Source organism: Rathayibacter sp. AC182 (genome assembly GCF_979253875.1).
In genome coordinates, this window is record NZ_CEEDEK010000003.1 from 514,135 (window position 1) to 569,787 (window position 55,653).

Here is a 55,653-nt window from a genome sequence, read left to right on the forward strand (position 1 = left end):
CGTCTCGAACCAGCCGACGCCCGAGCCGGTCCCGGCCGGCGAGGGAACCGCGACCTGGAGCTTCGAGCCCACCCCGCGCATCTCGTCCTACATCACCGCCCTCATCGCGGGCCCGTACGTCGTGGAGCGCGACTCGCTCGTCTCCTCCGACGGCCGCACGGTGCCGCTGGGCGTCTTCGCCCGCGCCTCGCTCGCGCCGCACCTCGACGCCGACTACGTCTTCGAGAAGACCAAGCAGGGCTTCGCCTTCTACGAGGAGAAGTTCGGGGTCCCGTACCCGTTCGACAAGTACGACCAGCTCTTCGTCCCCGAGTTCAACGCCGGAGCGATGGAGAACGCCGGAGCCGTCACGTTCACCGAGACGTACGTGTTCCGCTCGAAGGTCACCGACGCGATCAAGGAGCGCCGGGTCGTCACGATCCTGCACGAGCTCGCGCACATGTGGTTCGGCGACCTCGTCACGATGAAGTGGTGGAACGACCTCTGGCTGAACGAGTCGTTCGCCGAGTACGCCTCCACTCTCGCGACCGCCGAGGGCGACGGGAGTGGACCGAGGCGTGGACGACCTTCGCCGCCATGGAGAAGAGCTGGGCCTACCGGCAGGACCAGCTCCCCTCCACCCACCCGATCGTCGCGACCATCAACGACCTCGAGGACGTGCAGGTCAACTTCGACGGCATCACCTACGCCAAGGGCGCCTCGGTGCTGAAGCAGCTGGTGGCCTGGGTCGGCGAGGAGGAGTTCCTCGCCGGAGTGCACGAGTACTTCGTCAAGCACGCCTTCTCGAACACCGAGCTGAACGACCTGCTGGTCGAGCTGGAGGCCACGAGCGGCCGCGACCTGTCGGAGTGGTCGGCGCAGTGGCTCGAGACGGCCGGCGTCAACACGCTCCGCCCCGAGATCGTCGTCGACGAGTCCGGCTCCATCGCCTCCTTCGCGATCCTGCAGAGCGCCGTCGAGGAGTACCCGACGATCCGCCCGCACCGCCTCGCGATCGGCCTCTACGACTTCGAGGGCGACCGTCTCGTGCGTGTCGACCGCCTCGAGCTCGACGTCGACGGCGAGCGGACCGAGGTTCCGGAGCTCATCGGACGCACGCGTCCCGCTCTCGTGCTTCTGAACGACGACGACCTGGCGTACGCGAAGATCCGTCTCGACGACGCCTCGCTCGCCGTCGCGATCGAGCACCTCGCGAGCATCGAGAGCCCGCTCGCGCGCTCGCTGGTCTGGGGGTCCGCCTGGGACGCGACGCGCGACGCCGAGTCCGCTCCGCGCGACTTCGTCCGCCTGGTGCTGGGCAACATCGCCACCGAGACGGAGTCGACCACGCTGCGCACCGTGCTCGGCCAGCTGGTCACGACCGCCACGCAGTACGTGGCCCCCGAGCACCGCGAGACGACCGTCGCGGAGGTCGGCGACCGGCTCTGGAGCCTGGCGCAGAGCGCCGCGGCCGGGAGCGACGCCCAGTTCCAGTTCGTCAAGTTCTTCGCGGCCGTGGCCTCGACGCCGACTCACCTCGACGCTGTCGATTCTCTCCGCAGCGGAGCCGCCGCGCTCGAGGGCCTCGAGATCGACACGGACCTCTCGTGGGAGCTCCTGATCGCGCTCGTCGCCGGCGGTCGCGCGGGCACCGACGAGATCGACTCCGCGCTGGCTGCCGACAACACGGCGACCGGACAGCAGTCGGCCGCGCACGCCCGCGCCGCCCTGCCCACGGCCGAGGCCAAGCGCGCGGCCTGGGAGTCGGTCACGACCGACGACTCCGCACCGAACACGATCGTCCGGTCGACCGGCCTGGGCTTCCAGCGCACGGCCGACCCGCGTCTGCTCGACCCGATGGTGCCGGTCTACTTCCGGAGCCCTCCGGTCGCTGTGGGAGGCGAAGAGCTACAAGATCGCCGAGTACCTCGTCGTCGGCTTCTACCCGGCCGCTGAGCCCTCTCAGGCGATCGTCGACGCCACTCGGGAGTGGCTCGACGCGAACCCCGAGGTCCCGGCGCTGCGCCGTCTGGTGATCGAGAACCTGGCGGGCGTCGAGCGGGCGCTCCGGGCCCAGGAGCGCGACGCGCGCTGATCCCGGCAGGAGCTGATCGGCCCCGGAGGGGGCGTCGGAGCGATCCGGCGCCCCCTCCGTCGTGCCTACTGCTCCGGCACCGCTCGGCGGGGCTCGCCGTCGTACTGCGAGAGCGGCCGGATCAGCGCGTTGGCACCGCGCTGCTCGATGACGTGCGCGGTCCAGCCCACGACCCGGGCGGCGACGAACAGCGGAGTGAAGACCGCGGTGTCGAAGCCCATCAGCCGGTACGCCGGGCCGGAGGGGTAGTCGAGGTTCGGCAGGATCCCGGTCCGCTCCGCCATCGCCTCGGCGAGGGCGTCGTACAGCTCGACCAGGTCGGTCCGGCCCTCGTGCTCGGCGAGTCGGCGCATCGCGGCGTCCATCGTCGGCACGCGGGAGTCCCCCGACTTGTAGACCCGGTGCCCGAAGCCCATCACCTTGCCCCTGGCGGCGAGCACCGTCGAGAGCCACTCCTCGGACCGGGCGCGGAGTCCGGTCCGACTCCGATCTCGTCGAGGACGTGCAGCACCGCCTCGTTCGCGCCGCCGTGCAGCGGGCCCTTCAGCGCCCCGATCGCGGCCGTCACGGCGGAGTGCAGATCGGACAGCGTCGAGGTCACGACCCGGGCGGTGAAGGTCGAGGCGTTGAACGAGTGCTCGGCGTAGAGGATCAGCGAGACGCGGAACGCGTCGACCACCACGTCGTCCGGGATCTCGCCGAAGGTCGTCCAGAGGAAGTTCCGGCAGTAGTCGAGGTCGTCGCGCGGAGGGACGGGCCTCCTGTCCGCGCCGCCGCCGCTGGGCGTACGCGACGATCCCGGGCAGAGCGGCCCAGAGCCGCACCGAGCGCTCCAGGATCTCCTCCGGGCCGGAGGCGTCCGGCTCCGGATCGAGCGTGCCGAGGACGCTCACCGCGGTGCGCACGACGTCCATCGGATGGGCGCCGAGCGGCAGCAGGTCGACGACCGACCGGACGGCCGGATCCAGGGCGCGGTGCGAGCGCTCGAGCGCCGAGAGCGCTGCCGACTCGTCCGGGGCGGGCAGCTCGCCGTGCCAGAGGAGCCAGGCGACGTCCTCGAACGATCGCGAGGCGGCGAGCTCCTGCACGGGGTACCCGCGGTAGAGCAGGGAGTTCGACTCCGGGTCCACCTTCGAGATCGCCGTGGTGTCGACCACGACCCCGCGAGCCCTTCCTGATGTCCTGACTCGTCGTGCTCATGCGTCGCTCCTTCGCGAGACGGACCCGGCGCGGCGCTGCGCCGGGGAGTGCGGGCGCTCAGCGCGCCGTAGTGGTCGGCCAGGCTGAAGTCGAAGACGCCGTCGTCGAACCGCCCGTAGGCCTCGTAGTCGAGCAGCTCGTAGAGCTCGGCCCGGGTCTGCATCCGCGGCACCTCCGAGCGGAGCGATCCCTCGGCCTTCAGCGCGTCGAGCGCTCATCGCCGCGCCCATCGCGATGCGCAGGAGCGACCACGGGGTAGATCACGATGCTGACCCCCACGTCGGCGAGCTGCTGCGTGGTGAAGAGCTCGCCCTCGCCGAACTCGGTCATGTTCGCGAGCACGGGCACGTCCACGGCGGCGCGCACGGCCTCGAACTCGCTGAGATCGCGCATGGCCTCGGGGAAGATCGCGTCCGCTCCCGCGTCGACCAGGCGCTTCGCCCGGTCGATCGCCGACTGCAGGCCCTCGAGCGCCCGGATGTCCGTGCGCGCCATGATGACCGAGGTCCGGATCGCGACGCGCGTCGACCGCGGCCGCGATGCGGCGGACGAGGTGCTCTCGTCGACGACCGCCTTGCCGTCGAGGTGCCCGCACCGCTTCGGGATTGACCTGGTCCTCGATGTGCAGACCGGCGACTCCAGCGTCCTCGAGCATCTGCACGGTGCGGGCGACGTTCAGCGGCTCGCCGAAGCCCGTGTCGGCGTCGACCAGGACGGGCAGGTCGGTCATCCGGGCGATCTGCTGCCCGCGATCTGCCACCTCCGACAGTGTCGTGAGACCGATGTCCGGCAGTCCGAGCTCGGCCGACAGCACCGCCCCCGACACGTAGACGCCGTCGAAGCCCTTCTCCTGGATCAGGCGGGCCGACAGCGGGGTGAACGCGCCGGGCAGCTGGAGCAGCTCGCCCGTGGCCAGACGCTCGCGGAAGAGCCGGCGCTTGTCGGCGGGGGTCCGGGTCGAGTGCAGCAACGGAGGTCCTTCCTCAGCGGGCCGTGCTCCGGCCCTGTCCTCGAATCTATACACCTCCCGCGATCCGGGGGCCGGGACCACGGGACCGGTCGGGAGGCGTCGCGTAGCCTGGACGGGTCATGCTGCTCTTCGAGGACCTCCACCCCGAATCCCGTCTCCGCCACCATCTCGTTCTTCGACACCCCCGTCTTCTGGAAGAGCGTCGCGGTCCTCGCGATCGTGCTCGGGGCCCTGATCGCCAGGGTCATCGCGCACTTCCTCGTCGGCCGCGTCGTCGACCAGATCGTCTCGGGCGTGAAGAGGCGCCAGCGCGTCGAGGACACCCAGTCGATCGCGGCCTCGCCGCTCGCCGCCGTCCGCGTCGTGCAGCGCACCCGCACCCTCGGCTCGATCCTGAACAACATCAGCTCGATCCTGATCGTCGTCATCGCGCTTGTGATGATCGTCAACACGATCGACCAATCGCTGATCGGCTCGTTCGCCCTGCTGACCGCGGCGCTCGGCGCCGGCCTGGGCTTCGGCGCCCAGAACATCGTCAAGGACGTGCTCAACGGCCTGTTCATGGTCGCGGAGGATCAGCTCGGCGTGGGAGACGTCGGACACGGGGCGAGGCGACCGGAGTCGTCGAGGCCGTGGGCGTCCGCATCACGCAGATCCGCGACGTCAACGGCAGCACTGTGGTTCGTCCGCAACGGCGAGATCACGGGTCGGCAACATGTCGCAGGGCTGGTCGCGCGTCATCATCGATCTCGCCGTGCCGTACGAGACGGATCTGGAGCAGGTGCAGAGCACCGTCCTGGCCACAGCGAACGAACTCGCGGCCAGCAGCCGCTGGCGCGCGCATCATCGACAAGCCCGAGCTCTGGGGCCTGGAGTCGATCGCCGACGACGCCCTCGTGGTGCGCCTCGGTGATCAAGACGCGCACGACCGCCAAGGACGACGTCGCGCGCGAGCTGCGACTGCGGCTGAAGCGGGCGCTCGACGCCCTCGACGTGAAGCTGCCGTCGCTGAACGCTGTCGTGCTGAGCGGCTTCGAGGCGACCAGCGTCGGCGGTGCGAAGCCGCCGCGGACCACCCCGTCGCCCACCGTCACCACGAGCACGGCAAGCCCGTCCGGCTCCCCGCGCTTCGCGCCCGCGTCCCCCCGCGACGGCGACGCCACCCCGACGGAAGGACCCCGCTCGTGAGCGGACTGCAGATCGGCGGCACACCACCGCTCCGGAGCTTCTGGGAGCACGTGGGCGGCCGTCCGACCTTCGAGCGCCTGGTGCGCCGGTTCTACGAGGGCGTGCGCGAGGACGACGTGCTCTGGCCGATGTACCCCGAGCACGACCTCGAGGGGGCGATCCAGCGCCTGACCGGCTTCCTCGAGCAGTACTGGGGCGGGCCGACGGCCTACAGCCAGGAGCGCGGGCACCCGCGGCTGAGGATGCGCCATCAGCCGTTCCGCGTGAATCCGGAGGCCCGCGATCGGTGGCTCCTGCACATGCGCGTCGCGGTCGACGAGCTCGAGCTGGCACCGGCGGACGACGCTCTGCTGTGGGACTACCTGGAGCGCGCCGCCGCACGCCATGGTCAACACCTTCGAGGAGTAGGCCGGACTACGCGGGGGTGCGGACCAGCACCATGCCCCCGACGCGAGGCGAGGCGCCGCCACGGACCGCTCTCGAGAAGGGCGACCGGGTCGTCGGCACCGAGGAAGCCCAGCGCGAAGAGCGCGAAGGCAGCGCCGGCCGGCACGTCCTCCAGCCCGTCGAGCGGTCGTCCCCAGACCGAGGAGCGCACGCGGCCGACGATCTGCTCACCGGTCGCCGAGCCCACGGCCGCCGCGATCTCGTCGATGCCGTCGCGCGCCACCTTCGAGGAACACCGGATCGACCGGCTCCCGTCGCAGCCAGCCGCCGCGGGGCGGCGCGATGCCGGCCCAGGCGCCCGCGGTCGCGTCGTCGCCGTCGGGCAGCGTCACCGGCTTGCCGTCGGCTCCGCCCGGCTCCCACTGCAGGCGCGCGAGGCGGTCCGAGAGGGCGCGGATCGGGATCACCCGGTCGAAGCCGGCGGGCTGCTCGAGCGCGAACACGCGGAGCCCGAGGACCGTCGAGGAGCGGTCGAGGATCCCGCGGGGCTGCAGGATCGCGGTGTAGGCGGCCAGGACGTGATCGTCGGCGACGAGCCGCACCGCGCCGTCGTCGACGCGGGCGGATCGGCCGAGGAAGACCCGCAGATCCGAGAGGCTGGGCGGATCGGCGAGGGAGAAGGACGCAGTCATCGCATCGATAAACTCTACCTCGCCGCTCGACCCACCCGCCGACATCCGGAGGCACCGTGCCCGATCCCCCGTCCTCGTTCCTCACCGCGCTCGATCTGACGGACACGGGGGCGCGGACCAGCGAGGACATCTTCACGGGTCCGTCGCAGTGGATGCCCGAGGGGCGCGTCTTCGGGGGCCAGGTCCTCGCGCAGTCGCTGATCGCGGCCGGTCGGACCGTCCAGGAGCGCAGCGTGCACTCGATGCACGGCTACTTCCTCCGTCCCGGCGATGTGAACCTCCCCCATCACCTTCTCGGTCGACCGGATCCACGACGGACGCTCGTTCTGCACCCGGCGCACGCAGGCCTACCAGAACGGTGCGCCGATCCTCTCGATGATCGCGTCCTTCCAGACGGAGGACGAAGGGCTGGACCACCAGGCCCTCGATGCCCGAGGGCGTGCCCGATCTCGAGTCGCTCCCGAGCACGGCCGACGTCCTGGCGGGCGTCGACCACCCGGTCGGCAGCTTCTGGGCGACCCAGCGGCCGTTCGACGTGCGTCACGTCGAGCAGCCCGTCTACCTGCGCGCCGACCTGGATCGCGTCGCGCACCCAGAGCGTCTGGATGCGCTCCTCGGCGCGCTGCCGGACGACCCGATGCTGCACCGCGCGGCTCTCGCGTACGCGAGCGACTACACGATCCTGGAGTCGACCCTCCGTCGGCACGGCGCGGCGTGGGTCACCCCGGGGTTGCGGATCGCCAGCCTGGACCACGCGATGTGGTGGCACCGTCCGGCCCGGGTCGACGAGTGGCTGCTCTACGTCCAGGAGGCGCCCAGCGCATCGGGCGGCCGAGGGCTCTCGCTCGGCCGCATCTACTCCCGCAACGGCCTGCTTGTCGCGAGCGTCGCCCAGGAGGGCATGGTGCGCGTCCCGCTGCACTGAGCGGGACGCGCGCGCTCAGCCGCGCTTCGAGAACTGCGCGGGCTCGTCGACGTACGGCGCCCAGACCTCGCGCAGCTCGTCGGGGATGCGCTCCGGCCGTCCGGTCGCCGCGGTCACCATGACGAGCGTGGTCGCGGCCTTGGTGTAGAGCACCCGGGGCTCGACGCCGGCGGGCGAGTACAGCTCGTAGCAGATCTCGAGGCTGGCGCCTCCCATCCGCCCGATCCACATCTCGATGTCGAGCGGGGCACGCATGTACCGGGATCGGAGCGAGGTACTCGATCTCCTGACGGGCGATCAGGCTGATCGTGTGCGCGCCGGGTCGCGCATCGAGCACCGCCGTCGCCATCCCCGCCGTGCCCGGGGAGTCCGGCCGCCAGAAGGCCTGGATGCGCGCCTCCTCGAGCAGGCGCAGCATCTCGGCGTTGTTGACGTGCGCGTAGGCGTCGAAGTCCGACCAGCGCAGGGGGATGGCGACGTGCAGGCGCATCAGTCGCGCGTGAGCTTGCGGTAGGCGGAGCGGTGCGGCTTCGGCGGGCGTCGGGGCCGAGGCGCTCGATCTTGTTCTCCTCGTACGCCTCGAAGTTGCCCTCGAACCAGTACCAGTTCGCCGGGTCCTCCTCCGTGCCCTCGTAGGACAGGATGTGGGTCGCGATCCGGTCCAGGAACCACCGGTCGTGGGTGATGACCACGGCGCAGCCCGGGAACTCCAGCAGAGCGTTCTCGAGGCTGCCCAGGGTCTCGACGTCGAGGTCGTTGGTGGGCTCGTCGAGCAGGAGCAGGTTGCCTCCCTGCTTGAGGGTCAGCGCGAGATTGAGGCGGTTGCGCTCTCCACCGGAGAGGACGCCCGCCTTCTTCTGCTGGTCCGGGCCCTTGAAGCCGAACTGCGAGACGTAGGCGCGCGAGGGGATCTCGGTCTTCCCGACCGTGATGTAGTCGTGCCCGTCCGAGACGACCTCCCACAGGTTCTTGTTGGGGTCGATGCCGCCGCGGCTCTGGTCGACGTACGAGATGTCGACCGTCTCGCCGATCTTCAGGTCGCCGCCGTCGAGGGGCTCGAAGCCGACGATCGTCTTGAAGAGCGTCGTCTTGCCCACGCCGTTCGGGCCGATGACGCGCGACGATGCCGTTGCGCGGGAGGGTGAAGCTGAGGTCTGTCGATGAGCACGCGCTCGCCGAACGACTTGTGCAGCTTCTTCGCGTCGATGACCTGCGCGCCGAGGCGGGGCCCGACGGGGATCACGATCTCCTCGAAGTCGAGCACGCGCACGTCTTCTCGGCCTCCGACGCCATCTCCTCGTAGCGGGCGAGGCGCGCCTTGGACTTGGCCTGACGGCCCTTCGCGTTGCTGCGGACCCACTCGAGTTCGGTGGTGAGGCGCTTGGCGAGCTTGGCGTCCTTCTTGCCCTGGACCTCCAGGCGAGCGCGCTTCTTCTCGAGCGTAGGTCGAGTAGTTGCCCTCGTAGGGGTAGAGGTGGCCGCGGTCGACCTCGGCGATCCACTCCGCGACGTTGTCGAGGAAGTACCGGTCGTGGGTCACGGCCAGGACGGCGCCGGGGTACTCGACAGGAACTGCTCGAGCCAGAGCACGCTCTCGGCGTCGAGGTGGTTGGTGGGCTCGTCGAGCAGCAGCAGGTCGGGCTTCTGCAGGAGGAGCTTGGTCAGCGCCACTCGGCGCTTCTCGCCTCCGGAGAGGTTCGTGACGACCGAGTCGCCCGGGGGCGTGCGCAGTGCGTCCATCGCCCGCTCGAGCTGGGAGTCGAGGTCCCACGCGTCGGCGGCGTCGATGGCCTCCTCGGAGGGTCCCCATCTCGGCCAGCAGAGTGTCGAAGTCGGCGTCCGGATCGGCCATGGCCAGCGAGATCTCGTTGAACCGGTCGATCTTGCCCTTGATCTCGCCCACGCCCTCCTGGACGTTCTCGAGCACGGTCTTCGTCTCGTCGAGCTCGGGCTCCTGCACGAGGATGCCGACGGAGTAGCCCGGGCTCAGCCGCGCTCGCCGTTGCTCGGGGTGTCGAGCCCGGCCATGATCTTGAGGATCGTCGACTTGCCGGCGCCGTTCGGGCCGACCACGCCGATCTTCGCGCCCGGCAGGAACGACATCGTGACGTCGTCCAGGATCAGCTTGTCGCCGACCGCCTTGCGGGCGCGCACCATCGAGTGAAATGTATTCGGCCACTTCTGTCCCTCAACCGCTCGTACGTTCTCGGAGCCCCGCGTTCCGCCGGACCCACCCCGTGACCGGGAGATCCTCGGCCGGACGTCGGCCTCCGTTCGTCAGCGCGCGCAGGCGTGACCGAGGCCCGGGCCGACTCCAGGTACCGGCTGGGAGCGCGCGGATCAGCCCTGGAGCGGACCGTCCGACCGACCCGGAGCAGGCGCCCGTGGCGATGGTGCCGCGACGACGGCGTGGACCCCCGTCGCTCTTGGGCCCGTACCGCCCGAGGAGGCACGACTCGCCCAGCCTCACCGAGACGACGACGGTGTCCGCATCCAGGCCGATCGACGTCTCGTCGGCGGTGAGCTGCATCGATCTTCGCGAAGCCGCCGGCGACGAGAGCATCCACGACACTCGTGCCGGGCGCCTCGGCGTCCGCCGCGACGACCGCGTCGATGACCTGCTCGGAGTGGAGGTTCTCCTCGGCGGTGCCGCCGGGGACGAGCGCCGCGGCCGCGGGCGCCTGCGGGGCCTCGCTCGTCGACTGCGGCGAGGACGACCCCGAGGGCCGCTCGGGGCGGCCGGTGCGGTAGGCCCGCCAGGAGCAGACCGGCCGCGACGACGCGCGAAACGGCCCGATCGGCGACCGCGATCCGTGCGCTCACTCGGCTCCCTCCGACGGCTGCGCATCTCGCGCCGGACGCACCGCTCAGAACGGGGCGTCCGACCGATTCTACCGAGGGCTCGGTCGGGAGAGGTCGCCGCTCCCCAGTCCCCGCCCGCCGGCTCCTCCGGCCGCCTTCGGCGCCTCCTCGCTCCACGCTTCGGGAGCCGTGGAGCGGCCACCGGAGCCGAGCGCCCGACCGTCTTGGTGTACCGCGTCGTCCCCCAGGCGAGGTCGTGGCCGATGCCCTCGGCCGTCAGCGCGACGTCGGTCCCCGACCTGCCCCCGCTCTCCCAGGAGCGCACGGTGAGCCGGCCGGTGACGACCACGCGGTCGCCGCGGGCGAGTGAGGCGAGCGCGTTGCCCGCCAGCCCGTTGAAGGCGTTGACCGTGTACCAGTTCGTCGCGCCGTCGACCCAGCGCTGCTCGGCGCGGTCGTAGCGGCGCTGCGCCGAGGCGAGGCGGAAGCTCGCCATCGTCGTGCCGTTCGCGGTGTCGATGCTGCGCGGATCGGTGCCGATGACTCCGGATGAGCGTGAGGGTGTCGGTCATGGTGTCCTCGTCGGTGGTCGCGGTCGCGACCGGAGCGGCACCCGGGCGGAGGGCTGGTACCGCCCGGATGCCGTGAGGACAGTGTCGTGACGACGGGCCCGCCTCCGAGGAACGGGCCCGTTCTGAGTAAGCGGCGGGATCAGCGCCTGGGGAGGACCGCTAGGAGGCGGTGATGTACTTCGAGTACGACTTGCGGATCTTGTTCACCTTGGGGAGGGCGACGGCGAGGCAGTAGCCCTGGCCCGGGTTCTTGGCAAGAAGTCCTGGTGGTAGTCCTCGGCCGGGTAGTAGACGGAGCGGCGAGATCTCGGTGACGATCGAGCCGTCCCACCACTCCGACGCGCGGTCGCGGGCGGCCTCGAACAGTTCTCTCCTCGTCGGTGGAGTAGTACATGGCCGACCGGTACTGGGTTCCGACGTCGTTGCCCTGGCGGTTGAGCTGACGCGGGTCGTGGAGGGTGAAGAAGACGTCCAGGATCACCTGCTCCGGGATGACGTCCGGGTCGAACGTGACGGCGACGGCCTCGGCGTGGCCGGTGCGGCCCGTGCAGACGTCCTCGTAGTCGGGATCGACGGTGGATCCGCCGGTGTAGCCGGAGACGACGTCGCTCACCCCGTCGAGGACGCGGTAGACGGCGTCGAGGCACCAGAAGCATCCTCCGGCGAGTACGAATGTGCGCATGTGCGTGTGACTCACTTCGTCGCGGCGACGCGTCCGGGGCGCCGGGCGCGTCACCTGAGTAAACACCCTGCGCGTCGAGGCATTCCGCGGCCGCGGGCGGCTGGCATAGAGTCCGAGTGAGCTACGACGCCGCCCCCGACCGCTACGACGCCATGGACTACCGACGCGTGGGACGGAGCGGGCTCAAGCTGCCCGCTCTCTCGGCCTCTGGCACAACTTCGGATCCGACCGCCCCCTCGACACCCAGCGCGCGATCCTGCGCCGCGCCTTCGATCTGGGCATCACCCACTTCGATCTGGCCAACAACTACGGCCCGCCCTACGGCGCCGCCGAGACCGCCTTCGGCCGGATCTTCGCCGAGGACCTGCGCCCCTACCGCGACGAGATCGTCCTCTCGTCCAAGGCCGGCTACGACATGCGGCCCGGCCCGTACGGCGACGGGGGCTCGCGCAGTACCTGCCTCTCCTCGATCAGAGCCTCGAGCGCCTCGGCGTGGACTACGTCGACGTCTTCTACTCGCACCGCCCGGATCCCGAGACGCCGATCGAGGAGACCATGGGGGCGCTCGCCTCCGCCGTCCAGCAGGGCAAGGCCCTGTACGTCGGCATCTCGAACTACGACCCGGAGCAGACCCGTGCCGCCGAGGCCGCTCTCGCAGCCAGCGGGGTGCCCCTCCTGATCCACCAGCCCCGCTACTCCATGTTCGACCGGCACATCGAGGACGGCCTCTTCCCCGTCCTCGACGAGCTCGGCACCGGGTGCATCGTGTTCTCCCCGCTGGCGCAGGGTCTCCTGACGGACCGCTCACCTCGACGGGACCGTTCCGGACGGATCGCGCGCCGCGACCTCGCGCTTCCTCTCCTCGGACCGGATCGACGAGGACTACCTCGCCCGTGCGCGCGGGCTGAACGCGATCGCGGAGGGTCGCGGCCAGACGCTCGCGCAGCTCGCGCTGAGCTGGGTCCTCCGGGTGCCGACGGTGACGAGCGCGGTGATCGGCGCCTCGAGCGTCGCGCAACTCGAGCAGAACGTCGCCGCCCTGGCAGCCGGGCCGCTGACCGACTCCGAGACCGCCGCGATCGAGGAGTTCGCCGTGCACGGGACCGCTCTGCGCTGATCCCCGGGGACCGGCGGGGATGTCGGTGGTCGCTCGTAGTCTGCGAGAGCACCTCGGCCGGTGGGTGCTCCCCGATCCGAGCAGGAGGAACCGATGTCCCTGTCCGCTCTGCACGCGACCCGCACTCCCCTCGAGGCTGACCAGGGTGAACCGGGCGCCTCTGGCGGGTGAGCACCGCCTCCGGCGCGATCGTCGGCCACATCGAGCTGGTCGACGATCCGCAGGGCGAGAAGTACCGCGCGCGACTGCTGCGAGCGGGGATGCCCGCCGGCGCCCAGCTGGGCGAGTTCTGGAGCGTCGATGACGCGATCGAGGTCTTCCGGGTCGCATGATCCGGCCGATCGGCGGGCGGTCGGCGGCGATGGCCCGCCGTTGCAGGGTCGGGCTAACGTTCGGCATGCAGTGGTGGAACGAATTCGTGAACTGGATCCAGACGACGGACGGGCACCGGTCGGGTTCCTCGCCGCGATCATCCTGCTCGCGGTGGTGATCGGAGTGGTCATCACGGCGGCCGTCTTCCGGGCGTCCATCGCCAGGTTGATCCGGCAGCAGGAGCACGAGCGCAAGAACGCGGTCATCGCGACTCTCATCGATGCCGCCGTGGATGCCTCCGCCTGGAACGTGCTCAGCCAGTCGGAGCGCATCCTGAGTGACCGCGCGTCGGCCCAGGCCGAGACGCATCTGCGCCTGCTCCCCATCAAGGGCTCCGGAGTCGCGGCCAACTGGGCCGCCCACGAACTCGCCGATCTCAAGCACTCCTCCGCGACGGGCGGCTACCAGACCCAGGCGAGCGTGGGCGAGTTCCGCGATCGTCTCGTCCTGTGGCGCGACAAGCCCGGGCGGGCGCAGGCGTTCCTCGCGGACCTCGAGCGCTGCTGCCGGAGACCTCGAAGGGCGAGACGTCGAAGGGCGAGGCTCCGAAGGCCGCGAGCGCGCCCTCGTCGAACCGTACGGCGGCGCCGGAGCCCGAGAGGACCACTCCGGCCGGTCCCGTGGTCGTCGGATCGACGGAGGGTGCCACCGACTACCAGCGTCCGGTCACGCCGCCCACGATCGTCCTGCCGCCCGCGTCCGAGAACGCCGCGAACGACGAAACGCGCCGACTTCGGCCGATGTCGACCGGCTCGACGTCCCCTCCCGCGAGCGCCCGGTCGGGAGCTCCCGCCGGTCGAGCGCGAGCAGGAGTCCGCTGCACCGACCGCCGCGGTGCCCGCAGACGACGACCGTCCGGACGAGGCCCGCAACACCGCCACCGCGCGTCCGGCGGACTGACCGCCTGCCCCAGAGACGCGGCCCGACCGGAGCGGTCGGGGCCCTTCTTGGTGCGGGTCATACGTCTTCAGCGTGCGCGTCACGTGCACGCGCAACCCGGCCGACCAGTACGGCGAGGGGCGCCGCGATGATCGTCCACGCAACCGCGATTCCAGCGAGAATGGCGAGGAGCAGCATGGTCGTACCTCCGTTCGTTACGTCGTTGTAATTCCGGACACCCCAGACTAGGTGTCCCCAGACAAGCAGAACGGTCAAACCCTCGAAAACACGCCGACGCTGCCCCGGAAATCGCAGTGTGTTAGAGCGCGAAGTGGACTTCACGCCACCCTTCAGGGGGCAGAGCGGCCGCACCCGGCAGCACGGGACGCGGGCGGCCGTCAGACCGGGGTCGGGGCCGCGGCCGAGACGACACGGCGACGCGGACCCTTCGAGCGGTCGCCGCTCGGGGATCCTCGGACCCGGATGATGTGCCCCGGCAGAATCGAACCTGCGGCCAAGAGATTAGAAGGCTCCTGCTCTATCCGCTGAGCTACGGGGGCGTCCGTCCTCCAGAGTACCCGGGGTCGCCCACGAGGACCGCGAGCGACGCGGAGCGGGTCAGCCCTGGACGAGTCCGATGACGCCGACCACGAGAGAGATCGCAGCCAGGCAGCAGCGAGACGCCGATGAGGACCGTGTGGACGCGGAGGAAGCGTCGTCGCGCGCCCCGAGCGTCGCGCGCACGCGGATCCTTGCGGACCCGACGGAGGAACGGCGGCCAGACCACCGCGTTCCACACGGCGTTGGCGATCAGGATCCAGCAGACGAGCGTCATCACGGGAGTCGATCCTACGAGGCGCTCGGAGGCCGCCGTGTCGGCGCCCGCGGATAGACTTCCCGGCATGAGTAGCGCCCCCGACCGTCTTGTGTGGATCGACTGCGAGATGACGGGACTCGACCTCTCGGTCGACGAGCTCGTCGAGATCGCCGTCGTCGTCACCGACTTCGACCTCGAGCCCCTCGACGAGGGCCTCTCGATCGTCATCAAGCCCGACGCGTCCGCGCTGGAGAGCATGGGCGACTTCGTCCGCACCATGCACCGGACCTCGGGCCTGCTCGAGGAGATCCCTCCGGGATGAGCGTGGCCGAGGCCGAGTACCAGGTGCTCGAGTACGTCCTCAAGCACGTGCCGAGCGAGCAGCACGCCCCGCTCGCCGGCAACACCATCGGCACCGACCGCGCGTTCCTCGCCAAGTTCATGCCGCGGCTCGACGGGCACCTGCACTACCGCAATGTCGACGTGTCGACGATCAAGGAGCTCGCCCGCCGCTGGTACCCGCGGATCTACTTCAACGCGCCGAAGAAGCACGGCGGTCACCGCGCCCTCGCCGACATCCTCCGAGAGCACCGGGAGCTCCGCTACTACCGCAAGGCGGCCTTCGTGGCCGAGCCCGGCCGACCACCGCCGACGTGCAGGCCGTCTCGGCCGCCGTCGTGGACGAGTTCGCCTCTCGGATGTAGTAGTCTCGTACAGTTGCTTCGAGAGGGACACCCTCTCGGAACACCGTCCTGGTGGGTATAGCTCAGTTGGCAGAGCGCCTGGTTGTGGTCTAGGAGGTCGCGGGTTCGAGCCCCGTTGCTCACCCCAGGAGGGCCCGGAGTCATCGACTCCGGGCCCTTCTTCTTCAGCAGGAGGCGCCGATGCTCGATCTGGACGAGGACGCGTTCGAGAGCCTCGTGGTCGCCGAGCTCGACGCCCTGCCGGACGACATGGTCGACGGACTCGAGAACGTGGTGCTCGTGGAGGACCGCCCCGAGGACGGGTCCCTCGATCTCCCTCGGCGTCTACGACGGAGTCGCCCTCACCGAGCGCGAGCGCTACGGCTTCGGCGAGATGCCGGACCGCATCGTGCTGTTCCGCGAGCCGCACCTCGCCGCGTGCGCGACCCTGGACGAGTTGCGCGACGAGATCCACGTGACGCTCGTCCACGAGATCGCGCACTTCTACGGCATCGACGACGACCGGCTGCACAAGCTCGGCTGGGCCTGACCGAGCGGGATCAGCCGCTGCTGTCCAGGATCAGGTCGGCACCCTCGTGCGGCCGCTCGCGCTCGCGGTAGCGCCGGAACTGCTCGTCCCACTCGTCCCAGTGCGCCTCGAAGAGCGCACCGTCGCGGCGGAGCGCACGGCGTCGCCGCTCGACGTCGTCCGTCCCGATCCAGAGGGTCAGGTCGGCGACGGCCCTGCTCGCCGTGGACGCGGTACCGCAGCCCTCCACGAGGAGGAGCCGCTCGCGCACCTGCACCGGCCCGCCGGACGTCCCGCTCGCCCAGTTCCAGGGCCGCCACCGCCCTCCTCCGTGGAGCGGTGGGGCGGACGAGCCGACGGGCGACGTCGTCGACGGCTCGCTCCAACCCGGACCATCCCGGGTAGAGGTCGTCCATCCGCACCAGCACCGCGTCGGGCGCTCGCGCACCGCTCGCAGCTGCCCGAGCAGGTCCTGGGCGAAGGTCGACTTGCCCGAGCCGCTCGGGCCGTCGACGAGACGGTCCTCGCGCCGGTCCACGAGACGCCGCGCGAGCGCCGCGCGCGGTCCTCGTCGTCAGGCGCTCAGCCACGGAGCACGAAGCTCCAGGTGCCGGCGACCAGCGCCGCGGTCACGGCGAGGCCGGCGATCGCCACTCCGCCCAGGACCAGCAGCACGTCTCCGCCGCCGAAGCTGGACACCCGGGCCCAGGTCCTGGGCGTCTGCGCTCCGAAGCCCTTCGCCTCCATCGCCGTCGCGAGGCCTGCTCCCCCGCCGGATGGCGAGGACGAGCAGCGAGAACGTGCGACCGGCGAGACTGCGCAAGGCGTGGATCGGACCACGCCCGTCGGCCACTCCGCGCGCGCGACGCGCCATCGACGCGTCCTCCAGTCCTCGACGAGGAGGCCGAGGAGGCCGCATGCCCGCCAGGCCCCCGAGCACAAAACGCGACGGGAGGCGGAGGATCTGCGGCGAGACCGTCCGCGAGGTCGGTCGGGTCGGTGGTCGCGATGAGCAACGACGCTGGGCAGACCGATCGCGAGCACGCGCAGGGTGATGGCCCCTCCGAGCGCCAGCGACCCCTCGGTGACGCTCACGAACAGGAACTCCGCCAGGGACGGCTCCGCTGTCGCGACCGTAGAGGACGGTGGTCATGCCCGCGAGGGCGCGGCGATCAGCACCGGCGCGGTGCGGCGGAGGAGATCGCCGAGGCGCAGCCCCGCGAAGGGCAGGACCAGCAGCTCGAGCGCCAGAGCGGTCGCGGCCGACACCGAGTCGAGGGTGAGGACGAGGACGACCGCGATCACGAGGCTCGCGAGCAGCTTCGCGACGGATTCGCTCGAGCGATCTCGCCCCCGGCGGGGAGCGCCGTGAGGAGCGTCATCGCGGACTCCTTCCTGAGCACCGAGCGGCACGACGGCGTCGGCCAGGGCGCTCACGAGGTGCTCGTCGTGGGTGACGGCGAGGATCGCGCGGCCCTCGGTGCGGAGCTCACAGCAGGTCGATCACCACGTCCCAGGTGCGGCGGTCCTGGCCGAAGGTCGGCTCGTCGAGGACGACGACCGCGGGGCGGCGCACCAGGGCGGAGGCGACGGCGAGCCGGCGCTTCTCGCCCCCGGAGAGGGTGAAGGGGTTGGCATCGGCCAGGGTCGACAGCCCGAGCCGGTCGAGCATCGCGGCCCGGGCGGCGCTCTGACGCGTTCCGCGTGCCCAGGTGGCCCTGCCGCACCCGCGCCGTCAGGAACTGGTGCTCGGGCTCCTGGAAGACCATCGCGACGCGGTCGGCGAGCTCGGCGGAGCGCCAGCGGTGCGGGTAGCCGATGACGCTCCGGCACGCACCGCGTCCGAGGCGACGACCTCCCCGTCGGCGGGCGGCGGGAGCCCGGCGAGCGTGAGTGCGAGCGTCGACTTCCCCTGCTCCGTTGGGGCCCAGCACGGCGGTGACCCGCCCCTCGGCGATCTCGGGATCGAGTCCGGAGGCGATCAGGGGCGGACGGCGCACGCCGGGCGACCGGACGCGCCAGCGCGAGGGCGGAGGTGCGCAACGCGGCCGCGGTGGATCCCACCGGGCCGTCGCGGCGCGCCGGGACCTCCCCCGGCAGCCAGACCGCCGCGAGCGAGCTCGCGCGCGTCGACGAGCACGGTCGCGGGGGCGCCGTCGGCGATCCCGGTTCCGTCCGCACCCAGCACCACGACCTCGGCCGACGAGGTCGATCCAGACGTCCACGCGGTGCTCGACGACGACGAGGGTCGCTCCCGAGCGCTCCGTGTCAAGCCGACGGCGTCGCGCACCTCGCGGACGCCGACCGGATCGAGGTTGGCCGTCGGCTCGTCCAGCAGGAGGCAGCCTCGGTCGCATGGCCAGCACGCTCGGCGAGGGCGAGCCGCTGCTTCTGCCCGCCCGACAGAGCCGGTGTCGAGCGGTCGAGCGGCGTCGAGCCCGACGTCCTCGAGGAGCCTGCCGGACGCGCTCCAGGATCTCGGCCGCGGGGACGCCGAGGTTCTCGCACGCGAAGCCGACGTCGTCGCCCACCCGCGCCAGCACGGCCTGGGTGTCCGGATCCTGCAGCACCAGACTCCGCCATCCCGCGGCGCCGGAGGGGGACTCGCCGTCGAGGGTCAGCTCACCCCGGCGGGCGGCGCCGTCCTCCTCGCCGCCGAGGACTCCGGCGAGAGCGTGCAGGCAGAGTGCTCTTGCCCGCACCGGAGGGGCCGAGGAGCGGCGCGCGCCCCCGGCCCGATCTCGAGGTCGAGCCCGGACACGGCCGGCCGCGAGCGCGCCGGCGATGCCGCCAGCTCCAGCCGCGGGCCGAGACGGCGGCACCGCTCATCGAGCGCCCGCGCCGGCTGCGTCGATCACCACCGCCGCTCGCGCCCCGAGTGCGAAGCGGTCGAGGGCGCCGGAGGCGGCCAGTCCACGGACGGCAGCAGCCAGGGCAGGAGTCCCGCGAGGACGATGCCGGACACGATCGAGGAGACGATGTAGACGGTGTGCGAAGAGGTTCGGCCACACCAAGGCGTACCAGAACCTTGATCAGGTCGCTGATCGCGAGGGCGAGACCCGCACCGGCGCCGGCGAGCAGCGCCACGATCGGCCGACCGCGGTACAGGAAGAGCGCGAAGATGAGCTCGGCGCCCAGTCCCTGGACCAGTCCGGACAGCAGGACCAGGTAGCCCCACTGGGTGCCGATCAGCGCGAGAGACGACCGCGGCGACGAGCTCGGTGTAGAGCGCGGCACCGGGCTTGCGGATGATGAGGCCGCCCAGGACGCCGGCGAAGAGCCAGCCGCCGCCGAGGATCCCGCCGAGTCCGGGGAGGAACTCGAAGGCGAGGCCGAGGACGTTGGTCGCGAGGCCCCAGGCCCAGAGGACGATGCCGCTCGCGACGGCGACGACGCTCGCCACGACGATGTCGACGACGCGCGCCAGCGGAGATCGCGGCGCCGGGTGGTGGGAAGGGTGGAGTTCTGCACTGACGTGCCCTTTTCGTGGAAGCGAATGGAGGGCACCGAGGCGGGAAGGAGGAGATCGAACTGCGCGTTCCTTCCTGCCGGCTGGCATGACCCAGATCGAGAGCAGGTTCCGACGGCTCCGAAGGCTGCGTGCCTTCCAAAAAAAAAAAAAAAAAAAAAAAAAAAAAAAAAAAAAAAAAAAAATACCACAGTCCGGTGCCGCCGGACTCCCGTGTTCCAAGACGTCGGCAATCATGAGCACAGCATGCTGGCTGGAAGGAGAGAGGCGGTGGCGGCGTGGTCGTCAGAAAGGATTCCCACCACACACCTGCTTCCCGTCGTGCTGCTGGTCACCCGCCCCGCGCGCGCTCCCCCGCCGCGCCCGGGGGGGGGGGGGGGGGGGGGGGGGGGGGGGGGGGGGGGGGGGGGGGGGGGGGGGGGGGGGAGTCTGCTTTTTTTTTTTTTTTTTTTTAAAAAAAAAAAAAAAAAAAAAAAAAAAAAAAAAAAAAAAAAAAAAAGGGCTTAACGAACCGGGACGCGCGACACCGGGGTCGGCGTCCCGCTGGCGCTTTCCGAACGACGCTGTCGATGCTGGGCGCACGCGGCGGCCATGCTGCCGCTCGTCTCGTACCACCTCCGTGAGCGGCGAGGAGCGGCGCGCCCTGAAGATCCCCCAGCGTCGGGGAGACGCCTGGATGGCCGGTGAGCCGGTCGCCGTCGTCTACGATCCGCGACGCCGGGCGACGCCGAGCGACTGATCGTCCGGATTCGGCCCGGTACCACCGCGGAAGAAGTGGTTCACCGTGCTCGCCCCTCAGCCCCGCCTGCGCTGAGGACCCGCGACGCCGCTCAGCGCCTGCGCTGAGGACGGCGCGGCCGCCTACTTCTTGAGGGCGCGGACGGGGCGGGCGAGAGCCTTGCCGGTGACCCAGACGAAGGGGATGCCCACGGCCAGGACCGACACGACGTTGGGCTGAAGCGGCGTCCGAGGTCGTCCTTGATGTAGGCCCCGATCGGGACGACGGCACCGCCGCCACCGCCGCCGCCGCCCTCCTGGCCCTCCTCGGAGCCGCTGCCGCCGCCGAATCCGAACCAGCGGAGTGCGACGGGCACCACCGTGGCGCCGTCGACGTCCACGGGCTCCCCGTAGATCGTCGCGGCTCCCGCGGAGGTGACTTTGTCGGCCAGGGACACGGCGATGTTGGGCATGCCCGAACGCTACTCCCGGGCTCGACGGGGGGACAGCACGCCGCGCGGGCCTCGCTCAGGACTCCCCCACCCCGGTCACCGGGGCAGCGGTCCTACTCGACCGGATGCCGCAGCGCCCCCGCCGACGTCACACCCTCTCCGGGCGGCCGTCGTCGTGGGTAAGAGCGCCGTGCTCGCGGCGTTCCTCGCCGTCCATCGGCTGCTGCCGGAGTCGGCGGGCTGGCTCTCCGTGCTCGAGACCGCGATCCCGTGGACCGGCCTCGTCGTCCTCCTGCTGATCACCGCGGCCGTCGGCCTGCGCTCGCGCGCCGCGGGGGCGGCGCTGCCACTGTGCTCGCGACCGTCTACGGCGTGCTCGTGCTGCCGGTGGCCGTGCCCGGCCCCCTCGTGCGCTCGGAGGTTCCTTCACCGTCGTCCAGCCAGAACATCGCCGCGAGCGCGGACGCGGGTGCCCTGAGCCTCGAGCTCGCCTCGCGGGAGCCCGGACGTGATCGCTCTCCAGGAGCTCGACGGCGACGCGCGCGACGCGGTGGACGCGGAGCTGTCCGGGACCTACCCGCACTCCTTCGTCGTCGGCACCGTCGGCGTGTGGAGCCGGGAGGAGCTGTCGAACGCGGAGCCGCTCGACCTCGGGTTGGCGACTGGGACCGCGCCCTCGCCGGTCGGCAAGACGACGGTCGGCTTCGACCCGGCTCTTCGTCGTCCACCTGGCCTCGTTCCGCCTCGGCGACCACGAGGAGCGGGACGTGATGCTCGGCGGACTGGCGGACGTCCTCGCTCAAGGACGAGTCGGAGCGCACCCTGGTGATCGGCGACTTCAACACGGCTCCCGACGACCACCTCCGCCGCGCCGGTCCTCGAGCGGGCGGCACTCGTGCGGATCCTCGGGGATCGGCTTCCCCGCCACGTGGCCCGCGCTGCTCCCGCTCGTGAGCCTCGATCACGCCTCTCGCTCGACGGCGTCGCCGCCTCGACCGTGGAGGTGCTGCCGCCGAGCGGGTCGGACCTGCCGGCCCGTCAGTTCGACGATCGGCTCCGCGTGGCGAGGGTGTCGCTGAGGTCGATCCCCTTCGCCGACTCCGGTGCCGAGCGGGACAGCTGCGATGCAGGACGCACGGCGCCCGGACCTCGAACCGCGCCGCGACTCCGTCGACCGCGAGCTCGGCGGCGCGCCAGTCGTCGAGTCGAGCCCAGGGCGAGGAGAGGCGATCCAGCGTCGCCGCCGACGAGCTGCTCGCCGCGCGCACGCCGATCAGGCGGACCGAAGTCGGCGCAGGGGGTTCGCCGCCTCGAGCAGTGCGCGGACGAGGCCTCGTAGAGCACCCGCGCCACGTCGGTGGCCTCGGGCAGCGTGCGGGACGCCGGGTGAGCGTGCTGAAGTCGCCGAAGCGGACCTTGACGGCGACCGTGCGGCACTGCACGCGCCGGGCGGCGCCAGGCGCACCGCCACCTTGTCGCGCAGTCCGCGGCGGCTGCCGACGCACCAGTTCGGGATCGGCGACGTCGTCGGCGAAGGTGATCTCGTGACCCGCGCTCTTCTCGACCTGGCGGGTGTCGACCGGCCGCGGGTCGACTCCGTTCGAGCAGGACGTGCAGGCCGACGCGCCGGTCGCGTCGCCGAGCGACGCCGGGATCGGCACGGGCGAAGCGGGTCGAGGCGACGTCGGCATCGTCCGCAGTCCGCGCAGGCTTGAGGCGCCTCCGGCGGCGCCCGCTCCGACGCGCCCAGAGCAGCGCTTCACGTGGGAGCGGGTCGAGGAAACTCGCGTGCACGCCGGGTCGGAGGGACGGTCCAGGAGGCCGGTCGGCTTGGAGCGGCCGGAGGCGTAGCTTCGGCGACGAACTTGGTGCCCGCGATGCCGGCGAACGGGTCAGCCCGGAAGCTCGGAGTGCACCCGCTCGCGGATCGCGGTGCCGATCGCGAAGGGCGAGCCGGAGATCCGGCGGGCACCGGCCGCGTCCGAGGGAGGCCTCGTCGATGCTCAGGCGCTCGACCAGCGGGGTGAAGGAGTCGAAGATCGCCATCACGCGACGCGACGCCTCGCGGTAGCGGTCCATGTGCGGTTCGAGGACCACCGCGTGCGGGCACTTGCGGAGGGCGACGGCCATCGGCATCGCGGAGTTCACCCCGAACCGACGCGCGCTCGTAGGTCGCCGCCGTCACGACGGACCGCGAGCCGATGTGCCCGACGATCACCGGGCGGCCGCGGTGATCGGGACGCTCGAGGAGCTCGACCGACGCGAAGAACGCATCCATGTCGATGTGCCATGAGTGCTGGCGCCCGGAGTCGTCGACGGGCTCGATCGTGACCTGCCGCCCGCTGCCGTCCTGTTTGCTCACGTACCGTCCTGCCCCGCTGCGCCGTTCCCTCCTGCCATGCTCGCACGCACCCCCGACATCGTGGACCCGAGCGGTCGGCGACCGCTCCGAGGGAACGAAGCGGGGCCGCCGCCGGTTGTCCCGAGCACCGACGACGACCAGCTCCGGAGAAGACGCGGACGCACGAGCCCGCCTCCCCCACCGCCACCGAGATGAGCCGCTGGCTCGACTCCTCCAGCCTCGCGCCCACGCCGCCTTCGAGAGCCGCCTGGCCGCCGCGTCGAGGACTGGTCCGGCCCGGACTCCCGACACCGAGCGGGACACCCGCGCGCTGGTGCTGCACGTGGTCCGCGAGCAGGCAGCGGGCGCACACGCTCTCTGTCCGGCGGGGACGAGTCCTCCCGATCCGCCTGGAACCCGTCGCCAGCGATCTCCGCAGCGAGTGGACCCGCGTCACCGCCGACGCGCGCGCTCTCCGCCGCGTCCGCCCACCCCGACGCGGTCCTGCGCCTCGGACGCGACTCCGTCACGGCGCCCGAGCTGGTCCGGGAGCAGGTCTCGGACGTCACGATCCACACGTGGGACCTGGCGCGCGCGACCGGGGCGGGGCGAGACCCTCGACGAGGAGCTCGTCGCGGCCGTCTGGGAGCTCTTCGCCCCGCAGGAGGACACCCTGCGGGCCAGTGGAGCTGTTCGCCGCGCCGGTTGCCCGTCGGCGAGGACGCGCTGCCGCAGCGCCGCCCGCTCGCGATCACCGGGCGCGACGACCGCCTCGCAGCCTGAACGCCGCTCCCATCCGCCGCGGGCAGGATGAGGGGGACCACCGCTCGCGCGGACGAGGAGAGGGGCCCAGCGCCCCGACGAGGAGAGGAACGACCATGACACGCGTCGCCGTCATCGGAGCCCACGGCAAGGTCGGGCAGCAGATCCTGCACCTGCTGTACGACGCCGGGCACGAGTCCGTCGGGTGATCCGCAATCCCGAGCACGCCGAGGACATCGTGCGCCTGGGCGGCGAGCCGCTCGTGCACGACCTCGGGCCTCGACGCCGGAGGAGTTCGCCGCACTGCTCGAGGGCGTCGACACCCTCGTCTTCTCGGCCGGCGCCGGCCCGGACTCGGGCATCGAGCGCAAGCGCCGTCGACTTCGGCGCCTCGGTCCTCAGCCAGGAGGCCGCCGCCGCCGCCGGGATCCGCCGCTTCGTGCAGATCAGCGCGATCGGGTGGACGAGCCGCTCGCGGACGACACCGAGGAGGTCTGGCGCGCCTACGTCGAGGCCAAGCGCGACGCCGACACCGCGCTGAAGGCCACCGACCTCGACTGGACGATCCTCCGGCCCGGCGGACTCACGACCGACGAGGGCACCGGCCGCATCGCGCTGGGCGAGGAGGTCGAGCGCGGCAGCATCCCCCGCGAGGACGTCGCCGCCGTCGTGGTCGCCGTCCTCGAGCAGCCGTCCTCGATCGGGCGGACCTGGGAGCTGGTCTCGGGCGACGTGCCCATCGAGGACGCCGTCGCGCAGACCGCCTGACCACTCCGGGCCGGCGTCCGCCCTCGGGGCGGCGCCGGCCCGTGCCTAGAGTGGTGCGGGTGAGCAGCCACGCGCCCGTCCCTGGATCCGGAGCTACGCACCCGGCGTGCCGACCGAGCTGGAGCCTCCCGAGGGCTCGCTCCTCGACATCGTCACGGAGTCAGCCGAGCGCTATCCCGAAGGTGGCCCTCGAGTTCTTCGGCCGGTCCACCAGCTACGCGCAGCTGGCCGACGACGTGGAGCGCGTCGCGGAGGGTCTGCGCCGGCTCGGCGTCCGCGAGCGCATCCGGTCGCGCTCATCCTGCCCAACTGCCCTCAGCACGTGATCGCCTTCTACGCGGTCCTCCGGCTGGGGGCTGTCGTCGTGGAGCACAACCCGCTCTACACGCCGCGGGAGCTGCGCCACCAGTTCGAGGACCACGAGGCCCGCGTCGCCATCGCGTGGGACCGCGTGGCGCCCCTGGTGCAGGAGCTGCCCGCCGACCTCGGGGTCGAGACCGTGGTCGCGGTCGACCTCACGCGCGCCATGCCCGCTCCGATGCGCGCGGCTCTCCGCCTGCCGATCCGCAAGGCGCGGAAGTCGCGGGCCGCGCTGACCGGACGCGTGCGCGGCGCCGTGGAGCGGGACTCCCTGCTCCGCCGCAGGATCGATCCCGCCCATCCCCGGCCCGCTGCCGACGACCTCGCGGTGATCCAGTACACGAGCGGCACCACCGGAACGCCCAAGGGTGCCGAGCTCACCCACCGCAACCTCACCGCCAACGCGGCGCAGTCGCGCGCATGGGTGCCGCAGGTGCGTCGGGGCGACTGCGTCGTCTACGCGGTCCTGCCCATGTTCCACGCCTACGAGGCTCACCCTCTGCCTCACGTTCGCGATGAGCATGGGGGCGCGCCTCGTGCTGTTCCCCAAGTTCGACCCGGACCTCGTGCTGAAGGTCGTGCGGAAGCACCTGGCGACGTTCCTCCCCGCCGTTCCCGATCGCCGAGCGCCTGGCCGCCCGCGCCCGGGAGAAGGGCGTCTCGCTGCAGGGCATCGAGATCGCGATCTCGGGCGCGATGCCGCTCGACCCGTCGCTGGTCGCCCGCTTCGAGGAGCAGACCGGCGGCACGCTCGTCGAGGGGTACGGACTGTCTGAGACCTCTCCGGTGCTCATGGCCAATCCCGTCAGCACCTCGCGCCGTGCAGGCACCGTGGGTCTGCCGTTGCCCGGGACGGACGTCCGCATCGTCGATCCCGAGGATCCGACCGTCGACGTCGCCCCCGGGGAGCAGGGCGAGCTGATCGTGCGCGGACCGCAGGTGTTCCGCGGCTACCACCGCAAGCCCGAGGAGACCGCCGACGCGTTCACGAGCGAGGGCTGGTTCCGCACGGGCGACATCGCCACGATCGACGAGGACGGCTTCGTCAGCCTCGTCGACCGCATCAAGGAGCTGATCATCACCGGCGGCTTCAACGTCTCGCCGTCCGAGGTGGAGGAGGTGCTGCGCCGGCTCCCGTCCGTGCGCGACGCGGCCGTCGTGGGACTGCCCGACGCGCGCAGCGGCGAGATCGTCGCCGCGGCCGTCGTCCTCGAGCCCGGCGCGGACTTCGACGAGGACCACGCCCAGGCCGTGGTCCGGGAGGCGCTGACTCCGTACAAGGTGCCGAAGCGGATCGTCGTCATCGACGAGCTGCCGACGAACATGATCGGCAAGGTGCTGCGCCGCGAGGTGAAGGCCCGCCTCGTCGACGAGAGCTGAACCTCCCGGCGGGACGGCGCAGGGCCCCGGTCCGCTCGCGCGGGCCGGGGGCCGTCGTTCGCCCTGGGGCGCGGCCGGGTCAGATGTCGAATCCGCCGAAGTCGCCGCCGCCGAAGTCGCCACCGCCCCCGAAATCGCCGCCGCCGCCGAAGTCCGCGCCGCCGAAGTCGCCACCGCCCCGAAGTCCCCGCCGTAGTCGCCACCGCCGTCGGCTCCGGCTCCGGCGTCGCCGCCCTCGGCTCCAGCGTCGCCGCCCTCACCGCCGTCGCCGCCCTCACCACCCGCGTACTCGCCGCCGGCGTCCGGGAGGAACGCACCGGCGATCGCGGATCCGATCGCGAAGCCCGCGATGGTGCCGAGCATCGACGAGGCGAGGACCCCGCCGAAGCCCATGCCTCCGGCGCCCATCGCGCCGCCCTGACCGCCGGCGAAGCGGCGCTCCATGAAGCCGGGCTGGCGCAGCTCGCTCCCGCGTGGCCGACTGTGCGAGGGCCTGGGGGTCGTCGCTGCGCGGCGCGTCGCCCACGGGAGCGCCCTCGCTGAGCTCGCGGAAGACCTGCTTGCGCTGCTCGGGGGTCAGCTGCTCGAAGGCCTCGCGGTGCACCTGTTCGAGCGCTTCGGGCGGGGCTGTGCGGAGCAGATAGCGGTAGCGCTCGATCGCGATGTCGTCCTCGCTGCGGGCAGGACGGCCGGGCGGAGGTGCCGTACGCAGGCTGCCGCCCGTTGGCCGCGGCGCCGTAGCCGGAGTCGCGTCGCGCGTCCTCGGGGCGCCTCGCGCCCCAGCAGTCGGTCCAGGAATCCCATGATCTCCTCCTCGGCGCCGCCGGGAGGCGGTCGCACACCGCCACGGTAGGCCCCGCGCACCCGCATCCTGAGCATCCGCTCAGCACGCTCCACGCGGGGCCGCCGTCGGTCACTTCTTGGGGATGACGATCCACATGATGAGGTAAGCGATGATCTGCGGGCCGGGGAGCAGGCAGGAGAGCACGAGAGGAGTCGGACGAGGAACGGGCTCCAGCCGAAGCGGTTCGCGAGTCCGACGCAGACGCCGGCGATGATCTTGCCCTGACGAGGGCGAACGAGAGTGGACATGACTCCACTCTGGCGCAGGCCGCTGGGAGCGGCATCCGGGGAACCCCCGAGAGACGGGTGCGCCACCCCGAGATCAGCGGGGCGGGCGTCGATCCGGGGAGGTCGCCGCCGGGCTTCGGAGGAAGGCCGCCGCTCGGTCGGCATCGCCCTGGGGCCAGACCACGCGGAAGCGCTCGAAGACGACCCGGTCGAGGGGCGACTCCGGGTCCTCGCGGGCGAGTACCGGCGGTGCCCCTGCAGCCACGACTCCCGGGAGCGGTCGCCCTCCCCCTCGGCCCAGGCGAACGCGTCGTCGACCGAGTCGAGCGGAGCGACCCGCACCTCGTCGCTGCGCAGCACGAGGCGGACGCCCGCGCCGTCGCGACGATCCAGTGGTCCCCGCCGCGGGAACGGGCTCCTGGCCGACGAGCGACGCGGTGGCCGTCTTGACCCCGCGCCCGGACCAGCTCGAGTTCGTCCGCGAGCTGGACGGAGTCGCCGAACGACTCGACGGGAGGCAGGGGCGAGGTCCGAGCCGGGGTACTCGGACCACAGTCGCCGGGCCGCCGTCGGGTCGGGCTCGGGCGGCGGGGTCCGCTCGGGCTCGTCCGGCAGGACGGCGAGGAGGTTCGCACCGGCCAGGGCGGCCGGATCCTCAGGGTGGTTGTCGGGTGTCTCGACCTCGTCGAACGGCCAGCGGGTGGAGCCAGCGCCGCGTGAACGCGTCGAGCTCCTCCTCCACCCGGGAGCCGCGCAGCTCGGGCACGACCCACCAGGAGGCCGAGGCGGTCCGCCCCTGCCCGGGCACGATGCTCAGAGCGCCGATCGCGGTGCTCCAGGTCTCGTCGACCAGGAGGAAGGCGTGCACGCGCGTCCGTCCCGGGCAGCGGACTCGGAGAGCGGAGCGCACGCACGTCGTCCTCGGGCTCGGCGGCCTCGGAGCCCCTCGGGGAGGAGCGCCGCGAGCCACGCCCGCCGCTCCCCGATCACGCCGCGCAGCAGCTCGGCATCGCTGGACACCAGCGGGCGCAGGAAGCCTCCGCTCGGCAGATCGAGCCGCGCGGGAACGGAGGAGACCTCGGGCTCGTCGCTCATCGTCTCCTCCGCTCCCCGCGCGCCGGCTCAGCCGGCGGCGCGCTCCAGCACCAGCTCGCGCACGCGAGCGGCGTCGGCCTGGCCCTTCATGGCCTTCATCACGGCGCCGATCACGGCACCGGCAGCCTGCACCTTGCCGTCGCGGATCTTGGCGAGCACGTCGGGCTGCGAGGCCAGGGCCGTGTCGATCGCCGCGATGAGCGCTCCGTCGTCCGAGACGACGGCGTGCCCGCGGGCGTCGACGACCTCCTGGGGCGTGCCCTCGCCGGCGACGACGCCCTGCAGCACCTCGCGGGCGAGGCGATCGGTGAGCGTGCCGCTCTCGACGAGCCCGGCCAGCTCGGCCACCTGCGTCCGGAGTGACGAGCGCGGACGGATCCTGGCCCGCCGCGTTGGCGAGCCGGGCGACCTCGCCGGTCCACCACTTGCGGGCGGCCTGCGGGGTCGCCCCGGCGGCGACCGTCTCGGTGATCTCGACGAGCAGACCGCTGTTCGCGACGTCCTGGAACTCGAGGTCGGTGAATCCCCAGTCGGCCTTGAGGCGGCGACGGCGGGCGGCCGGCTTCTCGGGGAGGGCGGCGCGCAGCTCCTCGATCAGCTCCGGTGACGGCACGACCGGCAGCAGGTCGGGCTCGGGGAAGTAGCGGTAGTCGTCCGCGTCGCTCTTGGGGCGGCCGGCCGAGGTGCGGCCGGTGTCCTCGTGCCAGTGGCGCGTCTCCTGCGTGATCATGCCGCCGGCGGCGAGGATCGCGGCCTGCCGCTGGATCTCGTAGCGGACCGCGCGCTCGACGGAGCGGAGGGAGTTGACGTTCTTCGTCTCGGTGCGGGTGCCGAGCTTCTCCTGGCCCCAGGGGCGGAGCGAGACGTTGGCGTCGCAGCGCAGGTTGCCGCGCTCCATCTTCGCGTCGGAGATCCCGAGGGCGAGGACGATGTCGCGGATGGTCGCCACGTAGGCCTTCGCGAACTCCGGCGCGTTCCGTCCCGCGCCGAAGATCGGCTTCGTGACGATCTCGACCAGGGGGACGCCCGCCCGGTTGTAATCGACGAGCGAGTACTCGGCGCCCTGGATGCGGCCGGTGGACCCGCCGACGTGCGTCAGCTTGCCGGCGTCCTCCTCCATGTGCGCGCGCTCGATCGGGATGTCGACGAGCGTGCCGTCGGCCAGCTCGACCTCGACCGAGCCCTCGAACGCGATCGGCTCGTCGAACTGCGAGATCTGGCAGTTCTTCGCGAGGTCCGGGTAGAAGTAGTTCTTCCGGGCGAAGCGGCTCGACGGCGCGATCGAGCAGCCGAGGGCGAGCCCCAGGCTGATCGAGTACCGGACGGCCTGCTCGTTGACGACCGGCAGCGAGCCCGGGAGCCCGAGGTCGACCGGGGTGACGTTCGTGTTCGGCTCGGAGCCGAACTCGTTCGGGGCGTCCGAGAACATCTTGGTCTTCGTGTTGAGCTCGATGTGCACCTCGAAGCCGAGGACCGGCTCGAAGCGCTCGAAGACCTCGTCGTAGTCCATGAGCTCGGGGACGGACGTGTGCGCGGAGGCCATCAGACGGCACCTTCCTCGGAGGCGAACTGCTCGGCGGGAGCGAGATCGGGGGCCTTCGCGAGAGCGGGTGACCCCAGTGCTCCTCGAGCAGGGCCTCGAGCGCTCCGCCGACGGTGTAGAGACGGACGTCCTCGCGGGCGGGGGCGAGGAACTGGATGCCGACCGGCAGCCCGTCCTCGTCGGCGAGTCCCGCGGGGACGGAGATTCCGGGGATGCCGGCGAGGTTGGCGGGGATGGTCGCGATGTCGCCGCGGTACATCGCCAGCGGATCGTCGAGCTTCTCGCCGAGACGGTAGGCGGTGGTCGGGGCGGTCGGCGACGCGATGACGTCCACCGAGGCGAACGCCGCGTCGAAGTCGCGCTGGACGAGCGTGCGCACCTTCTGGGCGCTGCCGTAGTAGGCGTCGTAGTAGCCGGCCGAGAGCGCGTAGGTGCCGAGGATGATGCGGCGCTTGACCTCGGGCCCGAAGCCCTGCTCGCGGGTGGCCGCCATGACCTGCTCGACCGTGCCGCCGCCCTTCGGGGTGACCCGGAGGCCGAAGCGGACGGAGTCGAACTTCGCGAGGTTGCTGGACGCCTCCGCGGGCAGGATCAGGTAGTAGGCGGCGACCGCGTGCTCGATGCTCGGGGCGCTCACCTCGACGATCTCGGCTCCGGCCTTCTCGAGCACCGCGAGGGCCTCGTGGAAGCGCGCGAGGACACCCGGCTGGAAGCCCTCGCCGCCGTCGAGCTCTTTGAGGACGCCGATGCGCATCCCCGTCACGTCGGCGCGGCGCACCGCGTCCGCGAAGGAGGCCACGTGTCGCGGAGGGAGGTGGAGTCGCGCGGGTCGTGCCCGGCGATCACGTCGTGCAGCAGGGCGGAGTCCAGAACGGTCCGCGAGACGGGGCCGATCTGGTCGAGGCTCGGGCGAGGGCGATCGCTCCGTAGCGCGAGACGCCGCCGTAGGTCGGCTTGACGCCGACGGTGCCGGTGACGTGCGCGGGCTGGCGGATCGAGCCGCCGGTGTCGGAGCCGAGGGCGAGCGGCGCCTCGTAGCTCGCGACGGCCGCGGCGGAGCCCCGCCGGAGCCGCCGGGGATGCGATCGAGATCCCACGGGTTGTGCGTGGGTCCGGTGGCGCGGAGCGCTCGGTGGTCGAGCCCATCGCGAACTCGTCCATGTTGGTCTTGCCGATCGGCACGAGCCCGGCGGCGCGGACCTTCGTCATGACGGTCGCGTCGTACGGCGGGCGCCAGCCCTCGAGGATCCGCGAGCCGCTGGTGGTCGGCATGTCGTTCGTGACGATGACGTCCTTGACGGCCAGCGGGATCCCTGCCAGCGGGTGGAGGGTCTCCCCGCGCCGCGCGGCGGCGATCGATCCCGGCGGCGGTGCCGACCGCGGCCTCCTCGGCCACGTGCAGGAACGCGTGCACCGCGGAGTCGACCGACGCGATGCGGTCGAGGTGCGCGCGGGTCGCCTCCGTCGACGAGATCGACCTCGTCGACGAGCTTCTCGGAGAGCGCGGAGGCGCTCAGGCGGATGATCTCCTCGCCGTGCGCGCTCACTGCTCCTCCCCCAGGATCGCGGACACCTGGAATCGGCTGCCGTCGTGCTCGGGGGCACCCGAGAGGGCCTGTTCGCGGGTGAGCGTCTCGCCGACCACGTCGGGGCGGAAGACGTTCTCGAGCGGGATGGGGTGGCTGGTCGCCGGGACGTCGGGGGTGGCGACGGCCTGGACCGCGGCCACGGAGTCGACGATCTGGCCGAGCTCCCGCGTCATGTTCTGGATCTCCTCGGGTGTGAGGTCGATCCTGGCCAGCTGGGCCAGATGGGCGACCGTCTCGGCCGTGATCTCGGACATTCGTCTCCATCGGTGGTTCGTGAGGATGCGGCGACCAGTCTACCGAGCGGCTCCCCGGCCGCCCGGCCAGGGCGCACGGCCCCGACCACGCGGCCGCAGCAGCGATCGGGCCGTCCGCCCGGTGCTCAGGCGGTCTCGGCGGGGGCTCCTCGGCGGCGGGCGCCGACCCTCCGGCGGCGGGCTCCCGAGCGGCGGCGTCCTCGGCGGCCAGGTCCTCGGCGACCGCCCCTCGGGCTCCTCCGCCTCGGGGAGGGCGATCGCGGCGGGCCCCTCGGTCACGAGCAGGTGGAACTGCGCCGCGTCGATGATCCGCACGCCGAGCTGCTCCGCCTTGCCGAGCTTGCTCCCGGCTCCCGGGCCGGCCGCGACGTAGTCGGTCTTCTTGGACACGCTCGAGCCGGCCTTGCCGCCCGCCTGCATGATCGCCTCCAGAGCGCCCTCGCGCGCAGTAGCCCTCGAGGGATCCGGTCGCGACGACGGTGAGCCCGGCGAGGACGCCGCCCGCCGCCTCCGCTGCTCCCGGACCGGGGTGGCCCGGGGTCGAGAAGCGCACTCCCGCGGCCGCCCAGCGGTCGACGATCTCGCGGTGCCAGTCGACGTCGAACCAGTCGAGGAGGGCGTCGGCGATGATGCCGCCGACCCCGTCGACGGCGGCGAGCTCGTCGCGGCTCGCCCCCCGGATCGCGTCGAGTGAGCCGAAGTAGCCCGCGAGCGCCCGCGCGGCCACGGGTCCGACGTGCCGGATGCTCAGCGAGACGAGCAGGCGCCACAGCTCCTTGGTCTTCGCCCTGTCGATGTTCTCGATCAGGCGCGTCGCGTTCGTGGACGGGACCGAGGTCTCGTCGCCGGCGAAGACGGACGCCGCCGGATCGAACGGCCCGTCCTTCGCGACCTGGCGCTTGCGCTGGAAGGGCCGGACGACCTTGGGCCGCCCGGCGGCGTCGAGCTTCTCCGAGACCGGCCTCGGAGTCGCGGACGACGACCTCGATCGGGAAGAGGTCCGCGAGGGTGAGCTCGAACAGGCCCGCCTCGGTGCGCAGCGGAGGCTCCGCCGGGACGAGCGGCTGCGTCAGCGCGGCGGCGCTCACCTCGCCGAGCGCCTCGATGTCGAGGGCCCCGCGGCCGCCGATGTGCTCGACGCGCCCGCGCACCTGGGCGGGGCAGGACTCGGCGTTCGGGCAGCGCAGGTCGACGTCGCCCTCCTTGGAGGGGGCGAGGGTCGTGCCGCACTCCGGGCAGGCCGTCGGCATCACGAACTCGCGCTCGGAGCCGTCGCGCAGCTCGACGACCGGCCCGAGCACCTCGGGGATCACGTCACCGGCCTTGCGCAGCACTACGGTGTCGCCGATCAGCACGCCCTTGACCTTCACGACGTCGGCGTTGTGCAGCGTGGCCTGGCGCACCTCGGAGCCCGCCACCTTGACCTTCTGCATCACGGCGAAGGGAGTGGCGCGACCCGTGCGGCCGACGCTCACCACGATGTCGAGCAGCTTGGTGTGCACCTCCTCGGGCGGGTACTTGTAGGCGATGGCCCAGCGCGGGGCACGACTGGTGGCGCCGAGCTCGTCGTGCAGGGCGAGCTCGTCGACCTTGACGACCACTCCGTCGATCTCGTGCTCGACCGAGTGCCGCTCGCGACCGTGCTTCTCGACGAAGGCGAGGACGTCGTCGACCGACTCGGAGACGCGGTTGTGCGCACTGACCGGGAGGCCCCACGAGGCGAGGAGTCCGTAGACCTCGGACTGGGCCGCCACCGGCGGATCGGGCCAGGCGCCGAGGCCGTGCACGTAGAGCGCGAGGGACTGCACCCGCGCCTCGCCGGCCCGCAGATCCAGGCCCGACTTCTTGTCGAGCTGCTGGCGCAGACCGCCGCTCGCCGCGTTGCGGGGGTTGGCGAAGGTCGGGAAGCGGCGCAGCGCGCTGTCGCGGGCCTTCTCCTCCTCGAACGGCTTGCGGGTCGCCTCCGGGCGCGCCGCCCAGCGGGCCCGCGACTCCTCGACGGCCTCCTCGCGCAGCCGCTCCTGCAGCGCGTTGAGCTCGGCGAAGGCCTTCACCGGGATGAAGACCTCGCCGCGCACCTCGACGAGGGCCGGATGGCCCTCCCCGAGAGCTGCTCCGGGATGCCGGCCAGCCGCACCGCGTTCACGGTGACGTCCTCGCCGGTGCGGCCGTCGCCGCGGGTGGCGGCGGTGACGAGGCGCCCGTGCTCGTAGCGGAGCGAGATGGCGAGCCCGTCGATCTTCAGCTCGGTGAGCCACGAGATCGCGCGACCCGCGGACGCGACCGTCTTCTCGCACCACTCGCGCAGCTCGTCGGCCGAGAACACGTTGTCGAGCGACAGCATCCGCTCGGCGTGGTCGATCGGAGCGAGGCCCGCGGCCACGATCCCGCCGACGGTCACGGTCGGGGAGTCCTCGGTGGCGAGCTCGGGGTGCTCGGCCTCGAGCGCGGCCAGCTCGCGCACCAGGGCGTCGTACTCGGCGTCCGAGAGCACCGAGGCGTCGGCCGCGTAGTAGTTCTCGCTCGCGGTGCGGATCCGCTCGCGCAGCTCGTCGACCCGCTGACCGACGGGGACGTCGGCGGCCATCAGAGCGCGCCCACGAGGTCGGCGGCGACGGTGCGGTCGATCGTGCACTGGCCGAGGACGCGCGTGCCGAGGTAGACGACGGCGGTCTGCCCGGGAGCGACGCCGTCGAGCGGGGAGTCGGGGGTGATCACGAGCTCGACACTGCCATCGACCTCCGACACGACCGCGGTGGCCGGCACCGGATCGGCGTGCGCGCGGATCTGCACGTCGCAGCGGAACGGGGTGGCGGCGTCCTCGGGCGCTGCGCCGGCCCAGGTGAACCGGGAGCCGGCGATCCGCCCGATGCGCAGGGCCTCGCGCGGACCCACGACCACCTCGTTGGTCTTCGGCCGCACCTCGAGCACGAAGCGGGGTCGCCCGTCGGCGGCCGGCACTCGAGGCGGAGTCCCCGGCGCTGGCCCACGGTGTACCCGTGCGCCCCTCGTGCGCACCGACCACCGCTCCGTCGCGGTCGACGATCAGGCCCGACTCCGGTGCGACGCGCTCGGAGAGCCAGCCGCGGGTGTCGCCGTCGGGGATGAAGCAGATGTCGTAGCTGTCGGGCTTGTTCGCGACGCTCAACCCCCGAGCGGCGGCCTCGGCGCGGACGACCGCCTTCGACGGCGTCGTCCCGAGCGGGAACATCGAGTGGGCGAGCTGCTCGGCGGTCAGCACACCCAGCACGTAGGACTGGTCCTTCGCCCTCGTCGCTGGCGCGGGGTGCAGCTCGCGGCCGCCGTCCGGCAGGGTGACGAGCGACGCGTAGTGGCCCGTGCAGACGGCGTCGAAGCCGAGGTCGAGCGCCTTCTCGAGCAGGGCGGCGAACTTGATCCGCTCGTTGCAGCGCATGCACGGGTTGGGCGTCCGGCCGCGGAGTACTCGGCCACGAAGTCGTCGACGACGTCGAGCTTGAAGCGCTCCGGGAAGTCCCAGACGTAGTACGGGATGCCCAGGACGTTCGCGGCGCGCTGCGCGTCCATCGAGTCCTCGATCGTGCAGCAGCCGCGGCTGCCCGTCCGGAGCGTGCCCGGCATGCGGCTGAGCGCGAGGTGGACGCCGACCACGTCGTGCCCCGCCTCCACTGCCCGGGCCGCGGCCACCGCCGAGTCCACTCCACCACTCATCGCCGCGAGGAACCTTCGCCGTCCGAGTCTACGAGCGGGCGGGCGGCGCGCGCAGTCCGAGCACTCAGGACGCGGGCAGGACCGCCCGGCTCGAGAGACCGGCGCGGGCCGCCCGGGTGTAGGCCGCGGGAAGAGCCGCGAGCACCGCGTCGATGTCGGCGTCGGTCGTGGTGCGGCCGAGGGTCAGACGCAGGACGCCCCTGGCCTCGTCCTCGCTCCGGCCGAGGGCCATCACGACGTGGAGGGCTCGGGGATCCCCGCGGTGCAGGCGGAGCCCGTCGACACGGAGACGCCGGCCATGTCGAGCAGGAGGAGGAGGGAGTCGCCCTGGGCGCCGGGGAACGCGAGGTGCGCGTTGTTCGCCACGCGGCGTCCGGAGTCGACGGCGGGACCGGTGAGGCTCGCCCCCGGCACCGCCGCGAGCACGCCCGCGACGAGTCGGTCGCGGAGGGCTGCCAGGCGCACCGACTCCGACGCGATCTCAGCCGACGCCTCCGCGGCCGCCGCGGCGAACGCGGCCGCTCCCGGCACGTCCTGGGTGCCGGAGCGGACGCCGCGCTGCTGGCCGCGCGCCGTGCAGGATCGGGACGACCCGGGCGTCCCGGGCGAGCACGAGCGCCCCGGTCGCGACCGGCCCGCCGACCTTGTGCCCGGAGACGCTGACCGCCGCGAGCCCCGCTCCCTCCCGAGCCGGAGGCACGGCGCACAGCCCGGACATCGAGGGGCAGGTGGCCGAACGCGGCGACGGCGTCCAGATGCGGCGGCACGCCCGCCGACGCGCAGACGGCGGCGAGCTCGACGACCGGGGCGATGGTGCCGATCTCGTTGTTGACCCACAGCGCCGAGACCAGGGCGACGGAGGAGGGTCGCGCGCGATCGCGGCCGCCAGCACCTCCGGCAGCAGCACCTCGGCATCGAGCGGGAGCCACTCGACGTCCGCCCCCTCGTGGACGGGCGAGCCACTCGACGCTGTCGATCGTGGCGTGGTGCTCGCCGGCCGGCACCAGGATGCGCCGCTCGTCGCGTCCTCGCTCCGGCGCTGCCAGTAGAGGCCCTTGAGCGCGAGATTGATCGCCTCGGTGCCTCCGGCGGTCAGGGATCACCTCGATCGGCTCGGCCCAGAGCGTCGGCGAGGACCTGGCGGGCGTCCTCGAGCCGGCGGCGCGCCTCCTGGCCGGCGCCGTGCACCGACGACGGGTTGCCGGAGTGCCGGGACGCCTCGACGAAGGCGGCGAGCGCCGCGGGCCGCAGCGAGTCGTCGCGGCGTGGTCGAGGTAGATCACCGCTGTCCCGTCCGCGTGCGGCCGCGGAGGAGGTCTCCGGGCCTTCACTACTGTAAGTCGCATGACCTCTCACGACCCTCTGTCCCGGCTCGGCGTGAGGGTGGACGCGGAGGGCGGCGAGCTGCGCGTGTGGTCGGCGAACGCGAGCGCGATCGACCTCCTGCTCTACGACGAGAAGGACCCCGCCTGGGTCACCCGCACCGTGCCGCTCGCGCGCGGCGAGGACGACGTGTGGTCCGCCCGGTCCGCCCTGCTGAGCGTCGGCCGCCGGTACGCGATCCGGGTGGACGGTCCGAGGGTCCGCGCCACCGCTTCGATCCGCGCACCGCCCTCCTCGAGCCGTACTCGAAGGACTGCTCCGGGTCGCCGAGAACGAGTGGCGCTCGGTCGTCGTCGACGACTCCTTCGACTGGGGCTCCTCCGCGAAACCGCGCACTCCGCTGGACCGCACCGTGATCTACGAGGCGCACGTGAAGGGCCTCACGAAGCTCAACACCGCGCTGCCCGTCGAGCTCCGCGGCACCTACGCGGGGCTGGCGCACGAATCGACCGTGTCCTCGCTCCTGGAGCTCGGAGTGACCGCCGTCGAACTGCTGCCGGTGCACGCCTTCGTCTCGGAGCAGCGCCTGCTGCGTCAGGGCCTGACGAACTACTGGGGCTACAACACGCTGAACTTCTTCAGCCCGCACGCCGCCTACGCCTCCCCCTCCGCTCAGCGCGGCGGACCGACGGCCGTGCTCCGCGAGTTCAGGGCATGGTGACGCTGCTGCACGAGGCCGGGCTCGAGGTGATCCTCGACGTCGTCTACAACCACACGGCCGAGGAGGTCCCGACCGGCCCGCGCTCGGTCTGCGCGGCATCGACGACGCGAGCTGGTACCGCCAGACCGACGAGGGCCACTACGTCGATGTCACCGGCTGCGGCAACACGATCGACTTCGGGCGGCCGTCGCGCAGCGCATGGTGCTCGACTCCCTCCGGTACTGGTCCTCCGAGGTCGGCATCGACGGCTTCCGGCTCGACCTGGCCGCGACGCTCGGCCGCGACGAGAACGCTCACTTCCGCCCCGATCACCCGCTGCTCGTCGCCGCAGTCGAGGACCCGGAGCTCGCCGACGTCAAGATGATCTCCGAGCCGTGGGACGTGGGCATGGGCGGCTGGCAGACGGGGAACTTCCCGATCGGCTGGTCGGAGTGGAACGACCGCTACCGCGACCGGGTCCGCAACTTCTGGCTGTCGGACATCGACTACGCCCGCCGCGCCGGCCGGCCCCCGTCGGCATCGGCGGCTTCGCCACCCGACTGACCGGGTCCTCAACACGTTCTCGACCGAGCGCGGACCGCTCGCCTCCGATTTCGTCACCGCGCACGACGGTTTCACCCTCGCCGATCTGGTCTCGTACAACGTCAAGCACAACATCGGCAACGGCGAGGTCGATCGGGACGGTTCGGACAACAACCGCTCCTTCAACCACGGTTTCGAAGGGCCCACTCCCGACGAGGGTGTCACGCTCCGCGCCGCAAGGCCATGCGCAATCTGCTGGGCACGCTCCTGCTCTCGGCCAGGTGCCGATGATCACCGCGGGCGACGAGTTCGGCCGCGAGTCAGCGCGGCAACAACAACGCCTACTGCCAGGACTCCGACCTCACCTGGCTCCGCTGGGACAGCCGCAGCGACTGGCAGCTCGACCTGCGCGAGCACACCCGCGCTCTGATCCGGCTCCGCCGCGAGCACCCGGCGGCTGCGACCCTCCCGCTACGGCAGGGAGGGCGAGGTGACGCCGAGCGCGAGCACGATGCACTGGTTCGACGTGCACGGCCGGCGGATGTCCGAGCGCGAGCTGGACCTCGGCCGAGAACCAGGGCGATGCAGTACCTCGCCACCTCCACCCCGAGACCGAGGATCCGGACCGGGTGCTGCTCGTGGTGCACGGCGTCGAGCACGAGACGAGCGTCGTGCTCGCCGAGAGCGGGGGCGTGACCGGGTACACCCGCCTGGAACGGCGACGAGGCCGTGCCCCTCGAGCACGGCGAGACGTTCGAGCCCGGGCAGGTCATCCGCGTCGCGGGGACGTCGATGCAGCTGTTCGCGGCGCACGGAGCGATGACCGGGAAGCCGGCTGATGGCGGCCAGGAGCGGCCCCGGCACGCCGGCGACCGTCGCGCTGACGACGGCCGGCATCCGTTCACGCCGCGCGAGTACCGCCACGACCCGTCCACGACCAGCTACGGCACCGAGGCGGCCGAGGCGCTCGGCGTCGAGCCCGACCGCGTCTTCAAGACGCTGCTGGCCGATGTCGACGGCGAGCTCGTCGTCGGCGTCGTGCCGGTCACCGGATCGCTCGATCTCAAGGAGCTCGCGGCGGCGGTCGGCGGCAAGAAGGCCGCGATGGCCGACCCGGCTCTCGCGCAGCGCCGCACCGGCTACGTGCTCGGCGGCATTCGCCGATCGGCCAGAAGACGCGCCACCGCACGGTGCTCGACGAGACAGCCGAGCTCTTCGACACGGTCCTCGTCTCGGGCGGGCGCCGTGGCTTCGACATCGAGCTCGCCCCGGCCGACCTGATCGCGGCGACCGGGGCGATCACCCGGCCGCCATCGGCCGCTGGACGCCTCAGCCGGCGGCCGCGACCAGCCGGAGCTCCGCCGCGCGGCGAGCAGACGGTGCTTCGGGACGACCCGGACGGTGTGGCGAAGGTGCCGCTGCGATCGAGCTCCACCACACCGGCGTAGGGGGTCCTGCCGACCGCATCGGCGGGGACGACCGCTCCGGCGGCCTCGGCGACCTCGAGGTCCTGACTGCGGACATCGGTGAGCGAGCCGTCCGACGCGGTCGTGCCGTAGACGACCTGCACCGTGACATCCTCGGGCGCGAGATCGCCGAGCAGGACCCCGGCGCGCACCGCCAGCCGATCACCGCGCTGCGGGACCGCGTCGATCCCGCCTCGACTCGACCGAGGCGACCGCCACTCCCGGCCATCCGGCGCGGACGCGCGACTTCCACGCCGACAGCTCCTTCGCGGGCTCGAAGTGATCGACGGCGACCTCGCGGCCACCTCGGCCGCCGGCCGGTAGAGGGCGTCGACGTACTGCTGCACCATCCGCTCGGCCGAGCGGCTCGGGCGAGACGCGTCGCCAGGGTGTGCGCGGATCGAGCGACCCAGCGCCTCGGGACGCCGTCGTGGTCGCGCTCGTAGAACCGCGGCACGACCTCCGTCTCGAGCAGCTCGCACAGTGCATCGGCCTCGAGGGTGTCGCGCGCCTCGGGGTCGAGGGCGCGGATCGAGGAGGGATCGCCCAGCCGTTCTCGCCGTCGAAGTACTCGTTCCACCAGCCGTCGAGGATCGACAGGTTGAGCAGCCGTTCAGCGCCGCCTTCATGCCGGAGGTGCCGCAGGCCTTCGAGCAGGCGCAGCGGGTTGTTCAGCCACACGTCGGTGCCCGGGTAGAGCAGCTGCGCCATGGCGATGTCGTAGTCGGGGAGGAAGACGATGCGACGCCGGACGTCCGCCTCCTGAGCGAAGCGGACGAGACGCTGGATCAGCCGCTTGCCCTCCTCGTCGGCCGGATGCGACTTGCCCGCGATCACGATCTGGATCGGGTGCTCGGGATGCGTGAGCAGGCGCGCAGCCGCTCCAGGTCGTGGGCATCAGCGTCAGGCGCTTGTACGTCGGCACGCGACGGGCGAATCCGATCGTCGGCGTCCGGGTCCAGGGGCTCGTCGAGCCAGGCCGGGGCAGGCCGCCCGGGTTCTGCTCGGCCCAGGAGCGCGCGGCGCGGGATCCGGGCGTCGCGGACGAGCTGCTCGCGCATCGTGCGCCTTGCCGCCCAGAGGTCGTAGTCGCTGAGCGCGCCCGAGGACCAGTCGGCCCGTGTGGTGTCCTCAGTGCCCAGCCGCTCGCGGGCCAGGGACGTCCAGGACGGGGTCGGTCCAGGTCGGCGCGTGCACGCCGTTGGTGACCGATCCGATGGGCACCTCGGCGGTGTCGAAACCGGGCCACAGCCCCGAGAACATGCCGCGGCTGACCTCGCCGTGCAGCTGGGAGACGCCGTTGGAGCGCTGCGCGAGGCGCAGCCCCATGACCGCCATGTTGAACATCCGCTCGGAGCCGCCGTCGTACGACTCCGCCCCCAGGGCGAGCACGTCGTCGACCTGGACGCCCGGCAGGAGCTCGGTCGAGAAGTACTCCCGCACCAGCGACAGGTCGAACCGGTCGATGCCGGCCGGCGCGAGGGTGTGCGTCGTGAAGACGGTCCCCGCCTGACCACCTGGAGCGCCTCGTCGAACGCGAGCCCCGAGCCGATCAGGCCCGAGATGCGCTCGAGCCCCTGGAAGCCCGCGTGACCCTCGTTGGTGTGGAACACCTCCGGCAGCGCGGTCCCCGACACCTCGGCCCAGAGCTCGAGCGCGCGGACGCCGCCGATGCCCAGCAGGAGCTCCTGCAGCAGCCTGTTCTCGCCTCCGCCGCCGTAGAGGCGGTCGGTGACCGAGCGGAGCGAGTCCTCGTTCTCGGGGATGTCGGTGTCGAGCAGGAGCAGCGTCACCCGGCCGACCTCGACCCGCCAGACGCGGGCGTGGAGCGCTCGGCCCTCGGGCAGCGCCAGCACGATCCGGGCGGCCGAGCCGTCGGCGAGGCGGACGACGCGCAGCGGCAGCCCGTCGGGGTCGAGGAGGGGTAGGACTCGATCTGCCAGCCGTCGGCCGAGAGGCCTGCGAGAAGTAGCCCGAGCGGTAGAAGGCCGACACCCGTCCAGCCGGGACTCCGAGGTCGGACGACGCCTTGAGGTGGTCGCCCGCGAGGATCCCGAGACCGCCGGAGTACTGGGGCAGCGCGGCCGCGATGCCGAACTCGGCGAGAAGCAGGCGATGGAGCGCGGGGCCGTCGCGGGCAGCGACTGGTGCCCAGCGGCTCGCTCCGGTAGCGCTCGAGCTCCTCGCGCAGCCGCCGCGCGTCCTCGACGAAGCCGCGGTCGCCGGCGAGCTCGGCGAGGCGCTCGGGGCTGACCGCGCCGAGCTCGAGCGGTGGGGTCGGCTCCCCGCGGCGCCAGAGCTCGGGATCCACCGCGCTCGAACAGGCGGCGGGTGCGGCTCGCGCCAGGCCCAGCGCAGGTTCCAGGGCCAGCTCGCCGAGCAGCGGCAGAAGCTCGGCGCGGCAGGACCGGCCTCGGCCGGATAGAAGCGACGGGATGCGCCCTGCACGGGACTCCTCGACTCTCCCGCGGACCCCGGCGTGCACGGGCGCAGAGCGCCGGGCTCGCGCGCGCGCACACCCTAGCGGACCGGATCGGCCCGCGAGCGGACTCGTCGCGGGGCTTCCGCGCGGCGCATTTGCACTGGGGGCTGCGGGCGGGCGCAGCCGGCAGTGCCGATGCGCGCCCGGGGTCGCTGCTGTCGTGACGTGGCTCGGGAACACCGCACCGGCACGTCCCTCACACGGCAAAGACGCACGGCGAGCGGCCGCGGCCCGTCCCGCCCCGACCGAGCAGGCGGTGACGCGCGCCGGTGCCGCCCGTCGCGGCGCTAGCAGGCACCGCCCGCGGCCCAGGCGCCAGTGTCCCGGCGGGCAGCGGCTACCGCACCCGCGCGGAGCGCACATCCCGATCATCGACCCGCAGCCGAGGCTCGAGGACGACCGCTGGCTCAAGGCGAAGGCGTTCGTCGGCGAGGTCGTCCCGTTCGCCGCCACCGCGTTCCTGCGAGGGCCACGACCTCATCGGCGTGGACCTGACCTCCGCCCTGCCCCGGCGCCGAGTCGCAGCACCGCATGGCGCTCCTCGCCACCGGCACCGACCGGCGCGGACGCCTGGTGCTGCTGGACGCCGAGGGCGACTGGACCTACCGCATCCGCTCGTTCGCCGACGACTGTGGCGACCTGGCTGGCACACCGCCGAGATCAAGATCCGGCCTGGATCGCCGACATCGACGTGACCTTCGCGGTCGGCGCTCAGCTGCTCGGAACGGCGGCCGAGGACGCCACGCGCTCCGGCGCCGAGCGCTCGCTGCTCGCCGAGGCCGCCTCGGAGCGTCGGCGACACCTCGCTGTCCCCGGAGGAGCGACTCGCCGCCGCCGAGGACGCGGCGGTCCACGGCGCGCTCGCCCAGCGTCCGGTGATGAGCCTCTCGAGCCTCTCCGAGCCGCGCACCGTGCACGTGGAGCGCACCCGGGCGGGCGTCGGCGCCTGGTACGAGTTCTTCCCCCGCTCCGGCGAGGCGCCGTGCGCCACGCGAAGGACGGCACCGTCTCGAGCGGCACGTTCCGCGCGGCGGCGAAGCCGGCTCCCGGCCGTCGCGGCCAGCGGGTCTCATCAGTTCGTGCTCTGACCTGCCGCCGATCCACCCGCTCGGGCGGCACCTTCCGCAGTGGGGCTTTCGCCGTATCGCCGCCGGACGCCGGCCCCTCCGACCCCGGCTCGCCCTGGGCGATCGGCGCGGCCGGGCGGGCACGACGCGATCCACCCCGACCTCGGCACGGTCGAGGACTTCACCGCGTCTCCACGACGCCGTGAAGGAGGCGGGCCTCGAGCTCCTCGCCCTCGACTTCGCCCTGCAGGCGTCGCCCGGGACCACCCGTGGGTGACGAGCCTCTACCCGGAGTGGTTCGCGCCTGCCCCGACGGCACGATCGCCTACGCCGAGAACCCGCCGAAGAAATACCAGGACATCTATCCGATCAACTTCGACAACGACCCCCAGGGCATCCGCCAGGAGATCGCTGCGGATCCACGCGCCATTGGATCTCCCTCGGGGTCAAGATCTTCCGTGTCGACAACCCGCACACGAAGCCGCTCGACTTCTGGGAGTGGATCATCCACGAGGTGAACGCCGAGCACCCGCGACGTCGTCTTCCTCGCGGAGGCGTTCACCCGGCCGGCGATCATGCGCGCTCTGGGCAAAGTGGGCTTCCAGCAGTCGTACTCGTACTTCACCTGGCGCACCACCCTCAAGGAGGAGCTCGCGGAGTTCTTCACGAGCATCTCGCACGAGACGGCCGACTACATGCGGCCGAACCTCCTTCGTGAACACGCCGGACATCCTCACCGAGTACCTGCAGTACGGCGGCCCGGCGGCAGCCTGCAAGGTGCGTGCGGCCCTCGCTGCACGACGGCCTCGCCGCTCTGGGGCGTCTACGCCGGCTGCGAGCTCGTCGAGAACGTCGCCCGTCCGGGTGCCGAGGAGAACATCGACAACGAGAAGTTCGAGTACAAGACGCGCGACTGGGACGCCTCCCGAGGCCTCTCCGGACGCCTCACCTCGCGCCGTACATCCACGCGGCTCAACGAGATCCGGAAGGGCTCCACCCGGCGCTCGCGCAGCGCCGGAACCTCCAGGCGCACGGCAGCGACGACGACGCGATCATCGTCTACACGAAGCACCTGCAGAAGGAGTTCACGGGGACCGGCACGGCCGACACCCTGATCATCGTGGTCAACACCGACCCGCACTCCGCCCGGGAGACGACGGTGCACCTCGACCTCCCCTCCCTCGGTCTGGAGTGGGGCGGCAGCTTCACGAGGTCGAGGACCTGATCTGCCGGGGCCGTCTGGACCTGGTCGAGCGACAACTACGTGCGCCTGGACTCCTTCGTCGAGCCGGTGCACATCCTGAGCGTGAAGGCGGACGAGCGATGAGCGGCACTGTTCCCGGCGGAGACGTCCCCACCCCGGCCGACGAGGGGGCCCAGGACCTCAGGCAAGCGTGCCGCGCCTGGTCGTGACCACGGGCACGAGCTCGGCGACGACCACCGGCACCGGCATGGACGAGGCGCCGGTCCCGGCCCGCGGCGACCGGTTCGGACGACGCGTCGGACGGCGGCGCCGCCGTCGACGGTCCGCAGGTGGCGGACGGCGCGGCCGGTGCGGCAGCGGCCGACTCCGTGATCGAGGGCTCCGCCGCGATCGAGCTCCCCGTGATCGAGGAGTGGATCCTGCAGCAGCTCGCGACGGGCGGCGACGCGCAGCCCCCACCACGTGCTCGGACAGCACGTGGTCGCGGCGCCGGGCGTCGTGGATCCGGTGACGGTCGTGCAGCGTGCGCCGCCCGCTCGCCGAGAAGGTCGTCGCCGTGCTCTCCACCGGAGCGCGCGTCGAGCTGACCCACCTGCACGACGGCATCTGGCAGGGCTTCTCCGGCATCCTCGGCCCGCAGCCGTACACGATCGAGGCGCGGTACGGCGACGGCGGCGAGTGGACCGCGGAGGATCCCTACCGGTTCTCCAAGACGGTCGGCGGCTTCGACCTCTACCTGATCGGCGAGGGCCGCCACGAGCGGCTCTGGGAGGACTCTCGGCGCACGGCACCGCGAGCACGAGGGCGTCTGGGGCACCCTCGCTCCCTGGTCCTGGGCGCCGCACGCCCAGGCCGTGCGCGTCGTCGGCGACTTCAACGACTGGAGCGGCGAGGGCCTACTCCCTCCGCAACCCTTCGGGGTCACCGGCGTCTGGGAGATCTTCGTCCCGGGTCTCAGAGCCCGGCGCCCCGTACAAGTTCGACCTGCCCTCGCGGGACGGCCGCCGGGTCCGCAAGGCGGACCCGATGGCGCGGTCCACGGAGGTCCCGCCCGCGACCGCCTCGCGGATCCCGGTCTCGCACCACCGGTGGAGCGACTCCGCGTCGATGGGGCGGCGCGCCCGCCGTCGACCCGCACGGGCAGGCGCTCGGCGTCTACGAGATCCATCTCGGCTCCTGGCGCCCCGGCCTGGGCTACCGCGACCTCGCGGATCCGCTGATCGAGCACGTGACCGAGCTGGGCTTCACCCACGTGGAGTTCATGCCGCTCGCCGAGCCGGACCCCTTCGGCGGCTCCTGGGGCTACCAGGTCACCGGCTACTACGCGGCCTCCGAAGCCGCTTCGGCACCGCCGACGGCCTCAAGTACCTGATCGACCGGCTGCACAAGGCCGGCATCGGCGTCATCGTCGGCTGGGTGCCCGGACACTTCCCCAAGGACGACTTCGCGCTCGCCCGCTTCGGCGGCCGGGCTCGCTCTACGAGCACCCGGACTGGCGCCGTGGCGCGACGCGAGATGGACTGGGGCACCTACGTCGGCTACGACTTCGGTCACACGCAGCGCAGGTCCGCAACTTCCTCGTCGCGCAGGCGCGCTCTACTGTGGCTCGAGGAGTTCCACGTCGACGGACTGCGCGTCGACGCCGTGGCGTCGATGCTCGACCTCGACTACTCCCGCAAGGAGGGCGAGTGGCTGCCGAACGAGCACGGCGGACGCGAGCACCTCGAGGCGGTCAGCTTCCTGGAGGAGGTGAACCGCCACGGCTTCCAGCTCTACCCCGGCATCATGATGATCGCCGAGGAGTCGACCAGCTGGCCGGGCATCACCCCAGCCCACCGTCTCTGGGCGGGCTCGGCTTCGGGCTCAAGTGGAACATGGGCTGGATGCACGACTCGCTGGACTACATGGCGAACGACCCGCTGTGGCGCCAGTACCACCTGGGCGAGATCACCTCCTGGTTCGTCTACGCGTTCAGCGAGAACTTCGTCCCTGCCGATCAGCCACGACGAGGTCGTGCACGGCAAGGGCTCGCTGATCCAGAAGATGCCCGGCGACCACTGGCAGCGGGCGAACCTGCGGGCCTACCTCGCCTTCATGTGGGCGCACCCGGGCAGGCGGCTGCTGTTCATGGGCCAGGAGTTCGGCCAGTACTCCGAGTGGTCGGAGGAGCGGGGCCTGGACTGGTGGATCCTCGACCAGCCCGCTCACCGCGGCCTCTTCGACCTGGTCGGCGCTCTGAACCGCGTCTACCGCGAGTCGCCGCAGTTCTGGGAGCTCGACTTCGACCAGGCCGGCTTCGAGTGGATCGACGGCGGCTCGGCCGCTCCGAACGTCATCTCGTTCTTGCGCAAGGACAAGCAGGGTCGACCCGTCGCGGTGATCGTCAACTTCTCGGGGTCGCCGGTGCACGGCTACCGCGTGAGCCTGCCGGTCGCCGGTCGCTGGGAGGAGCTGCTGAACACGGACGCCGAGATCTACGGCGGTTCGGGAGTGGGCAACTTCGGCTCCGTCGAGGCGAAGGACGAGCTGCGGTCCGGCCGCCCCCGCCTCCGCCGAGGTCGTCCTCCCCCGCTGGCCGCCCTCTACCTGCGCCCCGCCTCCGACTGACCCCGGAGCCACGTCACGGCGGGCGGAGCGGGCGCCCAGCGCCCCTCCGCCCGCCGTTCTCGTTCCCCATCCCACCGATCGGCGACCTACGACCGGCGGCGACCCTTCTCGGCGCAACTGCCACGAGCCCGCGGCGGCGCTGCGTTCACCGGCGACCCGCGCGCGTCGTCACAGCCCGGTCGAGGGAACTAGGCGCGGCGCACACGATCGAGCGAGTCGTGCGCAGCACGCTACCTGCTCGACGGAGGCCGTGCGCAGCACGCTCAGTAGAAGAACCCCTGAGCAGCACCCTCAGCCCAAGGAGCCGTGCGCAACACGCGCCACTCGAGGGAGCCGTGCGCAGCCACGCCTCACCCCCTGTCCGCGCCGAGCCCGACCGCGCAACGGAGGTCTCGCTCGAGTCCCGGAGGACTGGCCGCAGCCGCCCGTCTGCGAGGCGATGAGCGAGAAGCGCGTACCCGGCGTTTCGAGCGAGCCGTTCGCAGGACGTGCTCTGCGATGCGCGACCACCCACCCTGCCGACTGCGGCGGCGGCGAGCGCATGCGCTCGCCCCGCCAAAGGACTCAGTACAGCAAGCCCGTCAACCGCGCCCGCGCCTTGTTCACGCGGGGGTCGGTGGTCCCGACGATCTCGAACAGCTCGAGCAGTCTCGCCCGGACGCTCGGCCTTCCCGTCGGCGTCGAGCCGGGGGAAGATCGACAGCAGGCGGTCGAAGGCGTCCTCGACGTGGCCGCCGGAGACATCGAGATCGGCGACGGCGAGCTGCGCGTCGAGGTTCGAGGGCTCGGCGGCTGCACGGTGGAGCGCACCTCCTCCAGGGTCTTCCCCTGGAGGTCGCTTCAGCAGCTTCACCTGTGCGAGACCGGCGACTGGCGAGGTCGTCGCGCGGGTTCTGTGCGATGGCGGTCTCGTACTCGGTGATCGCCGCGTCGTAATCGCCGGCGTCGATGGCGTCGTACGCCTCCTGGGTGGTGCGGCGGCAGAGGGGCTGCCTCGGGTTCGGCACCGTCCTCGGTCGCGACGCCCTCGACGGGGACCGACCCCGGTCTCCTGTTCTGCGCGGCGAGCTGGAGCAGCTGCTCGAGCAGGTCGCGGAGCTGCTCCTCGGTGATGAGTCCGCCGAACAGCGGCACCGGGCGCCCGGCGATGACGGCGGCGACGGTCCGGCACGGACTGCACCTGGAACGCCTGGGCGAGCCGGGGGGCTCGATCTCCGCGTCGACGCCGACGAGCACGAACGCTCCGGCGTACGAGACGACGACCTTCTCGAGCAGCGCGGTCATGCTCGTGCTCTGCTCGGACCAGGAGCACCGCGCAGATCCACGATGACGGGGGACGCGTGAGGAGAGCTGCACGACCTGGTCGAACTCTGCGTCGCCGGCGGTGAGCAGCAGCGGGTTGGCGGGGGCCGATCCGGCGGGCGCGCCTCCGGGAGCGGCGGCCGGCGCGGGCGTGGCTGAGGCGCGCGCCGGTTCGACGAGGCCGGACAGGTCGACGGGCGCCGCGGCGGCTTCCGGGCAGGGGCGGGACGGCGCTCACGGCAGCTGCACCACCGAGACGAGTCCCTGGCTCCATCCGAGCATGACGATCTTCTCCTCCGATCCGACGGGCGGTACGTAGAACAACAACTGATAACCGTAGGTGGTCTTCGATGCCCGTCGTCGACTTGTCGGTGCCGAGCAGCGTCTGCGAGGCGCCGGACGTCGAGACGGTCGACCCCTCCGCGGTCGGTCCGGACCGTGGAGACCCCGGCGATGCTCGCGGCGACGAGGGCGCCCGAAGCTCGTTCGTGGGCGAGGGCGATGGTGGGCGAGGTGCCGGCCTTGTTCGAGAACTCGATCGAGGCGGTGTCGGGCAGCGCCTCCTGGTCGGCGGTCTTCTTGTCGACGCCGACCTGGCCGCGCAGGGTGTCGCCCTCGGGGGCGAACAGCTCGGCGTACTGGCTCGCGTCGCCGTTGGCGAGGATGTCGGCGTAGGCCGCTCCCACCGTCTCGGGCGCGAGGGTCATCAGCTTGGAGTCGGGGGCGACGATCGAGGTGCCGGCGGTGACGGGCGCGACATCGGGGATGCGGGCGTTGGCCTCCGAGCGAGATCGCGTAGTCGACCTTGTAGTCCACGCGCGGGCTGGCCTGGCTCATCATCAGGGCGATGGGCGCCGTGGTCGTGTCGGCGGGGTCCCCGGCCACGGCGGCAGGCCGAGGCGCGGCCACGTCTCGGTGTCCTGAGGCAGGACGACGCTGACCGGGGAGGCGGGGATCGCCTGCGGCGGATCGATCGTCCCGCCCTTGTTCACGACGTCGTAGTTGGTGGTCCGCTCGGTCAGGGCCTCGCCCTGGAAGCGCTCGGCGAGCACCGACGCGTCGCGGGCCGCGTCGGCGGCCGACGCGACGTCGGCGATCGAGGCGACGATCGCCTCCGCCTGCTGCGTGGTGACGACGGGGTCGGGATCTCGGCGATCGGCTCCGCTCCGGCGGTGGACGTCGCGGTGGCGGTCGGGGTCGCGCTTCGGCGCCCACCGCGAGGTCGGGCCGGTAGTCGGAGCTGCAGCCCGCGAGCAGTGCGGTCGTTCCGAGCACGACCGGCAGGACGAGGAGTCCGCGGCGGCGGCCTCGGCGCCGGCGAGGCGGCGCAGGCCGCCTGGATCCCGGCGCGGGCGCGCGGGCGGCGGGCGCCGCGCGGCCGCCTTGCCCTGCGGTCCCTTGCGACGCGGTCCGTGCTGGCGGCGCAGGTGCACGAAGGCCCAGACGGCGAGACCGAGGCCGATGAGGAGGAACAGGGCGCCGCCCGCGAGCGAGTCGGTCCGGCCAGCCGGGGTCGCGGTGTCCACGGGCCAGCTCACTCCGGATCTCGTCGGCCGCCGGAGCGGTGCCGTCGGTGGCGATGAGCAGGGAGATGTCCTCCAGGCACATCGAGTGCGACGTCGATGCGGCCGGCGCCCTCGACCTGCTCGAGCCAGAGGTCGGCACCACGGGGGTCGACGACGGCGGCATCGGCGGTGGCGTCGTCCGCCGCGAGCTCGATCGGCGTGCCGGAGGTCTCGGTGGTGGCGGTGAGCTCGTCGGTCTCGGCGTCGTAGCCGATCTCGTCGGCCTCGAGACCTCCTCGACCCAGCCGAGCACGTCGCTCGTGCGGGCGTAGGTGAGGACCAGGTCGCCCTCCCCCTCGACGGTGATCGACTGGCGGCCCTCGTTGGAGGCGAGCACGCTGCCGTCGACGACAGCGTAGGGCGCATCGGAGTCGAGGGACCGCTCGGGGCGGTGAGCGACTCGGGCGGGGCCCACACCGTCCTCTGACCGATGCGCGAGGGCGAATCGGCGCCGCTGCGATGACCGTGGCGATGATGGCGAAGACGAACCGCACGAAAGTACCTCCTGCGTTGCCGGATCGGGGTGGGCGGCCTCCGCCGTTCGGGTGGTACGACGGACCGGGGCGCGACGGCAACAGACAAAGACAGTCCACGATGCGCCGATGCCCTCCGACGAACCCAGGGAACAGCCGAGAGTGCGCACGGTCGGCGGCGCGCGCGGGTGTCGCCCCGGGCCGGGAGCGAGCCGCCGATCAACCTTCCCGGAGTGCCGCGAGCGTGGCGCTGATCCATCCGGAGGAGACGACGTGGCAAGCGACGAGGCCGAATTCACCCAGGCGTTCCGCGGGTACGACCGCGACGAGGTCGACAAGGCCATCCAGGGCTCGCGGCGCGAGCTGATCCACGCGAACACCCAGGCGGCCGAGAGCGGCCGCGAGTCCAAGCGGCTCGCCGCGCGCATCGACCAGGGCCTGGCAGAAGGAGCTGCAGCAGGTCGGCGCCCTGACCTACGCGGGTCTGGGCGCCAAGCTCGAGCACACCCTCCGCGTGGCGGAGGAGCAGTCCGAGCGGATCATCGCGCAGGCCGAGAACGACGCGTCGGCGCTGCGGCGCTCCACCCGCGACGACGGCGACCGGATCCTGCAGGAGGCGCGCGACGAGGCCGAGCGCCTCGTGTCGGAGGCGCGCCGCCGTGCCGACTCGACCCGCAACGAGTCCGAGGCGCAGGCCGCCGCCACCCTCGGCAAGGCCGCCGACGACCGGGACGTCATGACGCAGGACGCGGTCCGGGGAGGCGCAGGCCGCCATCCGCGGCACCGTCGCGACCGAGGCCGCCGAGACCCGTGGGCGACCGCGAAGCGCGAGGCCGCCGCCATCCGCTCCGAGGCCGAGCGCGGCGCCGAGATGCGCGCCGTCGCCGCCCGGGAGGTCGAGATCGCCCGCGCCGAGGCCGTGGCGCGCCTGGCGCAGAGCAACGAGCTCTGCGCGCCGAGGTCGCCTCCGAGGTGGCCCGCCTCCGCGCCGCCGTCGAGGCCGAGATCGCCGAGGCCCGCGCCGCCGTCGCCGCCGAGGTGTCGTCGGCACGCGCCGCGCTGGACGCTGCATGGACGCCGCTCGCGCAGCTCGACGCCGAGCTGGTGGCCGGGCGCGCGGAGGCCGCCCGCGAGCTCGACGATCAGCGGACGCGACTGGCGCACGAGCGGGCCGAGGCCGTCGCACTGCTCGACGCCGAGATCGCGGTGACCTGCGCAGCGCGGCGGCCGACGAGGCCTCCGGCTTCGCGCGACGTGGAGCAGGCGCGCATCGACCTGACCGTCGAGCTCGCGGCCCGTCGCGAGGAGGCCGACCGCGACCACCTCCGCCACCAGGAGGCCGTGGCGCAGACGCAGCGCTACCTGGACGAGTCGAACCTGCAGCTGGCCGACGCCCTGCGGCGCGCGAACGACAAGCGCCCGAGGCCGATGTTCTGCGCAGCGACGCCCTCGACGAGACCACGCGACTGCGCCGCGACGCCCAGGACGAGTCGGACCGCCTCCTCGCCGAAGCGCGCGAGCGGGCGCAGGAGATGATCGCCGATGCCGAGAAGCGCAACAGGCAGCTCGTCAGCACCGCGGAGGGGCGCCTCGACGAGATCCGCACCGAGCGCGATGCGATCGCCGGCTACGTGAAGGGCTGCGCGGCCTGATCGGGCACATCGACGATCGCGGCGACTCGGGCGAGGAGTCCGACGACGACGGATCGGAGCGCTCCTCCCGCTGAGTCGAGGAGGGATCAGGGAGGAGCCTGCGGAAGCGGGCTCCTCCTCTTCACGGCTGGGCCGCGGTGATCAGCCCAGCTCGCCCGCCCACTGGTCGGCAGCGGGGAGGACGCCGTGACGACGCGCACGATCTCGTCCAGCACCCGCCTCGTCTGCGCCTCGCCCACCCAGAGGTGCTTGCCCCCGTCGACGGCGACGAGCTCGATCTGCGGAACGGACGCGAAGCGCTCCGCGGCGTGGCTTCGGGGCGGAGGTAGTCGCCGAACTCGTGGATGAGCGCCACGAGCGGGCGACCGCTGGCCCACGCCGCGACCTCGTCGGCCGTGGCGCGGTGCAGCGGCGGCGACAGGAGGATCGCCCCGTCGACCGGGTGCTCCTCCCACTTCAGCGCCAGCTCCGTGCCGAAGGACCAGCCGACCAGCCAGGGGTGCGGGAGGCCGCGGCTGGCGACCAGCTGCATCGCCGCAGCGACGTCGGCGCGCTCCCCCGTCCCTCCGTCGAACGCACCCTCGCTGGTGCCGCGCGGCGAGGACGTCCTCGTTGAAGCGCAGGACGGCGAGATCGGCCAGCGCCGGCAGGCGGGCAGCAGCCTTGCGCAGGATGTGCGAGTCCATGAACCCGCCGTGGGTGGAGGGGATGCAGGGTCACCAGCGTCGCGACCGGCTCCCGCCCGAGCGGCAGGGCCAGCTCGCCGACGAGCACGAGCCCGTCGGAGGTCTGCAGCTCGATCTCCTCGCGCCTCGCGGGGAGGACGACGCCTCCGCGGATCTCGTTCGTCATCGTGCTCCTTCGATGCGCCAGCAGTGGCTGCGCCAGTGACGGCGTCCGGCGAGCCGCGTCGCCGAGTGCTCCGTCGCCGCGCCAGACGACGACGTGCGCGAGGCCCACGTCGATGGTCTGGCCGCAGCCGGGGCAGAGGTAGTTCTTGACCGCGCGGGCGGAGGAGACGGGCCGTACCACCCAGTCGCGGCCTCCGCGGATCTCGGTGCGGCGCCAGCCCGCCATCATCTGCGAGAGGTCGCGGGTGCCCGTCACGTCGCCCTCGCGCCGACTCCCCGAGCGATTGCTGCGCGGCATCCCCCCAGTGTAGGAGCCGCTCAGTGAGGTGTCGTCCAGCTCGAGCCGGGTCTCCTCGGCGTCGAGCATCATCTGGGCCTGCCGCAGGATCCGCGACGAGTAGAGACCGCGTCCCTGGCTTCCAGCAGCGCCTCGCGCTCGGCGAGCAGGACGGCGCGGCGCAGCAGCAGGTACTGGGCGTGCGCCGAGCGGAGCGCCTCGTCGCGGTCCACCCGCTCCCACGCGACCTGCGAGCGGGTGAGGGTGTCGCGACGGACCCGCTCGAGCACGCGCGGGCCGACCACCCCGTCCGGAAGCTCCGCCACCGCCTCGGGCAGCGCCTGGGTCCTCGTCGCCGCGACCTCGTCGAGCAGCGTCGCGAGCTCGCGTCGATCGGCGTCGCGGTCGCTCCCCCGGATCCCCGTCAGCCGGATCAGGGCGGGGAGCGTCGCCCCTTGCAGCAGCAGCGTCACGACGGCGACGGTGAAGGCGATCAGGATCAGCTGCTCGCGGTACGGCGTCTCGGCCGGCAGCGACTGCGCCGCGGCGAGCGTGACCACGCCGCGCATCCCGGACCACGACAGGATCACTCCGCCCCGCCAGCCGAAGGCCTCGCTGGTGGTCGCCGCCAGGTCGGTCTCGCGACGGGTGTAGAGCTTCTCCGCGCGGACCTGGCGTCGGTGGAAGCGCCGTCCGTCGTCGCGCTGTTGCGCAGGCGCACGACCCCCACCGCCAGGCGGCGGTTGATGCTGGCCCGGCGCCCGGAGTTGCGCAGCCACACCAGGAGCGGCCAGACGAAGAGCGTCCGCAGCACGATCAGCAGCACCACGGTCGCGAGCCCCAGGAAGACCGCCTCGCCGACCCCCAGCTCGCCGGGTTCGACCTCGCCGATGATCACCTTGATCTCGGCGCCCATCAGCAGGAAGACGCCGTTCTCGAGCAGGAACTGGACGGTGCGCCAGTTCACCCGCTCGCTGACCGCGACTGCGGCCGAGGAAGCGGCCGTTGCCGGTGATGTCGACGACGACGGCGAGCAACGCCCGGATGGCCGAAGCCCCGGATGGGCCAGGAACGGGACGGCGAAGGAGACGGTATCGAGCACCGGGTCGCGGAGCTTGGAGCGGACGAAGACGGTGATGACGCCCATCACCATCCCGAGCACGATCGCCAGACGACGGAGTAGACGAAGAGCACCCTGACCTCGCCGATGTCGATCGCATCGGCCGAGACCGAGGCGCCCACGACGGCCGTCGCCGCCGTCGCCGCACGCAGCAGCACCAGCGCGGAGGCGTCGTTCACGAGGCTCTCGCCCTCGAGCACGGTGACGAGACGCGGCGGCAGCCCGAGCTTCTTGCCGATGGAGGTCGCCGCGACCGCGTCGGTCGGACTGACGACGGCGCCCAGCGCGATCGCCGCCGAAGGCTCAGGTCGGGGAGGAGGAGGTAGAGGAAGACGCCCACGACGATCGCCGTCACGAAGACGAGCAGCACGGACAGGCCGAAGATCGACCGGAGGTTCCGCTGGAGATCGGTCAATCCGCACCTGGATCGCGGCGGAGTAGAGCAGCGGCGGCAGCACGCCCGCCAGGATCAGCTCCGGCTCGACCTCGATCTCGGGCACGCCCGGAAGGTAGGAGGCGCCGATGCCGACGACCACGGCACGAGCGGAGCCGCGATGCCCAGGCGGCTCGAGAAGCGCGCGACCGTGACGACGGTGATGATCCCGACGACCCCGAGCAGCGCGTAATCCACTCCTCCAGGCTACCGAGAGGCGGCGGAGCTCCTGGACGCGGAAGGGCCCCGTCACCGAGGTGAGGGGCCCTGTTCGCCGTGTGGAGGGAGCGCTCAGTACCAGTTCATCGCCCTCGGAATGCGCCCAGGCGCCGCAGGGCGAGCTGTAGCGGCCTTCGATGTAGCCGAGGCCCCAGGATCTGGGTGGCGGGGTTGGTCTGCTGCCGCCGCCGGCGGTGGCCATCTTGTTGCCGGGAAGAGCCTGCGGGATGCCGTAGGCGCCGCTCGACTTGTTCTCGGCGAACGTGTTCCAGCCGGACTCGCGCGTCCAGAGCAGCACCAGGCAGTCGTACTCGCTGTCGGCCTGGCCGCGCTGCACGACCATGTCGTACGCGATGGCCTTGGCGACCCCGGATCGGGAGCCGCCGAACGCGCCACGGGTGCAGGAGCTCGTACTCGTCCTTCCTCGGCCTCGACCTCCTCGGTCTCGGTGGGGGTCGGAGTAGGGAGTGGGCGTCGGAGTCGGCTTCGCCTGCGCGTCGAACGTGTCGCGCTGCACGGCCCTCTCGACCGCGCCGACGACGACGAGCCGCTGGGACGGATCTCCATCAAAGCGCGCCGGAGCCTGGTAGGGCGAGGCCACGGCACCGCTGGAAGGGTCGACGACCGAGACCATCACGAATCCGATGGACGCTGCGAACGCGAGGACGGCCAGGGGGAGGCGTCCTCGGGAACGGCGTGCTGGGGCTCGACGCGGAACCGGGGGGCTTCACGGCCGAGGGCCGCGAGACGGGTGGCCGGTGACGGCGTTCGATCTGCTCCACGATTACGAAAGCATAACGGACCGGGACCCGATGTTCCAGACCGCCGCGGAACGTCAGCGGACGGCCAGCATCACGTCGACGACCGTGTCGAGGACGAAGTCGACCTGCGGCTCCGAGTACCCGCCCCGCTGAGGGGCGAAGGAGACGGTCCGGACGTCGTCGACACTGAGGACGGAGCCGTCGCGGAAGTAGCCCGAGATACGATCC

The 55,653-nt window shown here is 72.2% G+C and carries 47 protein-coding genes, 1 tRNA gene and 27 pseudogenes (2 of these 75 cut by a window edge); 29 read left to right on the forward strand and 46 right to left on the reverse strand.

Annotation, left to right across the window (positions count from 1 at the left end; genetic code table 11):
* Nucleotides 1-2,074 (forward strand): annotated as a pseudogene (pepN, locus tag AC0CII_RS05680) (aminopeptidase N) (it extends 472 nt beyond the left edge of the window).
* A gap of 65 nt (nt 2,075-2,139) precedes the next feature.
* Here pepN and AC0CII_RS05685 read toward each other — a convergent pair.
* The 4 genes and pseudogenes from AC0CII_RS05685 to AC0CII_RS05700 all read right to left on the reverse strand — a co-directional run.
* Nucleotides 2,140-3,274 (reverse strand): annotated as a pseudogene (locus AC0CII_RS05685) (bifunctional 2-methylcitrate synthase/citrate synthase).
* Nucleotides 3,271-3,492, reverse strand: a complete 222-nt coding sequence (locus AC0CII_RS05690; RefSeq protein ID WP_465228832.1) for a hypothetical protein — start codon at nt 3,490-3,492, stop codon at nt 3,271-3,273. Before AC0CII_RS05690 ends, AC0CII_RS05685 begins: the two are co-directional and overlap by 4 nt.
* A complete protein-coding gene (locus AC0CII_RS05695) occupies nt 3,473-3,769 on the reverse strand; it encodes an isocitrate lyase/phosphoenolpyruvate mutase family protein (RefSeq protein WP_465228833.1) in 297 nt (98 codons plus the stop codon). The genes AC0CII_RS05690 and AC0CII_RS05695 overlap by 20 nt, the downstream gene beginning before the upstream one ends.
* A 25-nt stretch (nt 3,770-3,794) precedes the next feature.
* Nucleotides 3,795-4,325 (reverse strand): annotated as a pseudogene (locus AC0CII_RS05700) (isocitrate lyase/PEP mutase family protein); the annotation flags it as partial.
* Between AC0CII_RS05700 and AC0CII_RS05705 the strand changes: the two are divergent.
* Complete coding sequence (locus AC0CII_RS05705) at nt 4,236-5,432, forward strand: mechanosensitive ion channel family protein (protein WP_465229103.1); 1,197 nt, start codon at nt 4,236-4,238, stop codon at nt 5,430-5,432. The pseudogene AC0CII_RS05700 and the gene AC0CII_RS05705 sit on opposite strands and share 90 nt — an antisense overlap.
* An 11-nt stretch (nt 5,433-5,443) precedes the next feature.
* A pseudogene (locus AC0CII_RS05710) lies at nt 5,444-5,840 on the forward strand (globin).
* Here AC0CII_RS05710 and AC0CII_RS05715 read toward each other — a convergent pair.
* Both AC0CII_RS05715 and AC0CII_RS05720 read right to left on the reverse strand, forming a co-directional pair.
* Nucleotides 5,821-6,066, reverse strand: coding sequence for a DUF8185 domain-containing protein (locus AC0CII_RS05715; protein ID WP_465228834.1), 246 nt, complete (start codon nt 6,064-6,066; stop codon nt 5,821-5,823). The pseudogene AC0CII_RS05710 and the gene AC0CII_RS05715 overlap by 20 nt on opposite strands.
* Nucleotides 6,047-6,556, reverse strand: coding sequence for a DUF8010 domain-containing protein (locus AC0CII_RS05720; protein WP_465228835.1), 510 nt, complete (start codon nt 6,554-6,556; stop codon nt 6,047-6,049). Before AC0CII_RS05720 ends, AC0CII_RS05715 begins: the two co-directional genes overlap by 20 nt.
* Before the next feature lie 11 nt (nt 6,557-6,567).
* Between AC0CII_RS05720 and AC0CII_RS05725 the strand changes: the two are divergent.
* A pseudogene (locus AC0CII_RS05725) lies at nt 6,568-7,436 on the forward strand (acyl-CoA thioesterase).
* Nucleotides 7,437-7,451: 15 nt separating this feature from the next.
* Here the strand turns inward: AC0CII_RS05725 and AC0CII_RS05730 are convergent.
* The 4 genes and pseudogenes from AC0CII_RS05730 to msrA form a co-directional block, all read right to left on the reverse strand.
* A pseudogene (locus AC0CII_RS05730) lies at nt 7,452-7,926 on the reverse strand (acyl-CoA thioesterase).
* Nucleotides 7,926-9,615: pseudogene (gene ettA / locus AC0CII_RS05735) on the reverse strand (energy-dependent translational throttle protein EttA). Before ettA ends, AC0CII_RS05730 begins: the two co-directional pseudogenes overlap by 1 nt.
* A 9-nt stretch (nt 9,616-9,624) precedes the next feature.
* Entirely contained in the window at nt 9,625-10,779 is a 1,155-nt protein-coding gene (locus tag AC0CII_RS05740) for a single-stranded DNA-binding protein (RefSeq protein WP_465229063.1), read from the reverse strand.
* A 190-nt stretch (nt 10,780-10,969) separates the two neighbouring features.
* Nucleotides 10,970-11,492: pseudogene (msrA, locus tag AC0CII_RS05745) on the reverse strand (peptide-methionine (S)-S-oxide reductase MsrA).
* Between the two features lie 116 nt (nt 11,493-11,608).
* On the opposite strand from msrA, the pseudogene AC0CII_RS05750 reads away from it, so the two are divergent.
* The 3 genes and pseudogenes from AC0CII_RS05750 (at nt 11,609) to AC0CII_RS05760 (ending at nt 13,881) form a co-directional block, all read left to right on the forward strand.
* Nucleotides 11,609-12,609, forward strand: a pseudogene (locus AC0CII_RS05750) (aldo/keto reductase).
* A 167-nt stretch (nt 12,610-12,776) separates the two neighbouring features.
* Complete coding sequence (locus AC0CII_RS05755) at nt 12,777-12,941, forward strand: hypothetical protein (RefSeq protein ID WP_465228836.1); 165 nt, start codon at nt 12,777-12,779, stop codon at nt 12,939-12,941.
* Nucleotides 12,942-13,011: 70 nt separating this feature from the next.
* Nucleotides 13,012-13,881 (forward strand): hypothetical protein, encoded by an 870-nt coding sequence (locus tag AC0CII_RS05760; protein WP_465228837.1) that lies wholly within the window; start codon nt 13,012-13,014, stop codon nt 13,879-13,881.
* A 529-nt stretch (nt 13,882-14,410) separates the two neighbouring features.
* Here the strand turns inward: AC0CII_RS05760 and AC0CII_RS05765 are convergent.
* Complete coding sequence (locus AC0CII_RS05765; RefSeq protein WP_465229064.1) at nt 14,411-14,695, reverse strand: SCO4848 family membrane protein; 285 nt, start codon at nt 14,693-14,695, stop codon at nt 14,411-14,413.
* Between the two features lie 67 nt (nt 14,696-14,762).
* On the opposite strand from AC0CII_RS05765, the pseudogene orn reads away from it, so the two are divergent.
* The 3 genes and pseudogenes from orn (at nt 14,763) to AC0CII_RS05780 (ending at nt 15,910) form a co-directional block, all read left to right on the forward strand.
* Nucleotides 14,763-15,381, forward strand: a pseudogene (gene orn, locus AC0CII_RS05770) (oligoribonuclease).
* A 51-nt stretch (nt 15,382-15,432) separates the two neighbouring features.
* Nucleotides 15,433-15,508 (forward strand) — tRNA-His (locus AC0CII_RS05775).
* A gap of 53 nt (nt 15,509-15,561) precedes the next feature.
* Nucleotides 15,562-15,910: pseudogene (locus AC0CII_RS05780) on the forward strand (metallopeptidase family protein).
* A gap of 10 nt (nt 15,911-15,920) precedes the next feature.
* On the opposite strand, the gene AC0CII_RS05785 reads toward AC0CII_RS05780, so the two are convergent.
* The 7 genes and pseudogenes from AC0CII_RS05785 to AC0CII_RS05815 form a co-directional block, all read right to left on the reverse strand.
* Nucleotides 15,921-16,427: a nucleoside/nucleotide kinase family protein gene (locus tag AC0CII_RS05785; RefSeq protein ID WP_465228838.1), complete on the reverse strand. Its 507-nt coding sequence runs from the start codon at nt 16,425-16,427 to the stop codon at nt 15,921-15,923.
* A gap of 44 nt (nt 16,428-16,471) precedes the next feature.
* Nucleotides 16,472-16,984 carry a hypothetical protein gene (locus AC0CII_RS05790; RefSeq protein WP_465228839.1) on the reverse strand — a complete coding sequence of 171 codons (513 nt, stop codon included), beginning with the start codon at nt 16,982-16,984 and terminating at the stop codon, nt 16,472-16,474.
* A 54-nt stretch (nt 16,985-17,038) separates the two neighbouring features.
* The gene (locus tag AC0CII_RS05795) at nt 17,039-17,326 is read right to left on the reverse strand and encodes a hypothetical protein (RefSeq protein WP_465228840.1); all 288 of its coding nucleotides are present in this window, start codon (nt 17,324-17,326) and stop codon (nt 17,039-17,041) included.
* Nucleotides 17,323-18,711, reverse strand: a complete 1,389-nt coding sequence (locus AC0CII_RS05800) for a hypothetical protein (RefSeq protein WP_465228841.1) — start codon at nt 18,709-18,711, stop codon at nt 17,323-17,325. Before AC0CII_RS05800 ends, AC0CII_RS05795 begins: the two co-directional genes overlap by 4 nt.
* Nucleotides 18,712-19,003: 292 nt before the next feature.
* Nucleotides 19,004-19,126, reverse strand: a pseudogene (locus AC0CII_RS05805) (ECF transporter S component); the annotation flags it as partial.
* A 16-nt stretch (nt 19,127-19,142) separates the two neighbouring features.
* Nucleotides 19,143-19,595, reverse strand: a pseudogene (locus AC0CII_RS05810) (ECF transporter S component); the annotation flags it as partial.
* 593 nt (nt 19,596-20,188) lie between these two features.
* Entirely contained in the window at nt 20,189-20,548 is a 360-nt protein-coding gene (locus AC0CII_RS05815; protein ID WP_465228842.1) for a hypothetical protein, read from the reverse strand.
* A 154-nt stretch (nt 20,549-20,702) separates the two neighbouring features.
* Between AC0CII_RS05815 and AC0CII_RS05820 the strand changes: the two genes are divergently transcribed.
* Together AC0CII_RS05820 and AC0CII_RS05825 are read left to right on the forward strand one after the other, a co-directional pair.
* Nucleotides 20,703-21,005: a hypothetical protein gene (locus AC0CII_RS05820; protein ID WP_465228843.1), complete on the forward strand. Its 303-nt coding sequence runs from the start codon at nt 20,703-20,705 to the stop codon at nt 21,003-21,005.
* Nucleotides 21,006-21,035: 30 nt separating this feature from the next.
* A complete protein-coding gene (locus AC0CII_RS05825) occupies nt 21,036-21,356 on the forward strand; it encodes a hypothetical protein (RefSeq protein ID WP_465228844.1) in 321 nt (106 codons plus the stop codon).
* Between the two features lie 592 nt (nt 21,357-21,948).
* Here AC0CII_RS05825 and AC0CII_RS05830 read toward each other — a convergent pair.
* From AC0CII_RS05830 to AC0CII_RS05840, 3 pseudogenes are all read right to left on the reverse strand, one after another.
* Nucleotides 21,949-22,218, reverse strand: a pseudogene (locus AC0CII_RS05830) (hypothetical protein); the annotation flags it as partial.
* Between the two features lie 352 nt (nt 22,219-22,570).
* Nucleotides 22,571-22,663 (reverse strand): annotated as a pseudogene (locus tag AC0CII_RS05835) (Y-family DNA polymerase); the annotation flags it as partial.
* Nucleotides 22,664-22,745: 82 nt separating this feature from the next.
* Nucleotides 22,746-22,805: pseudogene (locus AC0CII_RS05840) on the reverse strand (hypothetical protein); the annotation flags it as partial.
* A gap of 1,030 nt (nt 22,806-23,835) precedes the next feature.
* On the opposite strand from AC0CII_RS05840, the gene AC0CII_RS05845 reads away from it, so the two are divergent.
* The 3 genes and pseudogenes from AC0CII_RS05845 to AC0CII_RS05855 all read left to right on the forward strand — a co-directional run bounded on the left by AC0CII_RS05845 (nt 23,836) and on the right by AC0CII_RS05855 (nt 26,138).
* Nucleotides 23,836-24,171 (forward strand): Rossmann-fold NAD(P)-binding domain-containing protein, encoded by a 336-nt coding sequence (locus AC0CII_RS05845; RefSeq protein ID WP_465228845.1) that lies wholly within the window; start codon nt 23,836-23,838, stop codon nt 24,169-24,171.
* A complete protein-coding gene (locus tag AC0CII_RS05850; RefSeq protein ID WP_465228846.1) occupies nt 24,090-24,398 on the forward strand; it encodes an NAD(P)H-binding protein in 309 nt (102 codons plus the stop codon). The genes AC0CII_RS05845 and AC0CII_RS05850 overlap by 82 nt, the downstream gene beginning before the upstream one ends.
* Before the next feature lie 85 nt (nt 24,399-24,483).
* A pseudogene (locus AC0CII_RS05855) lies at nt 24,484-26,138 on the forward strand (long-chain-fatty-acid--CoA ligase).
* A gap of 274 nt (nt 26,139-26,412) precedes the next feature.
* Here AC0CII_RS05855 and AC0CII_RS05860 read toward each other — a convergent pair.
* From AC0CII_RS05860 to AC0CII_RS05910, 11 genes and pseudogenes are all read right to left on the reverse strand, one after another.
* Entirely contained in the window at nt 26,413-26,742 is a 330-nt protein-coding gene (locus AC0CII_RS05860; protein ID WP_465228847.1) for a hypothetical protein, read from the reverse strand.
* The gene (locus AC0CII_RS05865; RefSeq protein WP_465228848.1) at nt 26,715-27,551 is read right to left on the reverse strand and encodes a PspC domain-containing protein; all 837 of its coding nucleotides are present in this window, start codon (nt 27,549-27,551) and stop codon (nt 26,715-26,717) included. The genes AC0CII_RS05860 and AC0CII_RS05865 overlap by 28 nt, the downstream gene beginning before the upstream one ends.
* Nucleotides 27,552-28,022: 471 nt before the next feature.
* Complete coding sequence (locus AC0CII_RS05870; protein ID WP_465228849.1) at nt 28,023-28,304, reverse strand: hypothetical protein; 282 nt, start codon at nt 28,302-28,304, stop codon at nt 28,023-28,025.
* A 27-nt stretch (nt 28,305-28,331) separates the two neighbouring features.
* Nucleotides 28,332-29,847, reverse strand: a pseudogene (gene gatB / locus AC0CII_RS05875) (Asp-tRNA(Asn)/Glu-tRNA(Gln) amidotransferase subunit GatB).
* A gap of 43 nt (nt 29,848-29,890) precedes the next feature.
* Nucleotides 29,891-31,394, reverse strand: a pseudogene (gene gatA, locus AC0CII_RS05880) (Asp-tRNA(Asn)/Glu-tRNA(Gln) amidotransferase subunit GatA); the annotation flags it as partial.
* Nucleotides 31,391-31,690: an Asp-tRNA(Asn)/Glu-tRNA(Gln) amidotransferase subunit GatC gene (gene gatC / locus AC0CII_RS05885; protein WP_173892315.1), complete on the reverse strand. Its 300-nt coding sequence runs from the start codon at nt 31,688-31,690 to the stop codon at nt 31,391-31,393. The gene gatC and the pseudogene gatA, both read right to left, overlap by 4 nt.
* Before the next feature lie 39 nt (nt 31,691-31,729).
* Nucleotides 31,730-34,277: pseudogene (gene ligA / locus AC0CII_RS05890) on the reverse strand (NAD-dependent DNA ligase LigA).
* Nucleotides 34,277-35,380: pseudogene (gene mnmA / locus AC0CII_RS05895) on the reverse strand (tRNA 2-thiouridine(34) synthase MnmA). Before mnmA ends, ligA begins: the two co-directional pseudogenes overlap by 1 nt.
* A gap of 64 nt (nt 35,381-35,444) precedes the next feature.
* Nucleotides 35,445-35,615: a hypothetical protein gene (locus AC0CII_RS05900; protein WP_465228850.1), complete on the reverse strand. Its 171-nt coding sequence runs from the start codon at nt 35,613-35,615 to the stop codon at nt 35,445-35,447.
* Nucleotides 35,612-36,217 carry an aminotransferase class V-fold PLP-dependent enzyme gene (locus tag AC0CII_RS05905; protein ID WP_465229065.1) on the reverse strand — a complete coding sequence of 202 codons (606 nt, stop codon included), beginning with the start codon at nt 36,215-36,217 and terminating at the stop codon, nt 35,612-35,614. The genes AC0CII_RS05900 and AC0CII_RS05905 overlap by 4 nt, the downstream gene beginning before the upstream one ends.
* Nucleotides 36,148-36,726, reverse strand: a pseudogene (locus tag AC0CII_RS05910) (hypothetical protein); the annotation flags it as partial. The pseudogene AC0CII_RS05910 and the gene AC0CII_RS05905, both read right to left, overlap by 70 nt.
* Between AC0CII_RS05910 and AC0CII_RS05915 the strand changes: the two are divergent.
* The 5 genes and pseudogenes from AC0CII_RS05915 to ybaK form a co-directional block, all read left to right on the forward strand.
* Nucleotides 36,725-36,916, forward strand: a pseudogene (locus AC0CII_RS05915) (early set domain-containing protein); the annotation flags it as partial. The pseudogenes AC0CII_RS05910 and AC0CII_RS05915 sit on opposite strands and share 2 nt — an antisense overlap.
* Before the next feature lie 199 nt (nt 36,917-37,115).
* Entirely contained in the window at nt 37,116-37,424 is a 309-nt protein-coding gene (locus AC0CII_RS05920) for a hypothetical protein (RefSeq protein WP_465229104.1), read from the forward strand.
* Nucleotides 37,425-37,622: 198 nt separating this feature from the next.
* The gene (locus tag AC0CII_RS05925) at nt 37,623-37,967 is read left to right on the forward strand and encodes a hypothetical protein (RefSeq protein ID WP_465229105.1); all 345 of its coding nucleotides are present in this window, start codon (nt 37,623-37,625) and stop codon (nt 37,965-37,967) included.
* A 608-nt stretch (nt 37,968-38,575) separates the two neighbouring features.
* On the forward strand, nt 38,576-38,785 hold the full coding sequence (locus AC0CII_RS05930) for a hypothetical protein (protein WP_465228851.1): 210 nt from the start codon (nt 38,576-38,578) through the stop codon (nt 38,783-38,785).
* Nucleotides 38,785-39,253 (forward strand): annotated as a pseudogene (gene ybaK / locus AC0CII_RS05935) (Cys-tRNA(Pro) deacylase); the annotation flags it as partial. The gene AC0CII_RS05930 and the pseudogene ybaK, both read left to right, overlap by 1 nt.
* A 321-nt stretch (nt 39,254-39,574) precedes the next feature.
* Here the strand turns inward: ybaK and AC0CII_RS05940 are convergent.
* The 3 genes from AC0CII_RS05940 to AC0CII_RS05950 are packed head-to-tail and all read right to left on the reverse strand — an operon-like array spanning nt 39,575 to nt 41,723.
* Nucleotides 39,575-40,249 (reverse strand): hypothetical protein, encoded by a 675-nt coding sequence (locus tag AC0CII_RS05940; RefSeq protein WP_465228852.1) that lies wholly within the window; start codon nt 40,247-40,249, stop codon nt 39,575-39,577.
* Complete coding sequence (locus AC0CII_RS05945; protein WP_465228853.1) at nt 40,246-41,205, reverse strand: hypothetical protein; 960 nt, start codon at nt 41,203-41,205, stop codon at nt 40,246-40,248. Before AC0CII_RS05945 ends, AC0CII_RS05940 begins: the two co-directional genes overlap by 4 nt.
* Entirely contained in the window at nt 41,202-41,723 is a 522-nt protein-coding gene (locus tag AC0CII_RS05950) for a DUF3417 domain-containing protein (protein WP_465228854.1), read from the reverse strand. The genes AC0CII_RS05945 and AC0CII_RS05950 overlap by 4 nt, the downstream gene beginning before the upstream one ends.
* Nucleotides 41,724-42,150: 427 nt before the next feature.
* Between AC0CII_RS05950 and AC0CII_RS05955 the strand changes: the two genes are divergently transcribed.
* The 8 genes and pseudogenes from AC0CII_RS05955 (at nt 42,151) to AC0CII_RS05990 (ending at nt 46,772) form a co-directional block, all read left to right on the forward strand.
* Nucleotides 42,151-43,167 carry a hypothetical protein gene (locus AC0CII_RS05955; protein ID WP_465228855.1) on the forward strand — a complete coding sequence of 339 codons (1,017 nt, stop codon included), beginning with the start codon at nt 42,151-42,153 and terminating at the stop codon, nt 43,165-43,167.
* Nucleotides 43,168-43,230: 63 nt separating this feature from the next.
* On the forward strand, nt 43,231-43,479 hold the full coding sequence (locus AC0CII_RS05960; protein ID WP_465228856.1) for a hypothetical protein: 249 nt from the start codon (nt 43,231-43,233) through the stop codon (nt 43,477-43,479).
* 57 nt (nt 43,480-43,536) lie between these two features.
* Nucleotides 43,537-44,076 carry a hypothetical protein gene (locus tag AC0CII_RS05965; protein WP_465229106.1) on the forward strand — a complete coding sequence of 180 codons (540 nt, stop codon included), beginning with the start codon at nt 43,537-43,539 and terminating at the stop codon, nt 44,074-44,076.
* A pseudogene (locus AC0CII_RS05970) lies at nt 44,034-44,288 on the forward strand (hypothetical protein). Before AC0CII_RS05965 ends, AC0CII_RS05970 begins: the two are co-directional and overlap by 43 nt.
* Before the next feature lie 206 nt (nt 44,289-44,494).
* Nucleotides 44,495-44,752 (forward strand): hypothetical protein, encoded by a 258-nt coding sequence (locus AC0CII_RS05975; protein ID WP_465228857.1) that lies wholly within the window; start codon nt 44,495-44,497, stop codon nt 44,750-44,752.
* A gap of 267 nt (nt 44,753-45,019) precedes the next feature.
* The gene (locus AC0CII_RS05980) at nt 45,020-45,385 is read left to right on the forward strand and encodes a hypothetical protein (protein ID WP_465228858.1); all 366 of its coding nucleotides are present in this window, start codon (nt 45,020-45,022) and stop codon (nt 45,383-45,385) included.
* Nucleotides 45,386-45,393: 8 nt separating this feature from the next.
* Entirely contained in the window at nt 45,394-45,537 is a 144-nt protein-coding gene (locus AC0CII_RS05985; protein WP_465228859.1) for a hypothetical protein, read from the forward strand.
* 44 nt (nt 45,538-45,581) lie between these two features.
* Nucleotides 45,582-46,772, forward strand: coding sequence for an alpha amylase C-terminal domain-containing protein (locus tag AC0CII_RS05990; protein WP_465228860.1), 1,191 nt, complete (start codon nt 45,582-45,584; stop codon nt 46,770-46,772).
* 564 nt (nt 46,773-47,336) lie between these two features.
* Here AC0CII_RS05990 and AC0CII_RS05995 read toward each other — a convergent pair.
* From AC0CII_RS05995 to AC0CII_RS06020, 6 genes and pseudogenes are all read right to left on the reverse strand, one after another.
* A complete protein-coding gene (locus tag AC0CII_RS05995) occupies nt 47,337-47,516 on the reverse strand; it encodes a tetratricopeptide repeat protein (protein WP_465229066.1) in 180 nt (59 codons plus the stop codon).
* Nucleotides 47,509-47,625, reverse strand: a pseudogene (locus AC0CII_RS06000) (hypothetical protein); the annotation flags it as partial. The pseudogene AC0CII_RS06000 and the gene AC0CII_RS05995, both read right to left, overlap by 8 nt.
* Nucleotides 47,622-48,056 carry a thioredoxin domain-containing protein gene (locus AC0CII_RS06005; protein ID WP_465228861.1) on the reverse strand — a complete coding sequence of 145 codons (435 nt, stop codon included), beginning with the start codon at nt 48,054-48,056 and terminating at the stop codon, nt 47,622-47,624. The gene AC0CII_RS06005 and the pseudogene AC0CII_RS06000, both read right to left, overlap by 4 nt.
* Nucleotides 48,053-48,781: a hypothetical protein gene (locus tag AC0CII_RS06010; protein ID WP_465228862.1), complete on the reverse strand. Its 729-nt coding sequence runs from the start codon at nt 48,779-48,781 to the stop codon at nt 48,053-48,055. Before AC0CII_RS06010 ends, AC0CII_RS06005 begins: the two co-directional genes overlap by 4 nt.
* A 132-nt stretch (nt 48,782-48,913) precedes the next feature.
* Nucleotides 48,914-49,612, reverse strand: coding sequence for a hypothetical protein (locus AC0CII_RS06015; RefSeq protein WP_465228863.1), 699 nt, complete (start codon nt 49,610-49,612; stop codon nt 48,914-48,916).
* The gene (locus AC0CII_RS06020; RefSeq protein ID WP_465228864.1) at nt 49,609-50,133 is read right to left on the reverse strand and encodes a hypothetical protein; all 525 of its coding nucleotides are present in this window, start codon (nt 50,131-50,133) and stop codon (nt 49,609-49,611) included. Before AC0CII_RS06020 ends, AC0CII_RS06015 begins: the two co-directional genes overlap by 4 nt.
* 252 nt (nt 50,134-50,385) lie before the next feature.
* On the opposite strand from AC0CII_RS06020, the gene AC0CII_RS06025 reads away from it, so the two are divergent.
* On the forward strand, nt 50,386-51,648 hold the full coding sequence (locus AC0CII_RS06025; protein WP_465228865.1) for a DivIVA domain-containing protein: 1,263 nt from the start codon (nt 50,386-50,388) through the stop codon (nt 51,646-51,648).
* Nucleotides 51,649-51,850: 202 nt separating this feature from the next.
* Here AC0CII_RS06025 and AC0CII_RS06030 read toward each other — a convergent pair.
* The 5 genes and pseudogenes from AC0CII_RS06030 to AC0CII_RS06050 form a co-directional block, all read right to left on the reverse strand.
* Nucleotides 51,851-52,616: pseudogene (locus AC0CII_RS06030) on the reverse strand (alpha/beta hydrolase).
* Between the two features lie 365 nt (nt 52,617-52,981).
* Nucleotides 52,982-53,461: a hypothetical protein gene (locus AC0CII_RS06035; protein ID WP_465228866.1), complete on the reverse strand. Its 480-nt coding sequence runs from the start codon at nt 53,459-53,461 to the stop codon at nt 52,982-52,984.
* Between the two features lie 17 nt (nt 53,462-53,478).
* On the reverse strand, nt 53,479-54,045 hold the full coding sequence (locus AC0CII_RS06040; RefSeq protein WP_465228867.1) for a hypothetical protein: 567 nt from the start codon (nt 54,043-54,045) through the stop codon (nt 53,479-53,481).
* On the reverse strand, nt 54,039-55,298 hold the full coding sequence (locus tag AC0CII_RS06045; RefSeq protein WP_465229067.1) for an aggregation-promoting factor C-terminal-like domain-containing protein: 1,260 nt from the start codon (nt 55,296-55,298) through the stop codon (nt 54,039-54,041). The genes AC0CII_RS06040 and AC0CII_RS06045 overlap by 7 nt, the downstream gene beginning before the upstream one ends.
* A 201-nt stretch (nt 55,299-55,499) precedes the next feature.
* Nucleotides 55,500-55,653: the 3' end of a DivIVA domain-containing protein gene (locus AC0CII_RS06050; RefSeq protein ID WP_465229068.1), read on the reverse strand. Its footprint extends 242 nt past the window's final position; 154 of the gene's 396 nt are visible here — the last part of the coding sequence; the start codon falls outside the window, past its right edge — the gene reads right to left on this strand; the stop codon is at nt 55,500-55,502.

Excerpts from the sequence above, each read along its gene's own strand:
- AC0CII_RS05690 (WP_465228832.1), bottom strand. The coding sequence starts at position 3,492 with ATGAGCGCTCGACGCGCTGAAGGCCGAGGGATCGCTCCGCTCGGAGGT.
- AC0CII_RS05695 (WP_465228833.1), bottom strand. The coding sequence starts at position 3,769 with ATGGCGCGCACGGACATCCGGGCGCTCGAGGGCCTGCAGTCGGCGATC.
- AC0CII_RS05720 (WP_465228835.1), bottom strand. The coding sequence starts at position 6,556 with ATGTCGGCGGGTGGGTCGAGCGGCGAGGTAGAGTTTATCGATGCGATG.
- AC0CII_RS05765 (WP_465229064.1), bottom strand. The coding sequence starts at position 14,695 with ATGACGCTCGTCTGCTGGATCCTGATCGCCAACGCCGTGTGGAACGCG.
- AC0CII_RS05815 (WP_465228842.1), bottom strand. The coding sequence starts at position 20,548 with ATGCCCAACATCGCCGTGTCCCTGGCCGACAAAGTCACCTCCGCGGGA.
- AC0CII_RS05870 (WP_465228849.1), bottom strand. The coding sequence starts at position 28,304 with ATGAGCGACGAGCCCGAGGTCTCCTCCGTTCCCGCGCGGCTCGATCTG.
- gatC (WP_173892315.1), bottom strand. The coding sequence starts at position 31,690 with ATGTCCGAGATCACGGCCGAGACGGTCGCCCATCTGGCCCAGCTGGCC.
- AC0CII_RS05925 (WP_465229105.1), top strand. The coding sequence starts at position 37,623 with ATGGTGCTCGACTCCCTCCGGTACTGGTCCTCCGAGGTCGGCATCGAC.
- AC0CII_RS05965 (WP_465229106.1), top strand. The coding sequence starts at position 43,537 with ATGCGCGCTCTGGGCAAAGTGGGCTTCCAGCAGTCGTACTCGTACTTC.
- AC0CII_RS05995 (WP_465229066.1), bottom strand. The coding sequence starts at position 47,516 with ATGTCTCCGGCGGCCACGTCGAGGACGCCTTCGACCGCCTGCTGTCGA.
- AC0CII_RS06005 (WP_465228861.1), bottom strand. The coding sequence starts at position 48,056 with ATGACCGCGCTGCTCGAGAAGGTCGTCGTCTCGTACGCCGGAGCGTTC.
- AC0CII_RS06010 (WP_465228862.1), bottom strand. The coding sequence starts at position 48,781 with ATGACCCTCGCGCCCGAGACGGTGGGAGCGGCCTACGCCGACATCCTC.
- AC0CII_RS06035 (WP_465228866.1), bottom strand. The coding sequence starts at position 53,461 with ATGCGCGGCGTGGTCACGCTCGCCGCGGCGCAGTCGCTGCCGGCCGAG.
- AC0CII_RS06040 (WP_465228867.1), bottom strand. The coding sequence starts at position 54,045 with ATGGTGATGGGCGTCATCACCGTCTTCGTCCGCTCCAAGCTCCGCGAC.
- AC0CII_RS06045 (WP_465229067.1), bottom strand. The coding sequence starts at position 55,298 with ATGGTCTCGGTCGTCGACCCTTCCAGCGGTGCCGTGGCCTCGCCCTAC.